We start from the raw sequence: 57,671 nt of genomic DNA, 5'->3' as shown, positions 1-57,671 counted from the left end.
GGGAAAAAATATCATTATTTCAAAGATGGAAAAAAAATAAATGACAAGGCAGAAATCAAGCGGATTAATGCTTTGGTAATCCCTCCAGCTTGGGAAAATGTATGGATTTGTGCTTTAGGCAATGGTCATCTTCAGGCAACAGGATTTGATGCAAAAAAAAGAAAACAGTACCGCTATCATTCGCTTTGGAGTGCTTTGAGAAATCATACGAAGTTTTACAGGATGCTAAAATTCGGATATACTTTGCCTGAAATACGTCTACAGCTTGAAAAAGACCTAGCTTTAAAGAATTTTGAAAAAAAGAAGATGCTGGCACTGATTGTCAGTTTAATGCAACGTACAAACATCCGTATAGGAAATACTATTTATGAAAAACTATATGGTTCTTTTGGATTAACCACTTTAAAGGAGAAGCACGTAAAAGTAGTAGGGCAAAAAATTAATTTCTCATTTAAAGGCAAAAAAGGAGTATTTCATAATGTTAATCTAAAAAGTAAAAGATTGGCAAAACTAATTATGAAATGCAAAGAGATCCCAGGGAAAGAACTTTTTCAATATATTGATGACGTTGGCAAAAGACATTCTGTAGATTCGGGAATGGTAAATGATTATATTAAAGAAATTAGTGGCGAAGATTTTACGGCTAAAGATTTCAGAACTTGGTCTGGAACGGTGAATGCTTTGATTGCTTTCAAAGAAATCGGCTATGCCGAAAACAATTTACAATACAAAAAGAAAGTAAAAGCTGCTCTTGATATTGTTGCAGAACATCTTGGTAATACAAGCACAGTTTGCCGAAAATACTACGTTCATCCTTTAGTCATCAATTTGTATGAAAATAATTCTATCAAAAAATATCTAGATGAGCTCGAAATTATTGAAGAAAATGATGGTAAAGCAGATTTAACTAAAGAAGAAAAACTAGTTCTGAAAATTTTGGAAACAGAGAAGATGTGAGAAAAAAAAGAAATTGGAAATCTTTGAATATATTGAAATCTTGTACAACAAAAAAAGAAGACATAACACACTAAATTACAAAACAATAGACGAATTTGATAGTAAAAAAAACATTTATCTAAATGTAGCTTAACTTACATTGGAAATTTTGTTGGCATCTTCATAATTCAATTTCAAAGAAAAATTCACCATCCACAATCTTTCATCATAAATTTTAAATGTTGTAAATTTGTAAAAAGCAAAAATTAAACAATACAACGATATGTCAAAAGCAATTTCGCAAGTACCATTTGCAGTAAATGAGCCAGTAACTTCTTACGAACCGGGATCAGCAGAAGTAAAATCTCTTCTTGCAACGTACAAAAAAATGTGGGCAGAAAAGATAGAAATACCAATGGTAATCAATGGTAAAGAAGTGAAAACAGGTGATACTGTAAAACTTCAGTCTCCACAAAATCATGCACATGATTTCGGTTTTTATCACAAAGGAACCATGCAGCATGTAGATGACGCCATCACTTCTGCTTTAGCAGCAAAAAAACAATGGAACGAACTTGGATGGGAACACCGTGCGGCAATTTTCTTAAAAGCGGCTGATTTATTGGCAGGTCCTTACAGAGACGTAATCAATGCAGCAACAATGATAGGACAGTCTAAGAATGTTCATCAAACTGAAATTGATGCAGCTTGTGAATTCATCGATTTCTTGAGATTCAATGTAGAATTTATGACAGAAATGTATTCTGAGCAACCGGTCTCTGACGCAGGAATCTGGAACAGAGTAGAATACAGACCATTAGAAGGGTTTTGTTTTGCAGTAACTCCATTCAACTTTACAGCAATTTCAGGAAACTTGCCGACTTGTATGGCAATGCTTGGAAACGTAGTAGTTTGGAAACCTTCAGACAAACAAATCTATTCTGCAAAAGTAATAATGGATGTCTTAATAGAAGCTGGTCTTCCTGCTGGTGTCATTAATATGATTTTTACAGACGGAAAAGAAACCGCTGACAAAGTTTTGGCACACAGAGATTTTGCAGGGCTTCACTTTACCGGTTCTACAAAAGTTTTCCAAGGTATGTGGAAAATGATTGGTGACAATATACATAACTACAGAACATACCCTAGAATTGTGGGAGAAACAGGTGGAAAAGACTTTGTAATCGCTCACCCGTCTGCAAATGTAGAAGCTGTTGCAACTGCTTTGGTAAGAGGTTCTTTCGAATATCAAGGACAAAAATGTTCTGCAGCTTCTAGAGCTTATATTCCTCAGTCTCTTTGGGCAGATGTAAAAAAAGTAATGGAAACACAGATTGCTTCAATAAAAGTAGGTTCTCCGGAAGATCCTTCCAACTTTGTGAATGCGGTAATCGATAAAAACTCTTTCGAAAAATGTAAAGGGTATATTGACAGAGCCAATGCCTCAAGTGTAGCAAATGTTGTAATCGGTGGTAAAACTGATGATTCTAAAGGTTGGTTTGTATACCCAACCGTTATTGAAACTACAGATTCTCAGTACGAAAGTATGGTGGAAGAAATTTTCGGGCCTATCTTATCTGTTTTCGTTTACGAAGATAAAGATTGGGCAGAAACTTTAAAAGTAGTTGATTCTTCTTCGCCTTATTCATTAACGGGTTCAGTATTTTCACAAGATCGTTACGCTGTAAACGAAGCTTTCAAAGCGTTGGAAAATGCATCAGGAAACTTCTATATCAACGATAAACCAACCGGTGCAGTTGTTGGCCAGCAACCTTTCGGAGGTGGCAGAGCTTCAGGAACCAATGATAAAGCTGGTTCTAAAATGAACTTACTAAGATGGACTTCTGTAAGATCTATAAAAGAAACTTTTGTTTCTCCTAAAGATTATAAATATCCTTATTTAGGATAATCTACAAATAATGGGCAAGTAAGTATTGCTTTTTATAAATCATAGCCTCTAAATCGAAATTTAGAGGCTGTTTTATTAAAATATGTTATTTCAAGACTTATTATATCTAATTAATAGTTAATAAATTGTTTCATTATTTTTTTTAATTAAAATCACATTTCATAATAATCCTTAAATAAGAGAAGATACAGTTGCTCACAACCGGGTCACAATCTTATTTAAACAAAATCATTAACTATAGAAAACTAGAATTTATATAAAATAAATCCTAAAAATCATTTTGGGAATTTTCATTTTCAGCATTTTCCCAAGATTACACCCTATTAATAGATGTATTAAAATTGTTTTTTTTAATAATTACTTTAATAAAATGTTTATATTTGGATAATTAACCACACAATTATTTATTATGAGAAACACACTATTTGGGGCATTACTTGTGCTTTTTTGTGCTACAAGCTGCGCCGATAAAAAAGAAAATCGAGAAGAATTTAAAGAAGAACACAACAAAGATGCTACTAAAAACACTATAGGAGACAACGCTGTTGCCAATTCTGAATCTGTAGATCCGGCTGATTCTTCTACATCTAAAATCGACACTACAAAAAAACCTACCAATTATAAAAATCTTCCGCCCAATACTCAAGGTGGTGGTAATCGCTAGATTTCGTCTAAATTAATACTAAAATAGCCGTCTTAACTCAAGTATTGATAATTGTAAATCATGGTTTCAGAAAAAATAGGATTGGTACTTTCTGGTGGAGGCACCAAAGGTATTGCTCATGCAGGGGTTTTAAAGTTTTTAGAAGAAAAAAACATCAATATTGATATTTTATCTTGTTGCAGCGCTGGGTCAATCGTTGGATGCCTTCACGCAATAGGAAAAACTCCAGAAGAAATTTTGGATTTTTTCAATTCTATCTATTTTTTCAACTGGAAACATTTCACATTCAATCAGCCAGGATTGGTATCTTCTGTAATTTTTAGAAATTATCTCAAACCTATTTTTGGAGATTTAAAAATAAAAAATTTAGATAAAAACGTGAAAATTGTCGCAACCGAATTAGTTTCGGGAACGCAGAAAATTTTTGATTCTGAATTTGAAATTGTAGATGCAATTATTGCTTCCTGCTCTATTCCAGGAATCACGACTCCTTATATCATTAAAGAAGAAATGTTTTGCGATGGAGGTGTATTAAATAATTTTCCGGCTGATATCATCCGCGAAGAATGCGATAAACTAATTGGCGTATTTGTTTCACCTCCTCACAACATAGATATCAACGACTTAAAATCTATAAAAGCTATTGTATCACGCTCTTACGACCTTTTATCTTACCGTGTAGAAAAAATAAAATTCGATTACTGCGATTGGCTCATCAGTTCCCAAAAATTTTCAAGCTATGGAACTTTCGAGCGTAAAAAAAACAAAATTGACGAACTTTTTCAAATTGGTTATCAAGCAGCAAAGGAGAGCTATGACGAAAGTCTGTTTATTAAAAAACATCCTTTATGATATTTTTTTTAATGAATCTCTTTTTAAAGATAGATAATGCAATTGTAGATCAAGTTTCAGATGTAGGCAATCTCGTATTTATTGATGAGGAATTTAATCAATATTATGATTACTTCAGTCTAAGAGACAACTACTCTATTCTTGGTTATTAAGGGAAAAATAAAATCATTGAAAAAAAAAACTTTCAGGTCTCAGATGGCAAAATGACAGATACCAAAGGCGACAACAGAAATGAGTAAGATGCAGATATATTCAAAAATTAATTTATTTTTATAAAATTACAAAAACCAACTGCTATTTTGTGACCACCTGCTTCTATTAAAAGCAAACCTATACTTTACAATTAAGTATATTTGCACTTTATAATAGAGATTCTTTACTTGAAACCAACAAACAACTCCACAAACCTTCTTCATATCGGAAATAAAATCCAGAATTGGTACACCAAAAATGCCAGAGATTTACCTTTTCGAAACACAAAAGATCCTTTCAAAATCTGGATTTGCGAAATTATCTTTCAACAAACCAGAATTGCGCAAGGTTTAGGGCATTACAACAGATTTATAGACAGATTTCCAAACGTTGAAACATTAGCTGATGCTGATGAAAACGAGGTAATCCTTCATTGGAAGGGTTTGGGATATTATTCAAGAGCAATTAATATTCATAAGGCTTCTAAACAGATTATGTCTGACTTTTCAGGAAAATTTCCGTCAGATTATGATGATATTTTAACATTAAAAGGGGTTGGGAAATATACTGCGGCAGCCATTTCTAGTATTTGTTTTGGTGAAAAAAGACCTGCTGTAGACGGAAACTTCTACCGAGTTTTGAGCAGAATATTTGCTGATAATTTTGATATCTCTAAAACCAACGCATTCAATTATTTTTCAGAATTGGCTTTTTTAATCATGTCTGAAAATATGGGAGATTTCAATCAGGCAATGATGGATTTAGGCTCAGAAATCTGCAAACCAAAAAATCCAAACTGTGGCGATTGCCCTGTAAGAGAAGACTGCATCGCCAACTCAATTGGTAAAGTTTCGGAATTTCCGGTAAAAACAAAAAAAGTAAAAATTGAAAATCTTTCTATTAAATATTACTTTGTACATAGAAACGGACAATTTATAATTCAACAACGCGGCGAAGATTTTATATGGAAAAAATTATATGAATTTTTACCCGAAATTTCACCCGAACTAGTTCCTTTTATTAAGAATATAAAAACCATAAATCATAAGCTAACGCATAAAAATTTAAATATCGAAATTGTTGATACAGAAATCATTTCAGAATCTTGTTGGAATGATTTAATAAAAGATAAAAAAATCATAATTTCAAACTTTGAAGATTCTCAAAAGCGTTCATTTCCTAAACCATTAGAAAATTATATTCAAAACGCATTGAAAGACTGAAATTTGTCTCCCAAAATCTAAAATCTAATTTGTATTTTTGCAAAATGATTAAAAAAGTCAGTTTAGTTTTTGCATCTGTTGTGCTGCTTTCTTGTGGAAAGGAGGCTACACCTAAACCTTTTGGTGAATTAAGATTAGAATATCCTGCGCCAAAATACCAAAAGATGGATAAAAACTGTAATTACAGCTTTGAATACTCAAATTTTGCCAATATTAGTGATGCCAAAAGGCCTTGCTGGTATTATCTTAATTATCCGAAAATGAAAGCAAAGGTTTTCATTTCATACTATCCAATAAACAATAATTTTGCAGACCAAGTTGCTGAAGCCGAAAAAATGGTTTACAGACATACCGTGAAGGCAAGCTCTATTGATACAAAAGCCTTTCAATACCCGGAAAGAAAAGTTTATGGAAACTTTTATGAGCTCAAGGGCCAAACTGCTGCCAACATTCAGTTTTATGCTACCGATAGTACAAAACATTTTGTAACAGCCTATCTATATTTCAACTCAAGACCAAAGCCAGATTCTCTAGCACCTGCAGTAGATTACATCAAAAAAGATTTAGTGCATATTCTTGATACTTTTGAATGGAAAAATTAATAAATTATAAAAAATAACACATAAAATATATGAAACTTTTAGTAGTAGGAAGTGTAGCATTTGATGCAATTGAAACACCATTTGGTAAAACAGATAAAATCTTAGGAGGAGCAGCTACATACATAGCAATCACATCGTCTACTTTAGGCGTAAAATCAGGGATTGTGTCTGTTGTAGGTGGAGATTTCCCTCAGGAATATCTTGATATGTTTACCAATAGAGATGTAAATATCGAAGGAATAGAAATTGTAAAAGACGGGAAAACTTTCTTTTGGTCTGGTAAATACCACAATGATTTAAATACCAGAGATACTTTGGCCACTGAAGTGAATGTTTTAGAAAACTTTGACCCAAAAATTCCAGATTCTATGCAGGATGCAGAAGTTTTACTATTAGGAAACCTTCACCCTGGTGTTCAGCTTTCAGTTTTAGAAAAAATGAATAACCGCCCAAAATTAACAATTCTTGACACGATGAATTTTTGGATGGATTCTGCAATGGACACTCTAAAATTGATGATTGCAAAAACAGATGTTATCAGCATTAATGACGAAGAGGCAAGACAACTTTCAGGAGAATATTCTTTGGTAAAAGCTGCTAAAAAAATCCACGAAATGGGGCCTTCATACGTCATCATCAAAAAAGGTGAGCACGGCGCACTTTTATTCGGTGAAAACAAAATCTTTGCTGTCCCTGCACTACCTTTGGAAGAAGTTTTTGATCCAACTGGAGCTGGGGATACTTTTGCAGGTGGTTTTGCTGCTTATTTGGCTAAAAAAGGAAAATTTGATTTTGAAACGATGAAATCTGGGCTAATTGTTGGCTCTGCAATGGCATCTTTCACTGTAGAAAAATTCGGAACAGAAAGAATAAAAGAAGTTCAAGAAGCAGACGTTTATTTAAGAATAAAACAATTCCAAGATTTGACTACTTTCGAGGTAGACCTTAATTAATCATTTGTTTTAAGAAATATTTATAATAAAAAATTTAGACTGATTCATTAAGAATTCTAAATTTGCAACTCGTTTAATATAAAAAAATGATAGATAAATTAAAAATTGCTTTTCTTTTTGGTGTTTTCATGATGTTTTTCTCTATAAACACCTCAGCTCAGCTTAAGAAAGGACAATTGATAGATGGGATTGCTGCGGTGATTGGAGATGAAATTATTTTGGAGTCTGATGTAGAAGAGCAACTGAACTACGCAAAGCAGCAAGGAGCAGGAGAAACCAACAAATGTGAGTTTTTAGAAAACCTTCTCAACAATAAGCTTCTTGTAGTACAGGCAAAAAAAGATACCTTGATAGAAAACCGTTCTGCGGCAATAAAAGAGCAGGCAAATGCGAAGTACAATCAATTGGTCTCTCAGTTTCCTGACGAAAAATCTATGCTTGCGGCTTATAAATTTCGTAATCAATACGAAATGAAAAATGCCATCGAAAAGATTGATACAGACCAATATTACGGACAGGCTAAATACCAAAAAATAACCGAAAAAGCAGACGTTACTCCAAATGAAGTAACAGATTTCTATAATCAGTTTAAAGCTCAGCTTCCTCAGATTAAAGATGAAGTATCACTTTCTCAAATTTTTATGTATCCAAAGCTTACAGAAAAACATAAAGAAGAACTTATTGCCAGACTAAAAAAAATAAAAGCAGACATCCAAGGTGGTGAATCTTTTGACAGCCAGGCAAGAATTTATTCTGAAGATAAAGGTTCTGCAGCTACTGGAGGATTAATGAAAAATGTTTTTAAAGGCCAAATGGTAAAACCTTTCGAGGCGGCAGCACTGAATCTTCAAGAAGGCGAAATTTCTGATCCTGTAGAATCTGAATTTGGTTACCACATCATTCAATTGGTAAAAAAATCAGGAAAAGCTTATGACGCTCGTCATATACTCTTGATGGCCACTCCCACAGAAGGTGAGATTGCAACAGCAAAAACGAAATTAGATAGCATCAGAAGTTTAATTCAGCAAGAAAAATTCTCTTTTAGAGAAGCTTCTTTTAAGTTTTCTGATGATAAAAGAACGAAATTCAACGCCGGAGTAATTCCTGGAGCTGATGGATCAAACAAAATTGAAAGAGAAGGCATCCCTGGAACAATCACTTATGAATTGGCTGGTCTGAAAAAAGGAGATATAACTACAGCATTCGATGATAAAGATGAAAGAGACAGAGTGGTGGTGAAAATCGTAAAAATTGAAGATGATATTGCTGCACACCAGATTACTCTGGAAACAGATTATGACAGAATTAAGCAACTTGCACTCAACAGACGCAGAAATGAAATGGTAGAAAAATACGTTAACGAAAAAATACCTACTACATTTGTATCTATTGACGGAAGATATGAATGCAATTTCAAAAGCAACTGGAAGAAAGCTTCTATATCAAAATAAACTTTAAAACCTTCAGAAATGAAGGTTTTTTTTGTGCCTATAAAAATTAGTTTTATTATTTTAGAGGATTATTATTTTTGTAATTATCATTTCATTTAAAAATAAAATATGCCGGAAAATAAAAACAGAATTTCGCAACTTTTCAATATTAAATATCCTATTATTCAGGCCGGAATGATTTGGCATTCAGGGTGGCGACTTGCCTCTGCTGTATCCAACTGCGGTGGTTTAGGAATTATTGGCGCCGGAAGTATGTATCCAGATATTTTGAGGGAAAATATAAAAAAATGTAAGAAAGCTACCGACAAGCCTTTTGGTGTAAACGTTCCGATGCTCTATCCCAATCTGGATGAAATAATCAATATCATTTTGGAAGAAGGTGTGAAAATAGTTTTTACTTCCGCCGGAAATCCTAAAACCTACACAGAAACACTTCAGAAAGAAAACATTACTGTTGCACACGTAGTTTCATCTACCAAATTTGCTGTAAAATGTGAAGATTCTGGTGTAGATGCTATCGTTGCTGAAGGCTTTGAAGCAGGAGGCCACAACGGAAGAGACGAAACCACTACCCTTTGCCTAATTCCCAATGTAAAAAAACACATTTCAAAACCATTAATTGCCGCTGGGGGAATTGCTTTAGGCTCTCAAATGAAAGCAGCAATGATTTTGGGTGCAGACGGGGTACAAATTGGTTCTCGTTTTGCTGCCACACAAGAAGCGAGCGCTCATGAAAACTGGAAAAATAAAATTACAGAACTCAACGAAGGAGATACTCTTCTTACTTTAAAAGAATTGGCGCCTGTTCGTTTGGTTAAAAATAAATTCTTCAATGAATTGGAAGAAATTTATCATCATGGTAGAAACAAAGAAGCTCTTACTGCTTCTTTAGGACGTGCCAGAGCCAAACTCGGAATGTTTGAAGGCAATATGGAAGATGGCGAACTGGAGATTGGGCAAGTTTCTGCACTCATTGATGAAATACTACCTGTAGAAGTTGTTTTCAACACTTTACTGAAAGAATTTAATGATTGCAAAATACCTATTATTTAAGAGCTTTTTATAAATTTCAGCAAAATTATTTCCTCAAAACCTAAAGGGCAAAATTTCATTATCAAATCTTTTTTAAATAGATTCTAAGTATTTCCTAGTATTACTTATCTTAAAAAAAATTTCGATATTAGCGGAAAATAATTTAATCCTATATTTCTCCCAATTAAATGGACTCTAAACAGCAATTTCTAAACAAATCTAATGAGGCAAAAGAAATCTTCCTTTCCCATCTTTCTGCCGATCCCGTCATCTTCGGTTTTGAAAACAATGAATTGAAAGTACTTCTTGTAAAAATGAATTACAGAGACAAATGGCTTCTCCCTGGCGGTTACATTAGAAAAGATGAAGACCTTGACGATGCTGTTCAAAGAATTATAAAAGAAAGAACAGGTCTCTCTGATGTTTATTTGCAAGAATTTGGAGTTTTTGGTAAGAAAGCACGAAGTGAGGATTATTTCGAAGATTTTGATGAAACTTTATTTCAAAAACAACGTTTTATTTCTATTGGTTATCTCGCTCTCTACAACCCTAGCAACAGTAATTTAGTAAAAGATGAGCTGAGCCAGTCTTGTGAATGGGTTTTTCTGAGGCAACTCAACGATTTTGATATGGGGATGGATCACAGAGAAATTATTGAAAAAGCACTTCTTGCTCTGAGAGAGAAAATTGCAATAAGACCTATTGGCTACAATCTACTTCCAGAAAAATTTACTCTTTCTGAAATTCAAAAATTATATGAAACGATTTTAGGAAAAGAATTAAACAGAGGGAATTTTTATAGGAAAATTAAAAATCTTGGAATTTTGAAAAAACTTGATGAACAAAGACGCGGCGGCGCTCATAAATCACCTGACCTTTATACATTTGATGAAGAAAATTATCAAAAAGCCTTAAAAAACGGACTTACCAATTGGTAACTTACACAAATAAATCGGGCTTACCTTTGCATTGGTGAGCCCGAAACTTTCTATTACTATCTCCCGAATTTAAAATATTCTGAAAGGGGATGTTTTTTATTTTTCATATAGGCTGAAGCCATTTCCATTCCTGTTACCGAAAATGTAATTCCATTTCCTCCAAAACCACAAACAAAATAAGAATTTTTGAAATTCTTGTGTTCACCAATGTATGGCAGTCCGTCTTTTGTTTCTCCAAAAGTACCTGCCCATACAAAATCTGTGTAGAAATGCTCTTCAGGCTTTATTCTTTTCAAATTTCTAAGAATTTCCTTTTCTTTTTTACCCAACAAAGCATCTCTTTTTTCAGCATTGTAAAACTCTTCATCACCACCACCAATCAAAAGCCTGCCATCATCTGTAATTCTCATATAAAGATAAGGTTCATCCGTATTCCAGATGAGAGTATTTTCTATATTTTTAAATTTTTCTGAATTGACTTCTGATACAATTGCAAAAGTACATTTCAAGTCTACAAAATTTTCCTTAATAAGTTCTTTCGCCTCATAACCAACGCAATAGATAATCTTTTTTGCTTTAATTGAAAATCCACTTGTGGTAAGAGCTAGATTATAATTTTTAAGATATTTTACAGATTTTAATTCGGTTTTATCAAAAACTTCAAGTCCCTTTTTTTCATTATATCTTAATAACTCATGAGAAAATTTAAAGGCATCAATACTTCCACCAGATTTAGATAATATCCCTCCATAAGAATTTACAATTTCAAATTGTTTTTCTATTTCTTTTGCTGATAGCCATTCTACCTCAAAACCCGCTTTTCTTCTAGCCTCATATTCTGTCTCCAGCCAATCTGTATCTTTTTTTCTTGCGGAGAAAAATAAAGACTGTTTTTTTCTGAATCCAGACCTTGATTTTATTTCTTTTACAAGATTGCCGAGATCATTTATTGATTTTTCACAAGCTTTATACGCCTGTATTGCAGGTTTTTCGCCTATCATTTCTGAAAGCTCATATAGCGGAACATCAATTTCGTATTGCAACATTGAAGTAGTTGCAGAGGTACTTCCGTTACAGATTTCTCTTTTGTCAATCAAAATAGTTTTATAACCTTCTTTTACCATTTGATGGGCAATGAGATTTCCTGTAATACCACCACCAACAATAAGCACATCACAATCTTTATCTTCTTTGAGTGAAGGATAAGAGGAGATAAGACCATTTTTAATTAACCAAAAAGGCTCATTAGATTTTAGATCCATAGTTTATTTTTTGATAAGTGTTTATCAACAATTGAGCCTTTCTTAGTAGAAATTTAAATGGTTTGATTATTGTTTAAACACATTTACCAAAACATTAAATTAAAAATAATGATATCACTTATTTTAGACGCACCAGAAAACGTAGCTGCTTTTCAAGCAATGGGAGAAATTACTAAAGAAGATTTTGATCTTGTAGTCACCCCAGAAGTAAAGAAAAAAATAGAGAAATTTAGCGAGTTGAATTATCTCATGCTATTAGACACAGACATAAATCATTTTACAGCAGGCGCTTGGTTTGAAGATGTACTTTTAGGTTTAAAAAACCTTACACAATGGAACAGAGCAGCCATCGTCACTGATAGTAATGGAATTCAAAACTTTACAGAAATTTTCAGCGGCTTAATGCCAGGAGAGTTTAAAGCGTTTCCAAAAGAAAATCTTTACAATGCCCTTTACTGGTGCCACAACGGAAATGAAGTTGACAAATAGAAAATTAAAAAACTTGTTATAAAAATCTCCGCTTTAGTATTCTAGAGCGGAGATTTTTATGTATTTGATTGTCCCTTATTAATCTTAATACCATGTAAAGTTCACAAGTTTTTTTTAAAACTACTACTCGTTTTTAAGACACGCAAATGAAAATTCAGCGATTAGCATTACAATTTCAAAAAATTATCGGTGAAGGTGTAAACTTAGTAAAGAATACAAAGTGTTTTCAATTATAACGGAATGCAGACAAACAGCTTATTTTATGAAGACACATTTATATTAATTAAAAACAAACCAATTTTATTTCAAAATCAGCTCTTTTGTTTTTCCATTTCTATAAAGAAACAAATATCTGATGCTTATCATCAAACCGATTCCTGTCATTCCTACCCCAACCAATGAAGGATAATTGTAAGGAAAATCATATTCTAGCGGTATTCCACCTAAAAAAGCGCCCATTGCATTGGCGATATTGAAAGCAGCCTGCATAAAAGCCGCCGCCATCATTTCACTTTTGGGTGCCGCTTTCATCATCATAATATTAATGGGTGCAGACACCGACATAGACAGTGCTCCACAAATAAAAGTAAGCACCAATGAAATAACTCTATGCTCCGACAATAAAAAGACCGAGACTAAAGCAATCATCATTAACGATAAAAACAAAATACAGGTTTTCTCTGGGCTCATTTTATCTGAAATATAGCCTCCAACAAGATTGCCAACCACCATACCGGCACCGGCAAGAATCATAACATAAGCCATTTGATCTGATTTAATTCCAGAAACTAAGGTCATTAATGGCGTGATATAACTAAACCATGTAAATAAACCCCCAAAACCAATGGCCGTAATCATCAGTACAAGCCAAGCTTGTTTGGTCTTAAGAAATTTAATTTCATCTCTGAAATGTGCCTCTTTATTGCTTTCAGTTTCAGGAAGCCAAAGTTTAATGAACAATAAGGCAAAAATCCCTATTAAAGCTACAATTGCAAAATAATATCGCCAGTGAAAAACATGTCCAATGTAAGTTACCAAAGGCACCATTGCTAAATTGGCAACTGTAAGACCTGTAAACATTAAAGAAATATAAAATGCTTCTTTTCCTTTCCCACCCATTCTGGATGCTACAACAGTGCCAACTCCGAAAAATGCACCATGGGGCAGTCCTGATAAAAATCTTACAGCCAACATTGATCTATAATCAGGCATTAAAGCAGATAGTCCATTGAAGATGGTAAAAAGAACCATTAAACTCAATAAAACTTTTTTTGGTGGAAGCTTTACAGAATATCCAATTAAAATTGGCGCTCCAATAACAACTCCGAAAGCGTAAGATGAAATTAAATGTCCCGCCTCCGGAATACTTATTGCCAAAGACTTCGCAACATCCGGAAGCAAGCCCATAATCGTAAATTCTGTAGTTCCGATTCCTAACCCGCCTATTGCTAAAGGTAAAATTCTCTTATCTATTCCTGCCATTGTATCTAAAATTAAATTCTATTGCCTACTTAAGAAGCAATGAAAGTTTAAAGCTGCAAAAATCTGCAAAATTTATCAAAATCAACCTTGAAATTTATTTAAATTTTGATTTCTTTTAATAATTTTTTTTGATGAATAAATAAAAAAACAACTTCGTAAGTATTGTTATTCTTTTAATTACTTAATGAAATACCATTATTTTTTTATACAAAGAATTCATTTATAAAACCATATCTATCAATATTATTGAATAACACAACACTAAAAAAATTTGGTGAATATTATTGGGAAAATCAAGATAAACAGAACAGCTTATCTTTTTTGTAAACACAAAGATTAAAATGCACACCAAAGTAAATTTAAACCTAAAAAAACTGCCTCATAAAATGAAGCAGTTTGTTGTTTTAATGAATATGTTTTTCGGCGTGGTAAGAACTTCTTACGAGTGGCGAACTTTCTACGTGTCTAAAGCCTAAACTTCTCGCAAAATCACCAAACTCATCAAATTCCTCCGGAGTGATGAATTTTTTCACAGGAAGATGTTTTTTCGTTGGTTGTAGATATTGACCTAATGTAATTACATCCACATTGGCATTTCTGATGTCTTCAATTGTTTGAAAAACCTCATCTTTAGTTTCACCTAAACCAAGCATAACGCCTGTTTTTGTGCGGTTTTGGCCTGCTTCTTTCAAATATCTAAGAACCTCGAGACTTCTTTCATATTTAGCCTGAATTCTTACTTCTCTGGTAAGACGTTTTACGGTTTCCATGTTGTGAGAAATAACTTCTGGAGCAACAGCCACAAGCCTGTCTATATGTTTCGTGATACCTTGAAAATCAGGAATCAAAGTTTCCATAGTTGTTCCGGGAGAGATTCTTCTTACTGCATTTACGGTTTCTCCCCAAAGGATAGAACCCATATCTTTCAAATCATCACGATCTACAGAAGTAAGAACCGCATGCTTAATTTTCATTAATTTGATTGATCTTGCTACTTTTTCCGGTTCATCCCAATTAACATCAAGAGGTTTTCCTGTTTTCACGCCACAAAATCCGCAACTCCTGGTACATATATTCCCAAGAATCATAAATGTTGCAGTACCTTCGCCCCAGCATTCACCCATGTTTGGGCAGCTTCCGCTCTGGCAAATAGTATTGAGTTTATATTTATCTACCAAAGTTCGGAGTTCGCGGTAGTTTTTTCCAGTAGGAAGTTTTACCCTAATCCATTTTGGCTTCTGAACGGTTGTATCCTGAACTAAATTCTCCATCAGTTTCTAAAATTGGCTTCAAAGTTACGTAATTTTTAAATGAAACCATCTACGGTAAACATTGACAAAATGCATAAAAAAAGGTCTGCAAAAATATGCAGACCTTATATTGTTTCTTTAAATTTAATCCAAAGGCTTTCTCCCTGAAATAATGTTATATAAAATAACAATAATTGCGATTACCAGTAAAACGTGAATTAAATTCCCTAAACTCATTCCTATTCCTGGTACAATAAATCCTAATACCCAGACAATGATGCAGATTACTGCTACTAACCATAATAAGCTTCTCATAATAAAATTTTTTAGTGTGATGAAAACTTATATACACAATCTGTGCCTTTTAAATAAATGTGGTATCTAATGTTAAAAAAAAATTAAAGATCACCACCATGATTCTCCAGCTGACCTTCCCATTTGGAGACGGCTGAAGTCGCTAAGGCATTTCCTAAAACATTAGTCATACTTCTTGCCATATCGCAGAAATGATCGATTGGAAGAATCAATGCAATCCCCGCTGCAGGAATATCAAACATTGTACACGTCGCCACGATGATTACCAATGAAGCTCTAGGAACTCCGGCAATCCCTTTTGAAGTTAACATTAAAACCAAAAGCATGGTAATTTGCTGACCCAAAGTCATATCAACACCGTAAAACTGTGCGATAAATATCGATGCGAAAGTCATGTACATCATACTTCCGTCAAGATTAAATGAATATCCTAGAGGTAAAATAAATGAAACTACCCTATTGTTACAGCCAAATCTTTCTAGCTCTTCTACCAATTTCGGAAATACTGCTTCTGAACTTGTGGTTGAAAATGCTATTAACAAAGGAGATTTTATTCTTCTCAACAACTCGAAAAGTCTTTTTCCTAAAATTAAATATCCAACCAATAAAAGAACAACCCATAAAACTGCAATAGCAAAGAAAAAGTCTCGAAGATAAACGGCGTAAACTTTAAATATTTCAAAACCATTGGTTGCAACAACAGCTGCAATCGCTCCGAAAACTCCCAAAGGAGCAAACCACATGATGTAACCCACCATTTTAAGAATAGCATGCGCAATGACATCAAAAAGTTTGATAACGGGTTGAGAATAATCATCGCCCATATTAGCCAAAGCTACCCCAAACATAATTGAAAAGACAACAATCTGCAAAACTTCATTAGTTGCAAAAGCCTCAAATAAACTTTTAGGAATAATATGCTTTACAAAATCTTCCAGAGAAAAACCTTTGCTGGTCTTTACAAGTTCGTCTGCTGCAGCTAATTCTTGATTTGGGAATTTAATGGCATGGCCTGGCTCGAGCCAATTAACCAAAATTAATCCTATAAATAACGACACTAATGATGCGGATATAAACCACAACATCGCCTTCGTTCCCACTCTTCCAATCATTTTAATATCGCTCATCTTTGCGATACCAACCACCAAAGTTGTAAAAACCAAGGGAGCAATAATCATCTGAACCAATCTTATAAATACGGTTCCGAGTAATTTAATATTTTTAGAAAAAACCGCTGCACTGTCAGGATACTGCAGATGTACAATTCCACCAAGAAGTACGCCGAGAACCAATGAAATGATGATGGCGAAAAAAAGTTTATTTTGTCCTTTCATATATAAAAATCAAGTGGCACAAATATAATATTTTTAATCTACTGAGGCATTTAAAGTTTAATCCATCATATCACTACTGAAAAACAGCAATTATCTAGTACAGAAAGTTTTTTTCAAAAAAAAATATAAATTTAATTTTCAAAAGAGAAATAATTATTACATTTACAATAACATATTAAAAAAAATAAATTCACTTATGAAAAAAACAATCACGATGGCCGTTCTTGCAATGGCAGTTTCTTTCGCATCTGTTTCTTGTAAAAAGAAAGTGTCTGATGCTGATTTACAGACTCAGGCAACAACTGTTGTAACTTCTACTCCCACAGCTGCTGTAGAAATTAAAGAAGGTGTAGCTCACCTTAGCGGAACTTTCCCAGACCAATCTTCAAAAGACGCTGCAATTACTCAGCTTAAAGCGATTAAAGGAGTAAAAGACGTTCACGATATGGCTAAAATAGAAGCTCCTATGGCAACTATGCCTGTAGAAAATGCTTCAATGGTAGATCCTGCGGTTCAGCAAAAAGTAAAAGATGCTCTAAAAGATTTCCCTACCGTAAATGTTGAAGTAGTGAATGGCGAACTTACTCTTACAGGTAACGTTTCTAGTGCTCAGGCAAGAAAAATCAAGGAATCAGTAGATGCCTTGAAAGTAGGAAAAGTAAAATTCAATTATACTGTAAAATAATTATAAATGAGCACATTAGAAGAAAAATATTCTGGAGTAGTATCTGCTGCACAGTCTGCAGGAATCTCAAATTTGAAAGTACAAGAACAAGACGGCATCCTTTATGTATCTGGAAACGCAGCCAACACAGCTGCTAAAGATACAGTTTGGAATGCTTTAGGAGCAATCGATGCTTCTTATTCTGCTTCTGATATTAATATTGATGTACAAGTAGCTGGTCTAGCTGCTGGTGCTGCTTTGAGCGTAGCAACAGAAGAATCTAACCTGAACATCAGACAAGACCCTTCTACTGAAGCTGCCGTTGTAGGAAAAGCTGCTAAAGGATCTTCTGTAACACTTGTAGAGCAAACTTCGGACGACTGGTGGAAAGTAAAAACTACTGACGGTGTTGAAGGATATGCATACGCAAGATATCTGAAAGCTTAATACCTTCAATATTTATTAAAATAGAAACATCCCAAAACTGGGATGTTTTTTCTATTTGTGCAGCATAAAAAATGAGGAAAAACCTATTTATTTTTCTTCCCTTTAAGTACATTTTTTGCTGTAAACGCACAAAAAATAAGCTTGGATGGAATAGTAAAAACTTCTGACCAGAAACCAATTACAAACACTACCGTTTATTTATTAAAATCAAAAGATCCTACAATCATAAACTACACCTCAAGTAGCAGCGATGGGAAATTTTCATTAAAAACCAATCAAGTGCATGGAAGCAAAACGCTGGTGCGGGCGTCTCGCTCGTACCCATTGCAAAAGCGGTCACAAGCGGGACGCTTGCGCCAGCGGAGGAAGTCATTATTTTATTCTTGTAATTATAATGCTCAAACTCAACAATTCTTTTGTTGCGGATGGCAAAGAAAAGATCATAAAAATGATCTACCCCTGAAGGTTTTCTGCTTTCAAAAAATACTGTTCCTGCAAAATCCGGGCGTTGGTTAATGGCATTGTTTACCTGAAAAGTTTCTAATAATTTCTGGTTATACTCATCCACTTCCATGTCTGGGCGGCCATCGATGTAATACCTTTTGTCGCCCTTCTTTTTGTTGTGAATGGTTAAATTAAAAAGTCTTGAAATCTCACGGATATCTCTCTGTAATGTGCGGATAGAGTAGCTTTGTACACCTGCATCCTGAAACTCGAAAGAGGTTAGCAGATAGTCTTCAAGCTGAGAATAATCTGCCGGAGTGGTTTCTAATTTTTTTATAATTAAAGCATATCTTGCCAAGTAAAAATCTTTTTTCATCTGATATTTGTTTTTTGGTCTGCAATCTTATTACTAAAAATTACTACCACAAATATATTAGCTTAATGCGACAAAAGATGTCGTGTTTTATTTTTTTTGGATAAGTTTTGGAATATATTATTAAGCTTTCAAAAATGGGTCTTTGCATCATTGCTGCTCAATACAGCCAACCTAGGACAGCAAAACTTATAAAATACAAACCTTCAGGATTATGGAATTTGTAATTTCTACTCATTATTGTATGTTATTATAAAGATAAAAAATAATACAATTGGTTTTAAAAAGAAAAAGCCACACGAAGGGATTCGTGCGGCAGCGGGGGTGAGCTAATAACCCGGTAATGTTTATTGATACAGATGGCAGAGAAATAGTTGGAGTAACTAAAGATGATGCAAAAAAAGCAAAAGATGGCGCACACAAAGTTTTTGCCGATAAAAGATTCGATTTTTTTAGAGCTCTAAATGATATAAAAGGTAAAAAACTAACTCAATAGACAAAGAAAAGCTCAAAGTGATTCTTTCTTCTTCTGATTTAAAATAGCTGTCTCAAAATTTTAAACAAAATATACTCAAACCGAAAACATTATATTTGAAAATCAGAGCTGTATATAATATTAATGATATTTAACATTATAATTAATACTTTATTGTGTGAGATATTAATTTTTCTTTATATTTACACACCTAAAAAATTTTATTATATAAAAAAAATTAAGACATTTGTAAAATGTTTATTTGTAGCAGGAGGCCTACTACTTATCAATTCACTTAATTCTTGCAGTACTGATGGAGATCAAAGCAGTATTGAACAGGCAAGTAATTTAAAGTCCACTGATAAAGTTTCTGAAACTTTATTAGGACTGGGAGTAAAAAAAATTAATGTTAATGATGGAGTTATTAAATTTGAAACATTTGGAGATTTCCTTTACAGAGATAAAGCTGTAAATTTCTCTAATTATACTATTTATAGTAGCAATGGTGTTTTATCAACTCAAAATTCATCGTTATACATAGATCGTGATGGAGATGTTGCGTATTCAAATTCTTTCGTACAGAATCAAAAATTGAAAAATGTTGATTTTACAAAAGAAATGGGTCAAGATGATTTAATTTTAATTTTAGCTTATTTAGAATTAAAAGAAGATATTGTTGATTCAGAAACAGAAAGCCAAACTTCTGTTCTTGGAAATAAAACATCATATGCTGAAAGGCAAAGCGAAATAGCTTCCGGAAAATTTGCTGGCGGCGGCGGCGGATGCAGCTTTTTTAATATTAGAAGAGCTTGTGGATTTGGTTTTACTCAAGCAGAGGCAGATGCCGATCTTTGGGTTGCAACAGCTAATTTTGCAGCTCAACATATGGGTCAAGGCTGTGTATCAATAGGTGGGGTATCACATAAAGACGCTGGATTTGCGGCACTTTCTATCCAATCATTTTGTTGTCCTTAAAATATTAATATATATGGAAAATCTAATTAAACCTTTACGAATAATTGCTCTTATAACGATGCTTTTGTTCTTAGTTGTAAAATTTTTTATCGTTAATGCTTTGCTTGGTAAAGTGTTTTTTATAATATCTGTTTCTTGCTTTGCTTTATTACTAATATTGTTTTGTTCGAAATTGATTAATAAATATTATGTAAAATAATTTTTCATATATTATAATGTATAGTGGGGAAGAACGTTAATAAGTTCTTCCCTTTTTTTTACCCCCCCCGCTGGTGCGAGCGTCTCGCTCGTACCCATTGCAAAAGCGGACACAAGCGAGACGCTTGCGCCAGCGAAATGATTACTCGTAAAAACATTGCTTAAGCAAAAGAATCGTGAACAAACCTTGTCAAGGTTAATATTAATGATGAAAATAACCTTGACAAGCTTCTGCCAAGTTCAGTTCAGCTCAAAAAAACACTGAAGACCAGAAGAAATTCCGGTCTTTTTCTTTTCCTAAAACTTCATTTTTAAAACCTCATCCCAAAAACTTTTTAATCATTAAATTAGCAGCAAATTTCAACTATGAACATCCGATATTCATTTTTTCTGATTTTGCTTTTTATTCTTGGGAATGCGCAAGCAGTAATTATTTATTAGAATTTCAATCATTTATAGTAAAGACCCGTGAGACAAAACTCTACGAGACTTAACAATTTTTTCGTAAATTTGAACAGTAAAATATTCTTTAAATTTCATGCATTTACCTAAATATCCTTTAAATTCGAGTGATAAAATGATGACTTTTGAATTTATAAGTGAAGGAGATAAAGGCTTAATTCATAAATTGGTAAGATTTCAGTCTACAAATTTGAAAGATGTATACAATCTTGCGTTCGGAGACAAAAATTATTTGACGGGCGATATTGATGATAAAGTAATTTCAAATAATGGAGACAGTGAAAAGGTTTTAGCTTCGGTTGTAGCTACCTTATATGCTTTTACAGATAAATATTCTGAGGTTTGGATTTATGCAACAGGAAGCACAAAATCCAGAACAAGATTATACAGAATGGGAATTACGAAATTCTACACTGAGGTGAAGAAAGATTTTGAAATTTATGGACAGTTAGAAGATGATTGGGAAGAATTCAAAATCGGCACAGAATATGACGGATTTTTAGTGAAACGAAAAAAATAAATTTTTTGAAAATGAAAATTACAGAAGAATTAAAAAAGAGAAAAATTACAATTGTTGCAGTAGACAAGTCTCTGGATAAATATGATGACAAAATCTTATTTCCTGAAAAACTTGCAAAAGCAAACGAGATGTTGAAAAAAATTGGACTACCAAAATTATCAACTAAATAGTGACTACTTTAAAAATCATTATCAAAAAAACACTGAAGACCAGAAGAAATTCCGGTCTTTTTCTTTTCCTAAAACTTCATTTTTAAAAACCTCATCCCAAAAACTTTTTAATCATTAAATTAGCATCAAATTTCAATTTATGAACATCCGATATTCATTTTTTCTGCTATTGCTTTTTATTCTTGGGAATGCGCAGACTCAGCAGACAGACAGTTTTGTGAAAAACAATTTTACCAAGCAGGAATTTTATATTCCGATGCGGGATGGTACCAGACTTTTTACTTCGGTCTACGTTCCGAAAGATATTTCGAAGTCTAAAAAATATCCTTTCCTGATGCAGCGTACCTGCTACAGCATCGCTCCGTACGGCGAAAATGAATACAGAAGAGCACTCGGCCCCAACAAATATCTGTTGAATGATAAATATATTTTCGTCTATCAGGACGTTCGCGGAAGGTATATGAGCGAAGGCGTGTTTACCAATATGACGCCACAGGTGGAAAGAAAATCCAAAAAAGATGTCGACGAAAGTACCGATACCTACGATACGATTGAATACCTCATCAAAAACATCAAATACAACAACGGAAAAGTAGGACAATACGGAACTTCCTATCCCGGATTTTATACGGCTGTCGGAGTTCTGGCTCAGCATCCGGCGTTGGTAGCTTCTTCGCCACAAGCCCCGATTTCAGATTTCTGGAATGACGACTTTCTTCACAACGGAAGATTTATGATGGGTTATTTCAGAACTTTTCCTGTCTTTGGCGTGCAGAAAACAAAGCCTGAAAATAAAGCATGGTACACAGATTCTATGATTAAACCAACCTCGGAAGACGGTCTGAAATTTTACCGTGACATGGGAACTTTAAAAGACGGATATGAAAAATATTACAAAGATAATTTCTTCATGACCGAAGTGATGGAACATACCAATTATGATGATTTCTGGCAGAAGAGAAGCCTGTTACCTCATCTGAAAAACGTGAATCATGCGGTGATGACCGTTGGCGGATGGTTTGATGCCGAAGATCTTTCCGGACCTTTGAATATTTACAAAACGATTGAAAAAACCAGTCCGAAAGCTAAAAACACTATTGTAATGGGACCGTTTTCTCATGGCGCATGGGCTCGTGAAGACGGAAAACATTTTCATAATGAAATCTACTTCGGAGACAGCATTGCGACGTATTATCAGAAAAATCTGGAGACTAAATTTTTCAGCCATTATCTGAAAGGCGATACCAAAAAAGATGCTGGATTGCCGGAAGCGATGATGTATGATACAGGATCTAAAGAATGGAGAGAATTTGCCGAATACCCTCCGAAAAACACACAGAAAATTAATTTTTATTTAGCTGACAAATCTTTGAAAAATACATCTTCACAAGGGTTTTCAGAATATTACAGCGACCCAAACAATCCTGTTTTGAGTTCTGAAAAAATAAAAGATTTCAACGGATTTACACCAAGAAATTATATGTCGGAAGACCAGAGATTTGCCGTTGGCAGACCTGATGTGCTGACATTTACGACCGATATTTTAACCGAAGATCTTACTTTTGCTGGAGAAATTTTAGCTAAATTAAATATCTCTTCTACTTCATCTGATGCTGATTTTGCTGTAAAACTAATCGATGTTTACCCTGAAGATTTCAAACCTACTGAAAAAAAAGACGGTGTGATCTATGGAAATTACCATCAGATGGTGCGAAGTGAAATAATGCCTGCAAGATTCAGAAATTCAAAAGAAAAAGCGGAAGCATTGCAGCCGAATCAGAAAACTGCCGTGAATTTCAGATTGCAGGATGTGGTTCATACTTTTAAAAAAGGACATAAAATTCAGATACAGATCAGCTCTACTTGGTTTCCACTGTTTGCTGTAAATCCGCAGAAGTTTATAGACAATCCGAACTTTGCTACCAAAGAAGATTACACGAAGGCTTTTATTAAAATATTTGAAGATTCTGCAATTGAAGTGCAGGTTTTGAAGTAAGTAAATTTTCTTATGTCTTAATAGACTGGAAATTGCGGACAAAATTTAAAAATTAATTCTAAAATTTCCAAAACAAGCACATTGCAATCTTGAAACCTCGGGTTTCGGGCAGATAGATAAATGTAAAATCTAAAAAAAAACATTGTTTCCACTTAAAGAATGGAAATTGATTAACAGATTAATTTCTTTTTTTTGATGCCTCCATTTCATAGGTCGTTAAAATCAATATTTTATTAAAAAAAGCTGTTCAAAATCATTGAACAGCTTTTTTTTGTTTATTACCAACCTAAAAGTTTATTGAAATCCATAATATCTTGCTGCGATTAAAATAAAATTTTAAGATTTCAAACCGAAAACAAAAAGTATTTTTAATAATGAAAAATTGCTTACGATCATAAAAAAACATTAAATAATTAATCAATGAAATGAGAAGGCAGGTAATATTGAGTATTTTATAAGTTATTTAACCGACTTTTAACCGATAAAAAAGCCGGCATATCTGCCGGCTTCCTCATTTGACTTACTGTATTTTCTATTTAAAATCTTCAATTGCTTTATTAATTGCATCAATCTGTTTATTGATACTTCCCGCATTTTGAGGATTTTGTTTTAAGACTTCCATTTTTTTATTGAGTCCTTCTTTCAGCATTTGAGAAATCATCATTTTCACCTGGGGATTGTCTCCCATCTGCCCTTTTGCCTGACCCAAAATTTTGGTAATGCTTTCAGTAGCTTTCAGATTATCTGAACTCATAATCCAGTTGTAGCCTTCTTCAGCATTTTTCCCCAATTCAGGATTCTGAAATTTGATGAAAGGATAAAATGCAACCAATTGACCAATATGGTGCATCTGCGAGGTGACTTTATTTTTAACAATAATGGGTAACATTTGGCTCAACATTTCTTCAGAAGCGCCTTCTAAGTCAATTTTTTCTGCATAAGAAGAAGCCCTAGCAGGATCGATTGCCAAAACTGCACCTACAGAATTTGCTTTTACTGCATTTGAAACTGCACTTACTCCTTTTTCGAAAATTGGAAGATATTTTTTGTCTTTAGATTTTGCTAGAGCCCTAATAGCCGCAGCTTGAACCAAAGTTTTAGGATCGTTTGAAGCTAATTTTTCAACATCTCCGCCCATTGCTTTCATCTGCTCTGGGTTTGAAAGATCCATCAATTCTAAAGCTTTCATTCTTACTCTGAAATAAGGATCTTTAATTGCTGTTGCCAAAATTTTTGTCGCTGCCGTATTTTTTCCTACCTGATCTTTAATTCCATTTAGAGCTAAATATCTGCTTTTAAATTCTTTGGAACCGTTGAATTGTAAGAGATACTGCTCTGGAGTTTTTGTTTCTGTAATGTCTGCAACTAAAATTCCATCTGCGTTGATATTAACTAAATCCGGAGTTTTAGATGAATCAAAATTGAATGTATTTTTTGCCGTTGCTTTTACCCAAACTTGTTGTCTTTTTGGTTTTCCGTTATCATAAACATCAATGGTTAAAGGAAATTCAAACGGTTTCTCTTGGGACTGGCTTATGGTTACCGACACCTGCTTTTTTACAGGTTCATAAGAAGTAGTGTAAGAAATTTTTGGGTGTCCACTTCCGAAATACCATTGATTAAAGAACCAATTTAGATCTCTGCCCGAAACTTTTTCAAAAGATAATCTTAGCTGATGTGCTTCAGCATTTTTAAACTCATACGTTTTCAAATAATCTGTAATTCCGGCAAAGAAAGCATCATCGCCAAGATAATTTCTAAGCATGTGAAGAATTCCTCCTCCTTTTTGATAAGTTACCAAATCGAAAACATCTTCTCTAGATTTATAATCAAATCTCACCAAGTCTTTTTTGAAATCGCCAGGATTATGAATGTACATATTCACATCTGTCATTTGGTGGTAATCTGCCTGATCTTTGCCGTATTTGTATTCGTTCCAAAGGTATTCTGAATAGTTGGCGAAAGATTCATTAACGGTAAGATTACTCCAGCTTTCGGCCGTTACCAAATCTCCAAACCAATGATGAAAAAGCTCGTGAGCGATGGTATCTTCCCAACTGTTTTCGTCAATCAACTGTCCTGGTTTTTGGAGAACAGCACTTCCGTGAAGCGTTGCTGTAGTATTTTCCATGGCACCACTTACATAATCTCTACCAGAAATTTGTGCATACTTTGCCCAAGGGTAATCGTAGCCTAATTTTTTTGAGAAAAACTCCAACATTTCAGGAGTATTTCCGTAAATCTGTTTTGCATAAGGCTCGTACTCTTTTTCAATATAGTAATCTACAGGAATATTTCTCCATTTGTCTTTTACGATGGCATATTCACCAACTCCCATGAAAAACAAATAGGTAGAATGCGGTTTATCCATTACCCAATGATCTGTACGTAATCCGTTTCCAGATTTTTCAGAACTCTTCATAACACCGTTGGAAAGTGTGACGTATTTATCAGGAACAGTCATGAAGATTTCCTGGGTTGTTTTTTGATTAGATTTATCAATAGTAGGGAACCATGCAGACGAAGATTCTGTTTCGCCTTGAGTCCAGATTTGTGTGGGTTTATCTGCATCTTTTCCTTGTGCATTGATGAAATAAAGACCTTTCGCATCGCTTATAGCTGCACTTCCTTCTTGTTTAACTTCGTTCGGACGAGATGTATATTTAATGTATACCGTGTACTCTTGGTTTTTTTGATAGGTTTTATCTAATGTGATTTTTAGAATATCATCTTTATAATCAAATTTCAGTGGAGATTTTTTACCGTTTTGGTCTAAAGCCACTTCATGAATGAGCATTGCTTTTGCATCAAGGGTTAATTCGTTCGTGGCATAAAAATAAGGAGAAGCGGTAAGCCATTCTTCACCATTCATTTGCTCTTTTTGGTAATCAAAATTTACTTTAAGTTTAGTGTGTTTTAGCTCCGTTACTTTGGCATGTGTTGCTCTATAAACCTCTTGTCTGCCTGAAGTTTCGGTTTGAGCCAAAACAAAATTTGAATTGAAAATTGCACCTAAAAAAAGTGCTGCAATGAATATTTTTTTCATTATGATATTAGTATATTTTAAAATTTATTATTCTTTTGTAAATGTATTTTTTCTCCCTGCCTGTTCGATGACAAAGTTCTTTTGTTCGAAATTAAAATCAATGGTAATATCTGCCATCTCAAATTTGAAATTAGTATTCGAAACCGCGTCCAAAGGAAATGCGCTCTGCCCGGTTGCCTGAGCCATAAGCGTTTTGTTGTTGATAAAGATATTAAATTTAACAGGAATTCTTTTATTTGAATACGCGCCAACGTATTTCTGAAGTTCTGCGAGAGGAATTTCTAAAGTTTTAAAATTTAGCATTTCAAAATCTTTGTTTTGAGTAACATCAATCATTTTATCTAAAACAGAATTTGTATCTGCATTATTCTGATTAACTACTAAAGAAACAGCCACTTTTAACTCCGGAAAGTAAAATAAGGCAGATTTAAAACCATCAATACCTCCGTTGTGGCCAAATCCTGAAGTTTTTTCGTAGGGAAATTTTACCACACCATAACCGTAGTCATCAGTAAAAGTTTTCATTTTTGTAAGACTCTCTTTTTTTATCAATTTTCCGTTTTCTAACTCTATGATAAATTTTATTAAATCTGAAGGTGTTGAGACAAGATTGCCAGCACCAATGGGAATACTCATATCTGTTTCGGGCAGTACTTGATATTTACCGTTATTATAGGCGTAAGATTTTGCCTGATTTTTTTCTGTTTCAATCTTTCCACCTACTTCAGTAAAATTAAGTTTTAAAGGTTTTGTGATTTTCATTTTAAGCAAATCAACATAAGTCTTTTTATTTATATTTTGCAAAATATAGCCCAACAAAATATAGTTTGAATTACTATAATCATGCTTCAAACCAGGCTCAAAATCACTTTTGTAGTTTTTAATTATTTTAATAAGGTCGGCTTCAGAGTGAAATTTGGTATACATCTGTAGAAATTCTGCCTCATCAGTTAAATTATGAATTCCGGAACGGTGCTGAAGTAAATTTTCAATTGTTATTTTATCTGCATTTGGAATTTCAGGATAAAAATTTGAAAGTTTTTGGTTTAAAGAAATTTTATTTTCTTCTACCGCTTGCATAATCATAACAGCGGTAAAAGTTTTGCTGATAGACCCAATTCTGTATTGAGTATTGATGTTTGCTTTTTGATTGTTTTCGGCATCCGCATATCCTACTGCTTTTTGAAAAGTTGAATTTCCATTTTCGGAGATGGCGAAACTGCCCATTATTTTGTGGTAAGAATATAGAGAATCTATGTAGTTCCCGAGTTTATCTTTAAGATTTTGTTGTGAGAAAAGCAATGACGAAGCGCATATCACAATCAAAAACCTAATCTTTTTTACCATATAAGAATTTTGCTTATAAGTTTCAAAAACTTATAAATAGTTACAAAAAAAGTAAAGTTTTTGGCTCTACTTTTTTATTCAACACAATTTAAATGGCCACGGGAGCTTTTATACCCGGATGCGGATCGTAATTTTCTAATGTAAAATCTTCAAAATTAAAATTAAAAATATCTTTTATTTCAGGATTGAGTTTCATGGTAGGAAGTGGTCTTGTTTCTCTTGAAAGTTGCTTCTGAACTTGCTCAAAATGGTTATTATAAATATGTACATCACCAAAACTATGAACATAATCTCCAACTTCTAAATCACAAACTTGCGCAACCATCATTAACAGCAAGGCATAGCTTGCGATATTAAATGGTACACCAAGAAAAACATCTGCGCTTCTTTGATACAATTGAAGTGACAGTTTACCATCGGCCACATAAAATTGAAACATGGCGTGACAAGGTGCTAGAGCCATATTTGGTATTTCTGCAGCGTTCCAAGCAGAAACAATTAATCTTCTAGAATCCGGATTTTTTTTTATTTGATCAATAACATCAGAAAACTGATCAACTACTTTCCCGTCTGCTCCGTTCCAGCTTCTCCATTGTGCTCCGTAAACAGGGCCGAGGTCTCCGTTTTCATCTGCCCATTCATTCCAGATTGTAACACCATTATCTGTAAGATATTTAATATTTGTATCTCCTTTCAAAAACCACAGCAATTCATAAATGATGGATTTCAAATGAACTTTTTTGGTTGTCACCATTGGAAATCCTTTGGATAGATCATAACGCAACTGGTAGCCAAAAACACTGCGTGTTCCCGTTCCTGTTCTATCGGTTTTATCGGTTCCGTTATCTAAAATATATTGCAGTAAATTAAGGTAGTTTTGCATTTTGATGAGTAATATCGGCTCAAATTTAGGAAAAATAAGGCAGTTATTTTACTGCATTCAATTCAAAAAATATATTAGTCTTATTTAATCTAATCTAATATGTAGATAAACAAGGTCTAAAAGATGGGTTGACGGATGAGGTAAACTTTAAATTTTCAAGATTTTAATTTTAAATTAAAATTACCAAATATTTTGTATTTTTTGCGTGATTGTATTTAAGCTAATACTTTCAGATTCTGTTTTCCCTTCCAAAACTTTTGCCAAGGGAGAATCTGTAGATATACAAAAGATTTTATTGCCTTCGGCCTCTATATTTCCGAAAGAAACGGCAATGTAAAAGAACCCTTTATCCGTTTTTACCAAAGCTCCTTTTTCAGATTTTACAGACGGTTTTGATGATAAATTATTGAGAAAGTCTCTTTGCTTTATAACTTCATTGAGCTGAAGCTGAAGATTATTAATTTCTTGTTGTAGCATCTCTCGCCCCGTTTCGTATTTGTCTCCCATCGAACTTTTGGTATCGTTGCTAGAAGCACGGGTTTCGGCAATAAGATTTTCAAAAATCAGGATTTTTTCTGAGATTTTATTTTTTAGAATATGTAATAGGTCTTCTTTTTTCATTTTAAAAAAGATAATTAAAGTTGCTAAAAGTATTAATTTTTGTTTAAAAGCCAATTTTAATATCATACAATGAAAGCGGACAAAAGCCCGCCTCTATTGAAAAATTAAAATACTTTATCGTATTTTTTTTGATTTACTTTTCGAAAACAGCAAAATCTGAAACTTTAAAACTGAAATTTTTATCTTTTGTAAAATCTCTTTTAGATTTATCAAAAACATTTTTCAATTCTCCCGAAAGTAGAGAGTCATCAATTGAGAAATTCACTGCTTCTTTTGATAAATTTAAAATTACTAAAACTTCTTTTTCACCATTTTTTCTGATGTAAGCTAAAATTTTATCATCAGCCGAAGTCTTCAAAATATGTGTAGTAACAGCTGCATCACCAGCACGCAAAGCAGGGTTTGATGATTTTAAATTTAATAAAATTTTATAAAATTCAGCCATTTTATACTCGTTATTCCAAGAAATGACGTCTTTTTCAAAAAATTCTAGCCTTTTGAGGTTGGGGAGTTCTTGCCCAGAATATAATAGCGGAATACCGTTCCAGGTTGCAGAAAACACTGCCATGGGTTTGGTGATATCTCCATATTTTTCAAATTCGGTTCCGTTCCAAGAATTTTCGTCGTGATTGGTTGTAAACCACGCTCGCATTGAGGCGTCTCCGATTTGTGAATATTGCAATAGTAATTCTTTCAACGATTGTATTGACTCATTATTTTTATAATAATCTGCTGATTTGTGCATCCACTTCCAAGAATAGCTTGCATCAAAGACTTTACCATAATCCGGGCTTTCAATTTCGTCGAATTCTCCTAGAAAAAAGAGTGGTTTTAGTTTTTCAACTTCTGGGCGTGCTTGCTTCCAAAAATCCACCTCTACCCACGATGCCAAATCGCATCTAAAACCATCAATATTGGTCTCTTTTATCCAAAACTTCATTGCCTCAATCATAGCGAGACGCATTTCTTTATTTGAGAAATCCAGTTCTATGATATCATCCATACCTGAGGCTTTGTGAAAGCTTCCGTCGGGATCTTTAAGATAAAATTCTGGGTGAGATTTCGTCCAAACATGATCCCAACCGGTGTGGTTGGCAACCCAGTCAATAATGACTTTAAAACCTAATCGGTGGGCTTCATTAACCATTTGTTTGAAGTCACTTATTGTACCCAACTCGGGATTGATGGAAACATAATCTGAAGCTGCATACGGGCTTCCCATACTTCCTTTCTTGTTGAGCTGTGCAATTGGGGTAATGGGCATAAACCAAAGGGTCTTTACTCCCATGTTTTTGAGGCGTGGCATTTCTTTTTCGAATGCTTTGAAAGTTCCTTCTTTTGTATATTGTCTTACGTTTACTTCGTAAATATTGGTAGTATGCTTCCAGTCTTGCGATAAATTCATATTCTGATTTATTTTTTGAGTACTGCACGACCATAGTGTGCAAGCAATCATGAATGACAAAACATTTTTTTTCATTCTTGTTTTAATTTTAGCAAAAATAAGAATTGCTTATTTACGAAACCGTAATTAAAATTATTATTCTATGTTTAACATTTAAAATCAATAAAAAACCTCAAAACTTAATTTGAGGTTTTTTTTATCTTTAGATTTTATCTTTCGTCGTCTTGATCGTCTTCATCAAATACATCATCATTATAATCATCATCTTCTTCGTCATCAAAATTGTCATCATCTTCATCTGAGAAATTGTTTGCACCCCCGAAATCATCGTAGAAAGCAAAATCATCTTCTAATATTGGTTTTACCGCTTTTTTCTTACCTGCAGGTGCATTTTTCGCAGGCGCTTTCAGCGGTGCATTACCAAACCTATATACAGTGATAGGATAATTTACACCTTTTGTTTCTTCGTTAATCTCTACCAACTCACAGAAAAATTCCCAAAGATCTAGAAGACCATATTGAAACTGAGCTTTATCTCCTATTTCAGAAAAAGCCTCATCAATGTAAATATCAGACATGATTTCACCATCGCCATCATCACTCATATCTTCCAGAGGAACGCTTTTTAGTATTGTACCATCGCTCTCAAGCATATTGAAAGCAGAAAGCTCTTCTCCTTGAAGGTTGAAAGCACTTTTGATCCCCAAATGTAAGTTCCAAAGTGTTTGTTTTCCCTTTACCTCGACATCTCTGAAGACGTCTTCTTTTGCATCTAAAATTACCCGAATCTTGTAAACCATACCAACTTGAATTTCTTTTTTCTTTTTCTACTTAATCTATTTCTGTTGCAAATATAAAATAAATGAAAGTGGACAAAAAAATTTTTCAGAATTTTTTAAAAGATTTTTTTTTCATACATTTCACACCGCACTACTTCCCCTTTTCTAGCATAAAGCTGAATTTTGTACCTTCAAGATAAATACTTTCTACTGTAATATTTTCGTTATGTGCTTCTAATATGTGTTTTACGATTGCCAAACCAAGACCAGAGCCGCCTTGTCTTCTGCTACGGCTGGTTTCTACTCTATAAAATCTCTCAAAGATACGGGGTAAAAGTTCGGCTTTTATTCCCATTCCGTTGTCTATGACTTCTACCAGCACTTTATTTTTCACCATACTGGTTTTCACAATCACTTTTGCTTCTTGGCGATTAGCGTAATGAATGGCATTTGAAATTAAATTAATAAAAACCTGAGAAATTTTCTGTTTATCAGCATCTACAAAAATCTGGGTTTGGGGAGTTTGAATTTGAAGATTTGTGTTGTGTTTTTCGGCTTCGAGGTCAAAAAGATCGAAAATTTCTTTAATTAAAAGATTAATATCAAATCTGGAAACTGAAAGATTGATTTCTCCAGCTTCGAGTCTGTTGATCATATCCAGATCTTTTACAATGGCAATAAGCCTTTCAACCGACTGGTCTATTCTTTCTAAATACTTATCACGAATAGCAAGATTCTCAACCCCACCATCCAATAAAGTTTCTACGTAACCCTGAATAGAAAACAAAGGCGTTTTCAGCTCGTGCGAAACGTTTCCTATATAATCTTTTCTGTAGCTCTCCATTTCTTTCATCAGATCGATTTCTGTTACTTTTCTCTGATTGAGATCTGAAAATCTTTCGCCGAGTTCTTTCAGCGTGATATTATCTTGATCGTCGTAGACCAATTCTTCGGGAAGTATTTTAGAAATATTTCTGATTTGTTTTTTTGCATAAGAATTAAAGAGCAGCTCGAGAACGGTATAATTGATGAGAAACATGATGATGATGCTTACAAAAATACCGAAGTTGAAAACTGAAGAATCTGCATAGATATCTTTTACAGAATCAAATAATAACACGAGAATAAGCATCACCAAAGTGATGAGAAATGAGGAAACGATTGTGAGTCTGTAAAACTTCAATTATACAAAATTTTTAATTATTTAGAATAAAAACAATAAATTTAGCCTAAAACTATCAGTTTATAGCCAATTCCTTTTAAAGTTTGAATTGTATTGATTCCCAGTTTTTCTCTTAGTCTACGGATGTGCACATCTATAGTTCTTTCGCCTACAATTACATCATTACCCCAAACTTTCTCTAGAATTTCTTCTCTTTTGAATACTTTTTCTGTATTTGAGGCTAATAAATAAAGAAGATCAAATTCTTTTTTCGGAAGTAAAAACTGCTGTCCGCTTTTAGAAACTCTGAAGTTGTCTTTATCAATCATTAAATCTCCTATTTCTATTTGCTTTGAGGCATCAGAAACCTGAGAGGTCAACTGAAGCAGTGCATTTACTTTAGAAATAAGAATTTTCGGTTTGATGAGCTTCACGATATAATCGTTTGCGCCTGCCTGAAAACCTGCCAGTTGAGAAAACTCTTCGCTTCTTGCTGATAAAAAAACGATGAGTGTCTTTTGAAGTTCTTTTATTTTACGAAGTTCTTGGCACGTCTCGATACCATCTTTTTCTGGCATCATCACGTCTAAAAGAATAAGATCGGGAATAATTTCCTTGGCTTTATCTATTCCTTCTTTACCGTTTGTAGCGGTGTAGATATCGTAACCTTCTTTTTCCAGATTATAAGAAAGTATCTCGAGGATATCCATTTCATCGTCAATTAAGAGAATCTTTTTTGAGTTCATTTTAGAGTTTTGCTGGTCAAAGTTAATCATTTTTAAATCACACGTTATTGCATGGGCAATCGTTCACATAAAGTTAACAATAATTGCTCATCCGTAATGTATCGTTAATGAAAATTTAAATTTAACTAAACCTACGCAGGCATAAATGTTTAGTTCCTTTGCACCGAAGAAATTAGTAAAAAGAAATGAACTTTAGAAAAATCAGTATTGCAGTTTTGTTTTTAACATCAACAGGAGCTGTAATGTATGCCCAAGAAACAAAAACAGACAGCTCAAAATCTGAGAAAAAGATTGAGGGGGTAGTTATTAAGGGAACAACCAAGAAAGGTGCAGAATCTAACATTATCGGTCTTCAGAAGAAATCGGTAGAAGTAATAGAACGTGTAGGATCTGTACAACTTGAGAAACAAGGTGTAGGTGATGTATCTGTTGCGGTAACTAAAGCAACTGGTTCACAAAAACAAGAAGGCAGCGGCCAGATCTTCATCAGAGGTCTTGGTGACAGAAACAACTCTACCACAATTAACGGTCTTCAAGTTCCTTCAAATGATCCTTTATACAAGAACATCGATTTGAGTATCATCAAAACTGATATGATCGATTTCATTGGTTTGGAAAAAGTTTATAACCCAAGAATTTGGGGAGATATGTCTGGTGCGAACGTAGACATTGTAACTAAAGTTTACACAGGAAAGCCTTATTTTAAAGTTAATTTAGGATCATCTGTTAACTTTAACGCTGTTCAGAAAAACAATTACTTCCTGCAAGACGGACCAAATTATTTTGGAACCAAAATGCTTGAAAAGCCATCTAAAAACGCTGTTTTGAACAGAGGTTATGTTTTCAAAACATCATTACAGAATCAGGAAATCAGCAACCCAATAAATTCTAATCTAAGTTTTGATTTCGGAACTAATTTTAAAATTGGTGAACAAGGCAAACTGAGCATTTTCGGATACGGTGGATTTGATAACAGCTATGATTACTTCCAGGGAATTACCGGTGGGTCATTTGATACTACCACAGGCCCTAACAAAATCTACAACAATTCTGAAGAATTTAAATACACAACCAACAGTACCGGTTTACTTAATGTGAATTATAAAATTAACAGTAATCACAACATTAATATATCTTCCAATTATATTCACACTCCTGAACAGAAACTTGGAAATTATAATGGTTACAACAGAGATTACTATGATGTAGATGTTGCTCAGGAGAGATTCACAACTCAACTGAGAAGAGCAACTTACAAGACAAATGATTTATTAGTAAATCAACTTAAAGGAGAGCACAAAATTACTGAACCTCTAAAAATCAGCTGGAACTTAGGTTATAACAGACTAGACAGCAGAAGACCAGACAGACAGCAGAATGTTACTATCCTGGATAAAGTTCAGAATTACAGCTTCTTTGCAAGCTCAAATCCTGGAGCAAACAATAGATATTACGACAGATTATTAGAGAATGATTTTGTAGGTGATATACATGCAGATTACAAATTAGGCGAAAGCACGAAAATCACATTAGGATATAGCGGAAGATATAAAGACAGTGATTTTAAAGCTACTCAATACAACTTACGTGTTTTACCTGTTCAGGGAACTTATTTTGTAGATCCGAACAACTATGATTCGTTTTTCAACAATACCAACTATCAGGCAGGTGGATTCTTTGATATTGTAACTTTCAGAGGTGATATCAAATCCAGTTCAACAGCTTTTGTACCTCAGGCATTTACATCAGAAATAATGAATAATGCAGGGTATGTAAACGTAGATTACAAATTTTCAGAAAAATTAACAGCACAAGTTGGTGTGCGTTACGATAATTTGAAGCAGGAAATTCTGTATAATACAACATTATATCCAGATGGTGGTAAAGTAAATAAAGATTATTCTAAAATTTTACCAGCTTTCAACTTAAAGTATAGTGTGAATGATAAGCATAATTTAAGATTAGCCGGATCAAAAACATATACGACACCATTACTTTTAGAAGTTGCTCCATTTGAGTATGAAGATATCGACGAATCTAGTATAGGTAATCGTGATGCTTATCTTGCAGACAACTACAATGTAGATTTAAAATGGGAATGGTTTCCTAAAAAGAATGAGCTGATCTCACTGACTGCTTTTGGTAAATACATTGAAAATCCTTTGGCAAGAATCGTAATCGCATCATCTTCAAACAGTGTTTCTTTCCTAAATATTGGAGATACAGGACGAGTTTTAGGTTTGGAAGCAGAAATAAGAAAAGATATTTATGACTCTGGTAAAACGAGATTATACACATTCGTCAACGGAACTTACCTGAATACAGAACAAGATCTTGACGAAGCCAAAGTAAGAAGAGAAAACACAAAGTTCGCCGTTACTCTGAATGATGGTGTTACCAAAGACAAAATTCAAGGGGCTTCTGAATTTTTAGCGAATGCCAATCTTGGACTTGAGCAGAAATGGGGAAATAAAAACACTGCTGATTTAGTGGTTTCTTACTCGTACATCTCAGACAATATCTACGCAATCGGTACACAAAACAAAGGAAATTTACTAGATAAAGCCTTCAGTACTCTGGATACTACTTTAAAGATTAAATTGGCGAGCGGAATGGGATTCTCTCTTTCAGGCAGAAATTTAATTAATCCTTATTTCACAAGAGTACAGGATAACAAAATCGGAGAACAGATTACGAGAAAATATAAAAGAGGTGCAGGTATCGGTGCAAGCGTTTCTTACGAATTTTAATAAAATAAAAATTTAAAAATATTGTAAAATGAAAAAGAACACTTTAAAATTATTAGCTGCGGCATTCATTATGTCTACAACAGCTGTAGTATTTCAATCTTGTAGTGATAGCAGTGATGACGAAGAATTAATCATCAATCCTGGTAGTGGAACTGGTATTGCATCAGACCCAAGTAACTTCAAAGGAGAAATTAAATCTGGTGAAAACATTACACTAGATGCTACTAAACTTTACAAACTTACAGGTTCTGTAATCGTAAGAGGTGGTGGTACATTAACAATCCCTGCAGGAACAAGAATTGAAGCTAACGGTGGTACTTCTGCTTTTATCGTTGTAGAACAAAACGCTAAAATTTTTGCTAACGGTACAGCTACAAACCCAGTTATCTTCACATCACCAAACCCAACGCCAGGAAGCTGGGGAGGTATAGTAATCTGCGGTAAAGCACCAATCAACAGAGGAGCCACTGCTACTTCAGAAGTTGGTGATTCTATCTATGGTGGAACTGTTGCTAATGACAACTCAGGATCATTAAAATACGTAAGAATAGAATATGCTGGTGCAATCTTTACAGGAACAAAAGAATTTAACGGGCTTTCTCTTTTTGGAGTTGGTAACGGAACTCTAATCGACAATGTATCTATGGTAAATGGTTCTGATGACGGTATCGAATTTTTCGGTGGAACTGTAAACGTATCCAACATCGTTTCTATCTACAACGAAGATGATGGTTTTGACTGGACTGAAGGTTGGAACGGAACTGCAACTAACATCTACACTAAAAGAAGAGCAAACGGTATTGGAAACAGAGGAATTGAAGCTGATAACAATGCTGATAACAAAGATGCAAACCCAAGATCTAACCCTACAATCAAAAACGCAACTTTCATCGGTGCAACATCTGGTGAATCTGACGGATTAAAATTGAGAGAAGGTACTTATGCTTCAATCGATAACGTAGTTTTATCTAACTGGAATACAGGTATCAACGTAGAGCACGATCAATCTGTGACTTATTTCAACGGTCAAAACAAAATCACAAAAGTGAAATTTGACAATGTAACCACTAAAGCTTCTGTAAAAGCAACTACAGGAAGTGCGACGGCAACATTACTAACCAACACTTACACAGAAGATGCTTCTGCAACAGGTGCTGGTAATGGAACTACTGCTCCTGCTTGGGCTGCAGGATGGGCTGGAATTCAATAATTAGTTTCTTCATATCAATTGAGAAAACCTCTTCAGATCTTTTTCTGAAGAGGTTTCTTTTTATTCTTCAATCGTCCTGAAGGTTAAATTAATTCTTGGTGTCTTTACTTTTGTTGTTGGTGGAAGGCGGTGAAGCCAGTTTTCCTGAGTTTTGCCTTTCATGACCAATAAACTGCCGCTTTCTAAGAAAATTTCTGCTTTTTCCTGAGTGGTTTTATGTTTAAAGACAAACTTTCTTTCAGCACCAAAAGTTAGGGAGGCGATCGCGCCGTTTTTCTTTAAATCTTTCTCCCCGTCGCTATGGTAAGCCATTCCTTCACTGCCGTCGTGGTATAAATTTAGCAAACAAGAATTGTATGTTTCTCCAGAAACTTCTTCGCACTTTTGTTTTAATTCTAATAATTCCGGAGTCCAGAATCTGGCGTATTTTGTTCGTTTAGAATAAGTGTACTCAAAAGCTCTTTCGCCAAACCATGCCACTTTTCTTTTCGTTAAAATTAACTTACCAAAAATCACCGCCTCATCATTTTCCCAAGGAATTTCACTCAAAAGATAATCATAGAATTTTTTACATGCTTCTTCATTAAAAACTTTACCGTAATATTCTGTAATTCCATCTTTCGGAAGAATATTGATTGGAAATTCTGTAATATCATTAAAGAGAGTAAACATTTTTTTTATTAATTTTTTTTTACACAAGTACACCAATAACTTTTAGGAATAAATCTTCGCACTCTCCCACCCAATCATCAACTGTTTCCTATCGCTTCCCCACATGTATCCACCGATTTTTCCGCTCGACTGTATTACCCTGTGACACGGAATTAAAAACGCCACAGGATTGCTTCCAATCGCCGTTCCAACAGCTCTTGATGCTTTAGGACTTCCTACTTCCTGAGCTAAATTTCCGTAGGTTGATAATTTCCCCATCGGAATTTTAAGAAGACTCTCCCATACTTTTAACTGGAAATCTGTTCCTTTTAAATGCAATTTTATTGTTTCTAAATTCCCCCAGTCTTCATTAAAAATAGACAATGCATTTCTCTGGAAATCATCTTCTTTTTCTGAAAAATCTGCATTTGGAAATCTTAGTTTTAAATCTGAAAAAGCCTTCAATTGATCATTTTCAAAAGCAATGTAGCAAACGCCCTTCTCTGTAGAAGCCGAAATTAAATTTCCAAAAAGACTTTCAGAAAAACTATAGTTAATTTTTAAACTCTTTCCACCATTTTTATATTCCGCAGGTGACATTCCTTCAATCTTAACAAACAAATCGTGCAAACGACTCGTGCTGGATAAACCTGTTTCTAACGTTGTATCAAAAAGACTAATTTTTTCTTCTTTTAAAAGATTTTTAGCATGATTTAAACTGATAAATTGCAAAAATTTCTTCGGACTCGTTCCTGCCCAATCCGTGAACATTTTCTGAAAATGCGCCGGGCTCAAACCCACAAAACCCGCAACTTCATCAAGATTTGGCTGAAGTTGAAAATGATTTTGAATATAATCTATTGCCTTTGCAATTCTCTGATAGTCTAAAATATTCTGGGCAGACATCTTTTATTATTTGATACAAATTTCAGAAGAAAAATCGTAAGAAAAAATCCGCTTCTTGCGGAATTTAATTTAAATCAAATTTAAAGAAGTAAAAATAGGATGACAATGAAATTTTTAATTTAATACCAAATATTTTGAATTTACAGGATAACGATGTGTACAACAAAGGTCTTGCTACTGTGGAGCAAATTTATACGCAAAAATTCACCGTATTTTGGTGCTTCGCAACTTACCAACCCACCTTAAGACTTTATTTCCACTCACATCATTCCGCAGCTTCTCTGCTCCCTTTTGACAAGCATAAATTTTCAAATTAAAACCTTCATCTTAAACTCAAACTTTAACCTTAACCTCAAATTCCTTACCTTTACAAAAACAAAAAATATGTCGTTAAACGCTGTGCTGTTCGATATGGACGGCGTCATTGTGGATACAGAACCTCTCCATAGAAAAGCCTATTTTAAAACCTTTAATCAGCTTGAAGTTGCCGTTTCGGAAGAATTATACACCTCATTTACCGGAGCTTCCACTAAAAGAGTTTTTGAAACTATAATTGGTCATTTTGATCTTTCCGAAACCCATGAGGACCTTTCGGTTATTAAGAGAGCTCATTTCAAGGATTATTTTTATAATGATGAAGAATTTGATTTGATTCCTGGAGTTAGAAATTTGATTGAACATTATTACGATAACGGAATAACCTTAATTCTTGCTTCTTCTGCCACGATGACGACCATCAACATGGTTTTTGAAAAATTCGGACTGGGAAAATATTTCAGCGGGAAAATAAGCGGAGCCGATTTAAAAGAATCAAAACCACATCCTGAGATTTTCCTTAAAGCAGCAGAAATGGCTGGTGAAAACATACAAAACTGCATGGTGATAGAAGATTCTACCAACGGAATTTTGGCTGCACACCGAGCTAATATTTTTTGTGCGGCATATAAAAGTCTTCACACGCACAATCAGGACTACAGTCTAGCCAATATTATCGTTTCAGATTATGATGAACTGGAAGTGGGTAAGATTTCTAAGTTCTTTTAAACAAAAACGGCTCTCAAGAATCTGAGAGCCGTTTTTGTTATAAGTTTTGGCTAAAGCCAACTGAATTTATTATATTTATAAAACGGGCTAAAGCCCGTTCCTATTGAATGATTTAGTATCCCAATATCTTCAAAATATCTTCAGGCCCTTGTCTTTCCCTGAAAATTTCGTACTGAAAATCTCCATTTTCATCTTTCTGAATCAAAACGTGTCTTGGCTGAGGCATTAAACAGTGATGTACACCACCGTAGCCGCCAATCGTCTCTTGATAAGCACCTGTATGGAAAAAACCAATGTATAGCGGTTTTGTATCACTGAAAACAGGCAGATAAATAGTGTTGGTATGTTGTTCAGAATTATAATAATCATCAGAATCGCAGGTCAATCCACCAAGGAAAACCCTTTCGTAAGAATCGTCCCAACGGTTGAGCGGAAGCATGATAAAGTGTCTTGAAATAGCCCAAGTATCTGGAAGAGTGGTCATAAATGAAGAGTCGATCATATTCCATTTTTCTCTGTCGTTCTGGCGTTTTTGAGAAATAATTTTGTATAAATTTGCGCCACTCTCTCCAACGGTAAAGCTTCCGAATTCCGTATAAATATTAGGTTCTTCTACTCCTTCTTCTTCGCAGAATTTTTTGATTTGAGAAACGATTTCTTCTACCATATATTGGTAATCATAATCGAAGTTCAGAGAAGTTTTAATTGGGAAACCTCCACCGATATTCAGTGAATTTACTTCTGGAGCAATTTTCTTTAAACGTGCATAGACACGAAGACATTTGTACAATTCATTCCAATAATATGCGGTATCTTTAATTCCGGTATTGATGAAGAAGTGAAGCATTTTCAGTCTTGCATTCGGATGTTCAGCAATTTTCTGGCTGTAATAAGGGATGATGTCTTTGTATCCTATTCCTAATCTTGAAGTATAAAATTCAAATTTAGGTTCTTCTTCAGAAGCGATTCTGATTCCGATGTCGAAGGTTTTATCTATACTTTCCGTCAATTTATCCAGTTCACGGTAATTATCCAAAATCGGCGTAATGTTTTCAAAACCGTTGTTGATCATATCTGAAATTTTCGCAAGATAATCATCGGTTTTAAAGCCGTTACAGATGACTTCGATATTTTTATCAACCTTACCTTCATTATAAAGGGATTTTACAATATCCATATCGTAAGCCGAAGAAGTTTCTATAGAGATATCGTTCTTCAAAGCCTCTTCAATCACGAATTTAAAGTGGCTGGATTTTGTACAATAACAGTATCTGTAATTTTTTTTGTAGTCGATTTTCTCAAAAGCTTCTTTAAACCAGCCTTTTGCTTTCTGTATATTTTGAGAAATTTTCGGGAGGTAACTTACCTTTAGGGGCGTTCCAAACTTTTCAACAACTTCCATCAAAGGAATGTCGTGAAAAGACAAATTGTTCTCAGAAACATTGAATTCTTCGGTTGGAAAATACAATGTCTGATCAATAAGTTCCGAGTACTTTATTTTCATTTTCTAGCAAGTGAATTAAGAATGCAAAATTGCTAAAAAAGATTGATTTTTTGGTTTTAAATTTTCTTAAAGTTTGATTAGATTGAAAATTAATAAAATTGAAAATTTCTATACTAAAATCCTCTACAGTCTTTGCCTACAAAAACAAGCAAATCTCCTACACCATATTCAATATAAACATTATCTTCTACAGCAGAATTTCTGGTTCCAATCCTAGAGATAATGTTCAGGTTTTCATTGTTTAATGCCCATTTCAAGCCTTTTGTGACTACATTTTCTGCTTGAGGGAAAGGATAAAGTGAGACCAGTTTACCCTTCACATTTGTGAGCAAAAATGTTTTGGGAATAAAAAAATATTTTGAAGATTTATCATAAAATGTGATGTTCAAATTTTCTTTAAATAAAAAAGCGACCGTAAGATTTCCCAAAAAATGATCTTGTTCTCCTCCACTTCCTCCATAAACATCAATGTTTTCAAAGCCTTTTTCTGCAATAATTTCTAAAGCTTTATGAAAATCTGTCTTCTCCTGATCCGGAGTGTAGATAAATTTATCATCATAAATATTTTCATCTGCACCAGAATGCGAATCAAAATCACCGGAAATAAAATCCAGACTGTCCATAGGAAAATCTAATTCTTGCAGATAATGGAAAGCTCCGTCTGTACAAGCAATAAAGCTGTAAACATCTAATTGGGGGAGAGATTTCGGAGCGTCGCCGTTGATGAAAAGGAGTACTTTATCTTTCATTCGGATTCCAGTATTCTTCTGGTTCATTGTTTATTTTAGAAATATATCTTGCCAAAACAAAAAGGTAATCTGAGAGTCTGTTTAAATATTTAATGAGTTCTGAGCGCACTTCTTCGGATTCATTTAAGAAAACCAATGAACGTTCTGCTCTTCTACAAATCGTTCTTGCAGCGTGTAAAAATGTTGCAGATTTTCCACCTCCTGGAAGGATAAAATATTGTAATGGCTCTAGTTTTTCTTCGAAAGCATCCATCCAATTCTCCAATTCCTCAATTTCTTTATCAGAAATAATTAATGGGAGTCTAGATTTTCCGTTTGCCAACATTAATTTGTCTACCGGAGTTGCCGCTTCTGAACCAACTGTGAAGAGATCAAACTGAATTTTCTTCAATTGTTTTAAAACCTCATCGTCCGTTATGTAACTTTTTGAGATTCCGATAAAAGAATTGAGCTCATCAATATTTCCGTAGCTTTCTACTCTTGCGCTGGCTTTAGAAACCCTTGTACCGCCGTAGAGTGCAGTTTCTCCTTTATCTCCTGTTTTGGTGTAAATTTTCATTGCTAGATTATAATCGTTTTCTGAATGCCAAATTAATCAAGGCAATTTCACCTCACTAAATTAGTTTATTTTACAAAAAGGAAAAAATGAAAACCCAATGTTGTGAAAAAAATCTGAATTGCTAGCCCGGAGAGAAACGACATTCTTTTCTGCGGCAGACCAAACCACAGCATTTACCTGAGCCGTTATTGCTTCTAAAAAAGCAAGAAACAAAGTACCGTAAATCATCAACCGATAGGGTTTAATAAACGGTTTCTGTTGTCTATAAATCGCGAAAATACTGAGTGCTTTTGTGAATTGTTTTGCCCTGAATTGGTTTTAAAAGAAAAACGCACCTTTTCTGAGAGAAAAGGTACGAATTACTGTTTTGTTTCTATCGAAATATCATATTTTAGAAAATTCTTCTTCTATAATTTTTAAATTTTTGTTGTGCGGAAATTCTTTTATAACGAGAGCTAAATAATCGAGAATCTCTTTTTCATTTTTAATTTTAACTTGTTTGAAAAGTATTTTATAGTATTCATTATATTTTATCTCTGGGGAATCTGTTTTTAAAATATCTCTGAAATAATCAAAATGATTTGTAAAATTTGCTCTTTGATTCAAGGCAAAAACATCAATAATTTTCTTTAAAAAAGCAGTTTGGTATAATTCAGAATCATTATCATACACAAATTGTTTATTTTTAATAAGTGCATCCAAGTAGGTCATTTTCGGGCCAAGTGCGCCTGGAAATTTTGCAATTAAATTCTCGATATGTTGTATAAATTCTTGAAATTGCTCTTTGGTTTCAACTTCCTTAGGGCTTTTGTTCCAATCAATCTTCCCCAAATCAAATCCGGCTTCATGATCACCAAAATACAAAGGATTTTTTGTTATAAAAGCGCTATATTTTTTGTTATCACTTCCTACTAAACTTGCTACAGGCTGCCCGAAATAAATTTCATGAAAATCTTCAAAAATCTCGTCTCCGGGTTCAAGTTCATCGGTTATTTTAAAATACTCTTCAGAATTCTCACATTTGACTTTAAAAACTAATCTGGAATATTTTTTAGAAAAATAGAGCTTGTTTTTCTTCCATAATTCTGCATAATCAAGTATAATTCTTTTTCTCAGATTCTCTAAATTCTTGTTGTTACCATAAACGAAATAATCAGAATCTAATTTCAGCAATTGAAAATACAATTGATCGTTTTTTGATAAATTACGGTTATTTTGGATTTTTTGTATACTTTTTGATAAACTATCAAAATCAGTTATTGTAAAAATTAGTTCACTTCGATCTTGTAAAATCTTTCGCAATTCAATCTTTTTTAGATCAAGATCATCTTTATATTTTTCTAGAACCTCATTCAGGATTATCTTGTAATCATCATCATTATTAGTTACTGCAAATAGCCATAACTTAAGTAATTGTTTTTCTTTTTGATTAAGTTCTGAAGAATCTATTATCTGGTGAGTGATTTTTTTTCCTTTTGTTTGAAAATTAATCAAACTTTGCAAATAATACTGAGTTTTGGGCCTTTTGCTAATACCTTCCGTTGTAAGAAATTGAATTGCTTCTTCGTAATTTCCTTTTTCTGGATCGCATAAACTAATACCGTAATTTAATTGATAAGAATCTTCTGATGAATCACTGAAATAGGGACTCGTTACAGTCAGCTGCCCATTTAAACATATTGAGATTACGCAGAATAATATCAACAAAATGGTTTTACCCTTCGTACACATAAGTTGTAAGATAATGCAATTCAGACTTACTGGCTGCTTTGGAATCTGCTTCCGCTTTTTGTAAAGAGTAGCTTGAATTGATTTCCTTTTTCTGGAAAACAAAAGAATTGTTGGCATTTTTATCAACAACATCAGCGAAAATATGTTCAATTTCTGAATTGGCTAATGACGAAAAACTCATGTCTTCAAAACCATGCATTAATCTTAGATCATCAAATTGAGCAAAATTGTCTTTTACGAAACTTTGCAATTGAGATTTTGAATCAAAATTTCCTGCCCAGATATTGTAGGCGTAGGTTTTCTTACTTGGTTTGTCAAAAATACTTTGGTAGACAAAATTTTCTCCCAAATACGCCTCTCTTACTTGGGGATCATTTGCCAGCTCTTCCGGAAGACCTTCTTTTAAGATTTTACCTTCAAACATAATATAAGTTTTGTTGGTAATGGCCAATGTTTGCTGTACGTTATGATCGGTAATAAGAATTCCTATGTTTTTATCGGTTAAACTTCGTACAATTTTCTGAATATCTTCTACAGCAATCGGGTCTACTCCAGCAAAAGGCTCATCCAAAAGAATAAAACTAGGGTCGGTTGCCAAACATCTTGCAATCTCGGTTCTACGTCTTTCTCCCCCAGAAAGTAAATCTCCTCGGTTTTTTCTAACGTGTTGCAAAGAAAACTCTTCTATCAACTCATCACATTTCATCTGCTGTTGTTTTTTTGAAAGCTTTGTGAGTTGTAAAACGCCCATAATATTGTCTTCTACAGACAATTTTCTGAAAATAGAAGCTTCTTGTGCCAAATATCCAATTCCTTTTTGGGCTCTCCTGTACATGGCATCGGTTGTGATTTCTTGTTTATCAAGAAAAATTTTCCCTGAGGTAGGTTTTACCAAACCTACGATCATATAAAAAGAGGTAGTTTTACCTGCTCCGTTTGGACCAAGCAAACCTACAATTTCTCCCTGCTGTACTTGCACAGAAACACCTTTCACTACTTTTTTGGGACCGTATTCTTTTATTAAGTTTTCTCCTCGTAAAATCATAGAGGCAAAGATAAAGTTTTTTTGAATTGAAATGATAAAGCAGGAAATTGGTGAAACTAAAAAAATTCACTTTAAAATCTTTTTTTTGATTTCAATTTATTGACAGAATTTACATTATTCAAGAGTCCTTACTTTTTTAACTTTTACAAAGACATCAATTAGCATATAAGTAGTACTGAAATCTCCTTATTTCCCAGTCTTATACTACTCCTCTCCTTCATCCATCATCTGCAAAACAAATAATTGGCTTGCATAACAGTCATTTGGTTAAATTAAAATATTTTTTTTGTTTATAAGAAAATTTTTAATCTTTACTATTTATATATCAATCAAATAAGTTCGTGAGATAGAAAAATTTAATTAATTTTACTTCAACCAAAAACAAAAAAATAATGCAAAACAACCAAAAACTTACAGAGCTTATAGCGCTTGATCTAGGCACCAATATCATCAATAGACTTCCTTATGCAAAGGAGGTTTTTAAATGGCAAGATATCGATTTACTTCCTCATTCGTCGGAAGACACCATGCTGGGGGAAATTTTTGAACGAAATGGCAGAAACTGGCGTACCACCAATAATAATTTAATCGGTTATCTCTTTTCCGGAGCTCAATTGGAAACCGTGAAAAATCAATTAAAAGAAGTGAAAAAATTCACTGCGATGATTCCAGATTTTGAATTTACAAAAGAAAGTATGTTTGATTTCGGATTGTCTTTACCTTCTTTATTTAATATTGACATTCAAGGCGATCTGAAAAATGCTAAAGATTTTTCTATAAAAGTAAGTAATGTAACCAAATCAAGAATTACCAACATCGATTCTCCTGGGATTGAAATTTTAAGAAACTATTCTGCATTTACTCAGGATGAATCTAAGGCATACAGAAAAAATGTAAAATTTAATTTTCTGAGTACCGCCCTTTTTTATGCTGAAAGTGTTGAGATCAATTTGGAAAAAGATTCTGGTGTGGCTTTGGATGTGAGTTTCAGCACTACCAATGTAGATGTACAAACCAATGTAAACACAGCTACCAAGAAGAATTTCATTTTAAAATACAAAGCAAATCAAGCTCCTTTCGCAGCAAAATTTGTGAAGGGTAAGGATTTTGATATTTTATGATTAAAAAAAACTTAAACGTCTTTAACAATGGTTTAAAAAATATACGATGATGTTTATTTATAATTGTCCGTTTTATCATCTAAACTTAGTTTTCCCACAAATTTGGCAAAGATATTTTACTACTCACTGTTTTTTAAGTTTCGCAAATGAAAATTCAGCAATCGCATTACAATTTTAAAAAATTTCAGGTAAAATCGTAAGACTTAGCAAAGGAAACAAGGCTTTTCAATCCTTACAGTCTGTTTAAAATTCATTAAAATTATTTTTAAACAGATTCTTAAATTGAATTAGGTCGAAAAACGGATATTCTGATATTTATTATATTAAAAAAGTTTAAATCAGAATTAATTTTAAAACAAAAAAAAACAGCAACCTGATTCAAGTTGCTGTTTTAGTTTATTTATTCAATAGTATTGCTGCTTCTTTGGCGAAATACGTAAAAATCATATCTGCACCGGCTCTCTTGAAGCACGTTAAGCTTTCTATGATGGTTTGGTCATTATCTAGCCATCCATTTTGTGCTGCCGCTTTTACCATGGCATATTCTCCACTTACGTTGTAAACTGCGATGGGTAGATCGATAGCTTCACGTACTTTAGAAACAATATCCAAATAAGGGAGTCCTGGTTTTATCATGATAATATCTGCTCCTTCATCTACATCTTTTAAGACCTCATTTAAGGCCTCTCTGGAGTTATGAAAATCCATCTGATACGTTTTTTTATCTTTCGGAATATCGCCGTTATCTCTCGGGGCACTGTCTAAAGCACTTCTGAAAGGACCATAGAATGAACTCGCATATTTTGCCGAATAACTCAAAATACCTACGTCGTGGAACCCATTTTCTTCTAAAGCTTCTCTAATGACGAGCACTCTACCATCCATCATATCACTAGGGGCTACAATATCTGCTCCAGCTTCAGCAAGAGAAACCGACATTCTTGCCAAAGCGTGGTTGGTAGCATCATTTGCTATTTTCCCGTTTTCAATAATTCCGTCGTGCCCGTAGATAGAATAAGGATCTAGCGCCACATCTGGCATCACCACCATTTCTGGAACTGCATTTTTGATGGCTTTTATTGTTTGCTGCATCAATCCATCTTTGTTCCATGCTTCTTTTCCTGTATTATCTTTCAGATGCTCCGAAACTTTCATGTAAAGATTAACTGCCTTTACACCTAAAGAAAATAGTTCCTTACATTCTTTTACAGTTAAATCTACACTTCTCCTGAAAATCCCTGGCATAGAAGAAATAGCTTCCTCTTTATTCTCTCCCTCCATTACGAAGACAGGCATCACAAAATCGTTTACAAAAAGACCGCTTTCTCTTACCAAACTTCTCACTGTTTCATTAGATCTCAATCTTCTGTTTCTTGAATATATCATTTTGGAATAATTTTTGAAATATTGTTGCAAATTTAATATAACTATTACAAAAAGCTATTGCACACTATAAAGTAATTTATTATTTTTGTTAGAGTTTATATGCAAAAAATGCGTCAATGAGAAAAATTTTACTTTTATTTATCTTTTCAGCAAGTTTCTTAGGGTTTTCAAATCAAATGAAAGCACAGCAGAGAGAGCCATCTTCTTTATCTCAAAAATCTGATGATGGTATTTTAACGGCATACCCCAATCCTGCAAAAGATGTTTTGGTAGTAAAGGCCAAAGACGCGAGTTTGAAAATAAAGAATGTAACTTTTTACTCTATAATGGGAACTCAGGTGGCGAGTTACAATATCAATACCAACCGGAGCGAGATAAACATAGATAAGCTGAAACCTGGAAAATACATGATCCGTTACATTTTGAGTGACAACACACAGAAAGTAACGCAAATCGTAAAATTATAATATAAAAAAAATCCTGATAATCATCAGGATTTTTTATTGCGCTTATATTCTGTCTTAATTATTCCGTAACTTTCGGCTTCTAATTAATCTATATAGAAAATCCTCATGTTAAAAGCTGAGCACATTATAAAAACCTACGATTCTGGCAGAAAAGTAGCCTTGGATGATTTTAGTATTTCAGTTCCAAAGGGCAGTATTTATGGTCTTTTGGGACCAAACGGGGCGGGTAAAACATCTTTTATAAGAATCATTAATCAAATTACAAAGGCAGACTCAGGCGACATCTTCATCGATGGTGAAAAATTGAATCCTTCCCATATCCGAGATATTGGCTACATGCCCGAAGAGCGTGGCCTTTACAAAAATATGAGTATAGGCGATCAAATTCTTTATTTTGGGGAGCTGAAAGGAATGTCTAAAAATGACGCCCTATCCGAAGCTAAAAAGTGGTTTGAAAAACTACACATAGACCAATGGTGGAAGAAAAAACTCACAGAACTGTCTAAAGGTATGGCACAAAAAATTCAGTTTGTGGTAACGGTTTTACACAGACCCAATCTTCTTATTTTGGATGAACCTTTTTCTGGTTTTGATCCGGTAAATGCAAATTTAATTAAAGATCAAATCATTGATTTAAAAAATAACGGGACCACTATTATTCTATCCACCCACAGGATGGAAAGCGTTGAAGAAATGTGTGATTATGTGGCTTTAATCAACCATTCAAAAAAAATAATTGACGGGAGAGTTTTTGAGGTTCGTGAAAAATTTAAGAAAAACATTTTTGCTGTAAAAATTTCTGAAGTGAATGTGCAAAATTTCAATTTGTTTAAAGAAAAATTTGACGTTCTAAATTTAAAAAACGAGCACAATCTCACCACATTTGATATAAAAAATGAAGTTTCTCAAAACGCTTTAATTACCGAAGTTTTAAAAACAGGGAATATCAGAGTATTTGAAGAGAAAATCCCTAGTATGAATGAAGTATTTATTAATGCAGTCTCAAATAATAATTAATTGATTTTGATATCAATTTTTAGTTTCTTTCAAAATTTCATTTAAAAATATTTATGAAAAATATTATAATCATTACCAAAAGAGAATTTTTGACGCAGGTGAAGAAAAAATCTTTTGTTGTACTTACGCTTTTGGCTCCTATCCTTCTTTTGGCTTTCGGAGCAGTGATTGGTTTAATGTTTAAAGCCAATGAAACACATACTAAAATTGAAGTTGTGGACAACAGTGGTATGTTTGCAAATGGCTTGAAATCTGATGACAAAATTAATTATAAATTTATATCAGCTGGCGACCAAACAAAACAGATAGAAAACTTAAAAAAGTCGGAAGATTATGATGGAATTTTGATTTTACCTGAATTGAACGGATCAGATTACTCAAATTTTGAGAAAAAAACACAGCTTTTGATTAAAACAAAAATAGGTTTTGACACAAAAAAAATAATTGCTGCCGACATCAATGAAGTTCTTAAAAAGGAAAAAATAAAAAATCTTGGAATAGACAATATACAACTGGAGAATCTTGATAAAAGATTTTCTTTAACAACTATTAATCTTTCAGAAAACAATAAAGAAGATTCTGATATGGCTTTTGGCGTAAAAAGCGTTCTTAGTATGCTTTTGATGTACGTTACCTTTATGTTTATCATCATCTATGGTGTACGAGTGATGCGCAGTGTTTTGGAAGAAAAAAACAATCGTGTGGTAGAAATTATCATCTCATCTGTAAAACCTTTTGAGCTAATGATGGGGAAAATTTTGGGTGTAACAATGGTTGCTCTCACTCAATTTATCGTCTGGATCAGCATGTCTGTGGTAGGTGCATTGATTCTAAATACAGGGTTTTCTTCTCTAAAAAACAACATCCCTGGAGGAACCGAAGAAGCGATGAGCAAATTTGATATTGTGGCAATGGGTGCTGAGATTTCTCACAGCCTTTTGGAGCTTAATTTTCCTTTAATCATTTTTGTTTTCATCGTATTTTTTCTTTTGGGATATATGTTTTACAGCTCAATATATGCAGCTGTGGGCTCTGCTGTTGATAATGAGACAGAAACTCAGCAATTCACAATATTTGCGGTACTTCCTCTAATGTTGGGAATGTATGGAAGTGCTACAATAATGAATAATCCTGATGGCCCACTAGGCTTCTGGCTTTCTATTATTCCATTTACTTCGCCGGTAGCAATGATTGCGAGAATTCCTTTTGGTGTACCGGCGTGGCAGATTATACTCTCTATTTTTTTGCTTTTAGGAACAACAATTTTTATGATTTTTGTTGCAGGAAAAATCTACAGAGTAGGCATTTTGATGTACGGAAATAAGGCTAGCTTAAAGGAAATCTGGAAGTGGATAAGAGAGTAGCTTATGTAAACATATCTTATTTTTATATAAAAAATGATAACATAAGTTTAAAGAATCCTTATCATTTATTTGAAAATGGAGACATCAACAATATTGAAACAAAAAGCGGTAAAGGATTACAGCAAATTCAATTGTAAGTTTTCACCTACAAGACTCTGTAAGAGCAATCTTATTATTAAGAAGTATATCATTATTGTACTATAAAAACTGAAATACAATTTACAGATCCTCTTCTGGAGCTTAGATTCTAAAAATAATTCTTCTATTAACTGCTAGCATATAATGGAACTGTATTTGTCCCATCAGGATTTAATGTTAATTGGAAAAATGAAGTCCCATAAAAAAAAGCTGGGGGGATCGAATTGTCAATTTATCCTATAAACTTTGTATTCCTCAATTTATTTAAAATTTTTATCAGACAACAAAGGTTTCTAATACAACAATTTTCCTTCATCTAAAAAACAATACGGGGCAGTTTCCAATGGAAGCCGCCCCGTATTTTTTATTATCAAAAAAATATTAATTGAAGATATAGCTTAAGCTAAGACTCAATACCTGCTCAGATTTTTTCTTTGCAGAATTAGGATCAATTTTACTTTCATCTAATGTTGGGTAAGTATTAGACAAACCCAAATCATATTTAAGTGCTAATTCTAATTGTCTTTTGTAGCTGTAGCCTATACCAAGACCTATTGCAAAATTAAAAGAATTTGCCTTTCCTAATTTATCTGTACGGTAAATTTCTCTTGATTCTTTCGTTACCTTTTGATCCAATAAAAAATTGAATCTCGGGCCAATTAAACCAAAAAATTCCGATTCAGCTTCAGAAAAATATCCTTTAAAAGAAACAGGAACACTGATATAATTATTTGCGTACATCGCATCATAACCTGCAATACCTTTTGCGTCTTTATCTTTTCCAGATTCTCCTGCTCCGTAATACACTACTTCTGGCTGAAGGAAAAACTGATTAGAACTCCCCATAGGAATTAAAGCCAAAACACCGCCTTGAAAGGCCAATCTTGCCCCCGAAGGATTATGTGCATTCTTTACTCGTGAGTAATTTGCTCCTGCAGTAAGACCGAATCTTGTGTTTCTGAAATCAATCTGTGCGGAAGCCAGGAAGGAAAAAGCTAAAGCTGATGCCAATAATATTTTTTTCATTTCAATTTGTTTTTATCCTAAAACTTTTGCGATAGTAACGCCAATTTCTGCTGGAGAATCTACAACGTTGATTCCGTTTTCTCTCATGATTTCCATCTTAGCCTGTGCTGTATCTTCATCACCACCAACTATAGCACCAGCATGCCCCATTGTTCTTCCCTTAGGAGCAGTTTGCCCTGCGATAAAACCTACAACTGGTTTAGTAGAACCACTTTCTTTGTACCATCTTGCCGCTTCAGCTTCAAGACCACCACCAATTTCACCGATCATTACAACCGCTTCAGTTTCTGGATCGTTGATGAATAATTCTAAAGCTTCTTTAGTTGTAGTTCCGATAATTGGATCACCACCGATTCCGATAGCTGTAGAAATTCCGTAACCCGCTTTTACCACTTGGTCAGCAGCTTCGTAAGTAAGTGTTCCTGATTTTGAAACGATTCCTACTTTACCCGCTTTGAAAACGAAACCTGGCATGATACCAATTTTAGCTTCATCAGAAGTGATGATTCCCGGACAGTTTGGCCCGATTAATCTGCATTCTTTGTCAGCGATATAAGATTTTACTTTCACCATATCAGCAACAGGAATACCTTCTGTAATACAAACGATTACTTTGATACCCGCTTCAGCAGCTTCCATGATAGCATCTGCAGCAAATGCAGGTGGTACGAAAATGATACTAACGTTGGCTCCGGCTTTTGCAACAGCATCAGCTACGGTGTTGAAAACCGGTTTCCCTAAGTGCTCGCTTCCTCCTTTCCCTGGAGTAACACCACCTACTACGTTGGTTCCGTATTCAATCATTTGGCCTGCGTGGAAAGTACCTTCGTTCCCTGTAAAACCTTGTACAATTACTTTAGAATCTTTGTTTACTAAAATTGACATTTTATTGTTTTTTAAATTTATTTTTTATCTTTTTACTAATGCCCACAAATTTACTTATTTTTCTTTGATTTCAGATAAAACCTTGATATTAATCTTTATTCCGCCTATTAAAAAATAGAAGATATATATTATTAGAGCCTTAAATTAAGCAATTAAATAAAATTTTCAGTTCCTCAAAACACTTATGTATTTCTGGCAAGAAAAGCTGTCGAACCGGGAATAACAATCAGGCAGCGTTATGTATACGATTCTAAAAACAGGCTTTTGCAGCATTATCATCAGGTAGACAGTAAGCCTTAAGAACTTCTTTCTGAAAACACCTACAACGAACTTTCTCAGATCACCAATAAAAAAGTAGGAAACAATCTTCAGAGCATTGATTACGATTACAATATCAGAGGCTGGATCACCGAGATCAATAAGAATCAGATGAATCTGGATGACCTGAGAGGCAAACTATTTTCTTACAAAATCAAATATGATCAAAAAGACGGAATCACTAATCCTGATCCCGCTCAATTTGCAGGAAAAAATGTTGTCTCAAAATACAACGGAAGCATTGCCGAGATAGACTGTTGATTAGTAGAAACAGTGGGACTAAAATCCTGCATCTGTTCCTAAGAGATATGGCTTTACGTATGATTCTCTAAACCGAATGACCTTAACGGTAATATCATCAGCATGTACAGAACTTCTGTTATGGAGTATGGAAACAGTACACCTACAGTGATTGATAATGTGAGCTATGAGAAGTTTCTGCCAACGGATCTATAACACTCCATCTTTCTAAATCGGGCCCACGCTGGTGAGAGCGTCTCGCTCGTCCCTCTTTAAACACAAACCCCTCGCAAAATGCGAGGGATTTGTGTTATAATGCAACTACATTTTTATTAAAGGAGTCTTTAAATTTTTGTTTAGCAATCATTGTTTCGAGCATAGTAAAAATTGCATTTTTGTCTTTTTCCTCTAACCCCGATGTTGCGGATTTGTAATCCGTGAGTATATTGAAAAAATATTTCCTTAAGAAAGATTAAACAGACGAATAATCTGCCTTAGCAGAACTACTTTGCCTTAACCTCTATTCTGAAAATATATTTTTGAACTTAGGATTTATAAAATTTTAATGAAGGTTTCTCAATTTTACTTCTTTTTTCAGATAAGTTTTGTAATCTTCTGCGAACATGCCGATGTACGTGCCTTTTTTCAAATCTCTGTTGACTCCGGTTTTGCCCAAAAGTACAGAACCACTTTCAATATTGTTTCCAGATGCGATGCCAACCTGTCCCCACAAAGTAACCTCATCGCCGATGTTGCAACAGCCGGCAATACCTACTTGGGAAGCTATCAGACATCTTTTACCAATCACGGTATCGTGGCCAACCTGAATCTGATTATCTAAAACAGAACCTTCACCAATGATGGTAGAATCTGTAACACCTCTGTCAATGGTACAACCGTTACCTATTTCTACATTGTTTTCGATGATTACATTTCCTACAGAGATCAAACGATCAAAATTGCCGTTGAGTTTTCTATAATAAAATGCATCGCCACCCAACACTGTGTTGGATTGAATGATTACATTATCTCCAATTACGGTTCTGTCTCCTATGATAACATTTGGGAAAATAATGGTGTTCTTTCCGATGGTAATATTATTTCCAAGAACTGCGGATGGATGAATTTTTGTACCCTCACCTATTTCTACATCATGCAATGTTTCTGTAAAGTTGTAAATCTTTGTGAAATGAGTATTTATTTTATTGAAATCTCTAAAAGGGTCTTGAGAAATTAAAAGTGCTTTCCCTTCCGGGCATTCTACTTCTTTATCAATTAAAATAATAGTTGCAGCCGAATTTAAGGCTTTATCGTAATATTTCGGATGGTTGACGAATACAATTTCTCCGGATTTTACTCTGTGAATTTCGTTGGTACCTGAGACCTGAAAATCTTCGGATCCTACGAATTTTGCTTCTATGAGATCGGCTATTGTTTTTAGTTTTTGTGGCTGATGAAAGGTCATATTTTGAATTATGCTTTAATTATCAACGTTTTTCTTGGTTTTGAAACCTTGAAAATGTTTTTGTGTAGTCTTGTGTCGCAGCCCGACTTGAACGGAAATCCTTTTTTTTGTGATGGGAAAGCCAAGGCAAAAAAAAGATTGGGAGTGGAAGGCGGAAATAGCTGTCATAAAAATAAACAGAAGATAGAAATTTGCCAACCTGAACAGTTGATTAAAAAAATTGCCTATCCCATGTCGTTAAAAAAGTTTCTATAACAAGAAAGCTGAAAACATAATGCTTTCAGCTTCTCTTGGTTTTATTTATTTTACTCTTTCTAAGTAAGAACCATCTTCTGTGCTTACTTTTATTTTGTCTCCTGGCTCTATGAACAAAGGAACCATTACTCTAGCTCCCGTTTCTACGATAGAATTTTTCAAAGCGTTGGTTGCCGTGTTTCCTTTTACTCCAGGATCTGCTTCTATTACTTCAAGATAAACAGACTGTGGTAATTCTGCAGAAAGCGGAGTTTCGTCAGCTTCTTTCAAAATGATGGTCACTTCTTCACCTGCTTTCATTAGGTTTGAGTTTTCAATCATTTCTTTATTTAAATACAACTGAGAGAAATCTTCGTTATTCATGAAGTGGAAACCGTTCTCATCATCGTAAAGATATTGGAATTTTCTTGTGATTACCTTTACCTCATCAATTTTGTGACCTGCAGAGAAAGTATTATCAAGAACTTTTCCGTTGGTTACTGATTTCATTTTTGTTCTTACGAAAGCAGGGCCTTTACCTGGTTTTACGTGAAGAAATTCAATAATTTTAAAAATATCATTGCTGAATTCGATGCAAAGACCTTTTCTGATATCGTTACTTGTTGCCATATTTTTGGTTTAATGTTTCGAGTTTAAGATGTAAAGTTTAAACCCGATGTATATAGTTGTTTTTGTTTTAAATTACTCTTTACCCGTTCCGTATCCTTTTACAATACCTCTTGGTGAATTTTGTATAAACTGAAGAATCTCGTCTCTCTCAGCCGTTGGAAGCATTTCTTTTTCAATATGTGAAACTGCTTGAGATACATTCATTTTCATCTGGAAAATTGCTCTGTAGATTTTCTGAATTTCAAAAATTTTATCATTAGTAAAACCTCTTCTCCTTAAACCTACAGAATTGATTCCTGCATAAGACATCGGTTCACGCGCTACTTTTACGTAAGGTGGGATATCTTTTCTCACCAATGTTCCACCAGAAATCATCACATGTTTACCTATTTTACCAAACTGATGTACCGCCGAAAGCCCACCCATTACGGTATAATCACCGATTTCAACGTGCCCAGCAATACCGCATCCGTTTACTATTATTACATGATCACCGATTACACAATCGTGCGCAATATGCGAAGTGGCCATAATTAAGCAATTGGTTCCAATCTTGGTAAAACCCAAAGCTTTAGTTCCGCGGTTTACAGTAACACATTCTCTGATGGTTGTTTCGTCGCCAATAATTGTTTGGGTATCTTCGCCATCAAATTTCAGATCCTGAGGAATAGCTGAAATGACTGTTCCGGGAAATATTCTGCAATTTTTACCAATTCTTGCTCCATCCATAATGGTAACGTTTGAACCAATCCAGGTTCCTTCACCAATTTGTACATCTCCGGCAATGGTGGTAAACGGTTCTATAGTAACGTTTTTACTGATTTTCGCACGTTTATCAACGGCCGCTAATTGATGAATCATTTAATCAACTTTATTTTTTGCAACTTGAGCCATTAGTTCTGCTTCTACTGCTACAGTATCACCAACATATCCATAACCCTGCATGTGAACAATACCTCTTCTGATGGGCTCTATCAATTCAATTTTGAAAATCATGGTATCTCCGGGAACCACTTTTCTTTTGAATTTTACTTTATCAATTTTGATGAAGTAAGTAGAATAGTTTTCAGGATCTGGAACACTTGCTAAAACAAGAATCCCTCCTGTTTGCGCTAATGCTTCTACTTGTAAAACTCCTGGCATAACTGGCTCTTTAGGAAAATGACCTACGAAAAACGGCTCGTTCATCGTCACATTTTTCAAACCTACAACATGAGAATCTGATAGTTCAAGAATTTTATCTATTAATAAAAACGGAGGTCTGTGTGGCATCAACTTCATAATTCCGTTAATGTCGAAAACCGGTGGTTTTGTTAAATCAAATTCGGGAACGTTTTTCTTTTTTTGAAGTTTCCACTGACGGTTCAGTTTTTTTGCAAACTGTGTGTTTACAAAATGTCCTGGTTTGTTGGCAATTACTTTGCCTTTAATCTTCACTCCTGTTAAAGCTAAATCACCAATTACATCGAGTAATTTGTGCCTTGCTGCTTCATTAGGATAATTTAAAGTTAGATTATCAAGAATTCCGTTGGGTCTTATTGCAACGTGGTCTTTACCAAAAGCTTTTTTAAGTTTCTCCGTTGTTTCTGCAGTCAAATCTTTGTCTACATAAACGATAGCGTTTGAAATATCTC

The 57,671-nt window shown here is 34.0% G+C and carries 56 protein-coding genes and 1 pseudogene (2 of these 57 running past the window's edge); 29 read left to right on the top strand and 28 right to left on the bottom strand.

Translation table 11 applies throughout. The features are described 5' to 3' along the window. From BW939_RS12660 to BW939_RS12615, 12 genes are all read left to right on the top strand, one after another. Positions 1 to 957: the 3' portion of a DNA topoisomerase IB gene (locus tag BW939_RS12660; protein ID WP_076452374.1), read on the top strand. 150 nt of this gene lie to the left of the window's left edge; 957 of the gene's 1,107 nt are visible here — the last part of the coding sequence; the start codon falls outside the window, past its left edge; it ends in the stop codon at positions 955 to 957. A 13-nt stretch (positions 958 to 970) separates the two neighbouring features. Further along, positions 971 to 1,090: a hypothetical protein gene (locus BW939_RS16195; protein ID WP_394333839.1), complete on the top strand. Its 120-nt coding sequence runs from the start codon at positions 971 to 973 to the stop codon at positions 1,088 to 1,090. Between the two features lie 129 nt (positions 1,091 to 1,219). Further along, entirely contained in the window at positions 1,220 to 2,845 is a 1,626-nt protein-coding gene (pruA, locus tag BW939_RS12655; protein ID WP_076452373.1) for an L-glutamate gamma-semialdehyde dehydrogenase, read from the top strand. A 409-nt stretch (positions 2,846 to 3,254) separates the two neighbouring features. After that, positions 3,255 to 3,509 (top strand): hypothetical protein, encoded by a 255-nt coding sequence (locus BW939_RS12650; RefSeq protein ID WP_076452372.1) that lies wholly within the window; start codon positions 3,255 to 3,257, stop codon positions 3,507 to 3,509. Between the two features lie 60 nt (positions 3,510 to 3,569). Then, positions 3,570 to 4,361: a patatin-like phospholipase family protein gene (locus tag BW939_RS12645; protein ID WP_076452371.1), complete on the top strand. Its 792-nt coding sequence runs from the start codon at positions 3,570 to 3,572 to the stop codon at positions 4,359 to 4,361. Continuing rightward, positions 4,358 to 4,513 (top strand): hypothetical protein, encoded by a 156-nt coding sequence (locus BW939_RS15870; RefSeq protein ID WP_159439273.1) that lies wholly within the window; start codon positions 4,358 to 4,360, stop codon positions 4,511 to 4,513. Before BW939_RS12645 ends, BW939_RS15870 begins: the two co-directional genes overlap by 4 nt. Before the next feature lie 228 nt (positions 4,514 to 4,741). After that, entirely contained in the window at positions 4,742 to 5,776 is a 1,035-nt protein-coding gene (gene mutY / locus BW939_RS12640) for an A/G-specific adenine glycosylase (RefSeq protein ID WP_076452370.1), read from the top strand. A 44-nt stretch (positions 5,777 to 5,820) separates the two neighbouring features. After that, a complete protein-coding gene (gene gldD, locus BW939_RS12635) occupies positions 5,821 to 6,378 on the top strand; it encodes a gliding motility lipoprotein GldD (protein WP_076452369.1) in 558 nt (185 codons plus the stop codon). 29 nt (positions 6,379 to 6,407) lie between these two features. After that, positions 6,408 to 7,331: a PfkB family carbohydrate kinase gene (locus BW939_RS12630; protein WP_076452368.1), complete on the top strand. Its 924-nt coding sequence runs from the start codon at positions 6,408 to 6,410 to the stop codon at positions 7,329 to 7,331. An 86-nt stretch (positions 7,332 to 7,417) separates the two neighbouring features. Beyond that, positions 7,418 to 8,782 (top strand): peptidylprolyl isomerase, encoded by a 1,365-nt coding sequence (locus tag BW939_RS12625; protein ID WP_076452367.1) that lies wholly within the window; start codon positions 7,418 to 7,420, stop codon positions 8,780 to 8,782. Between the two features lie 108 nt (positions 8,783 to 8,890). Beyond that, positions 8,891 to 9,835, top strand: a complete 945-nt coding sequence (locus tag BW939_RS12620; RefSeq protein WP_076452366.1) for an NAD(P)H-dependent flavin oxidoreductase — start codon at positions 8,891 to 8,893, stop codon at positions 9,833 to 9,835. A gap of 167 nt (positions 9,836 to 10,002) precedes the next feature. Then, positions 10,003 to 10,752: an NUDIX hydrolase gene (locus BW939_RS12615; RefSeq protein WP_076452365.1), complete on the top strand. Its 750-nt coding sequence runs from the start codon at positions 10,003 to 10,005 to the stop codon at positions 10,750 to 10,752. A gap of 56 nt (positions 10,753 to 10,808) precedes the next feature. On the opposite strand, the gene BW939_RS12610 is transcribed toward BW939_RS12615, so the two are convergent. Further along, positions 10,809 to 12,014, bottom strand: coding sequence for an NAD(P)/FAD-dependent oxidoreductase (locus BW939_RS12610; protein WP_076452364.1), 1,206 nt, complete (start codon positions 12,012 to 12,014; stop codon positions 10,809 to 10,811). 108 nt (positions 12,015 to 12,122) lie between these two features. On the opposite strand from BW939_RS12610, the gene BW939_RS12605 reads away from it, so the two are divergent. Then, a complete protein-coding gene (locus tag BW939_RS12605; protein WP_076452363.1) occupies positions 12,123 to 12,503 on the top strand; it encodes a SpoIIAA family protein in 381 nt (126 codons plus the stop codon). A gap of 300 nt (positions 12,504 to 12,803) precedes the next feature. Here the strand turns inward: BW939_RS12605 and BW939_RS12600 are convergent, their stop codons facing one another. From BW939_RS12600 to BW939_RS12590, 4 genes are all read right to left on the bottom strand, one after another. Then, positions 12,804 to 13,985 (bottom strand): MFS transporter, encoded by a 1,182-nt coding sequence (locus BW939_RS12600; protein ID WP_228417229.1) that lies wholly within the window; start codon positions 13,983 to 13,985, stop codon positions 12,804 to 12,806. 404 nt (positions 13,986 to 14,389) lie between these two features. After that, the gene (lipA, locus tag BW939_RS12595) at positions 14,390 to 15,256 is read right to left on the bottom strand and encodes a lipoyl synthase (protein ID WP_076452362.1); all 867 of its coding nucleotides are present in this window, start codon (positions 15,254 to 15,256) and stop codon (positions 14,390 to 14,392) included. Between the two features lie 123 nt (positions 15,257 to 15,379). Continuing rightward, a complete protein-coding gene (locus BW939_RS15785; RefSeq protein ID WP_105170209.1) occupies positions 15,380 to 15,550 on the bottom strand; it encodes a lmo0937 family membrane protein in 171 nt (56 codons plus the stop codon). 83 nt (positions 15,551 to 15,633) lie between these two features. After that, positions 15,634 to 16,884, bottom strand: a complete 1,251-nt coding sequence (locus tag BW939_RS12590) for a dicarboxylate/amino acid:cation symporter (RefSeq protein WP_076452361.1) — start codon at positions 16,882 to 16,884, stop codon at positions 15,634 to 15,636. Positions 16,885 to 17,080: 196 nt separating this feature from the next. On the opposite strand from BW939_RS12590, the gene BW939_RS12585 reads away from it, so the two are divergent. Beyond that, a complete protein-coding gene (locus BW939_RS12585; RefSeq protein WP_076452360.1) occupies positions 17,081 to 17,569 on the top strand; it encodes a BON domain-containing protein in 489 nt (162 codons plus the stop codon). A gap of 6 nt (positions 17,570 to 17,575) precedes the next feature. Beyond that, positions 17,576 to 17,995 carry an SH3 domain-containing protein gene (locus tag BW939_RS12580; protein WP_076452359.1) on the top strand — a complete coding sequence of 140 codons (420 nt, stop codon included), beginning with the start codon at positions 17,576 to 17,578 and terminating at the stop codon, positions 17,993 to 17,995. 223 nt (positions 17,996 to 18,218) lie between these two features. Here the strand turns inward: BW939_RS12580 and BW939_RS12575 are convergent, their stop codons facing one another. Continuing rightward, positions 18,219 to 18,815 carry a hypothetical protein gene (locus tag BW939_RS12575; protein WP_228417227.1) on the bottom strand — a complete coding sequence of 199 codons (597 nt, stop codon included), beginning with the start codon at positions 18,813 to 18,815 and terminating at the stop codon, positions 18,219 to 18,221. Positions 18,816 to 19,155: 340 nt separating this feature from the next. Between BW939_RS12575 and BW939_RS15865 the strand changes: the two genes are divergently transcribed. From BW939_RS15865 to BW939_RS12560, 5 genes are all read left to right on the top strand, one after another. Further along, positions 19,156 to 19,308 (top strand): hypothetical protein, encoded by a 153-nt coding sequence (locus BW939_RS15865; RefSeq protein ID WP_159439272.1) that lies wholly within the window; start codon positions 19,156 to 19,158, stop codon positions 19,306 to 19,308. 123 nt (positions 19,309 to 19,431) lie between these two features. Continuing rightward, positions 19,432 to 20,262, top strand: coding sequence for a hypothetical protein (locus BW939_RS12570; protein WP_076452358.1), 831 nt, complete (start codon positions 19,432 to 19,434; stop codon positions 20,260 to 20,262). 736 nt (positions 20,263 to 20,998) lie between these two features. Then, positions 20,999 to 21,442, top strand: a complete 444-nt coding sequence (locus tag BW939_RS12565; protein WP_076452357.1) for a DUF6934 family protein — start codon at positions 20,999 to 21,001, stop codon at positions 21,440 to 21,442. An 11-nt stretch (positions 21,443 to 21,453) separates the two neighbouring features. Continuing rightward, positions 21,454 to 21,612 (top strand): DUF4197 domain-containing protein, encoded by a 159-nt coding sequence (locus BW939_RS15960; RefSeq protein ID WP_143753995.1) that lies wholly within the window; start codon positions 21,454 to 21,456, stop codon positions 21,610 to 21,612. A 139-nt stretch (positions 21,613 to 21,751) separates the two neighbouring features. Beyond that, entirely contained in the window at positions 21,752 to 23,608 is a 1,857-nt protein-coding gene (locus BW939_RS12560; RefSeq protein ID WP_076452356.1) for a CocE/NonD family hydrolase, read from the top strand. A 532-nt stretch (positions 23,609 to 24,140) separates the two neighbouring features. On the opposite strand, the gene BW939_RS12555 is transcribed toward BW939_RS12560, so the two are convergent. The 8 genes from BW939_RS12555 to BW939_RS12520 all read right to left on the bottom strand — a co-directional run bounded on the left by BW939_RS12555 (position 24,141) and on the right by BW939_RS12520 (position 33,597). Next, positions 24,141 to 26,654 (bottom strand): M1 family metallopeptidase, encoded by a 2,514-nt coding sequence (locus BW939_RS12555; RefSeq protein WP_076452355.1) that lies wholly within the window; start codon positions 26,652 to 26,654, stop codon positions 24,141 to 24,143. A 27-nt stretch (positions 26,655 to 26,681) separates the two neighbouring features. Further along, on the bottom strand, positions 26,682 to 28,001 hold the full coding sequence (locus tag BW939_RS12550) for a serine hydrolase domain-containing protein (protein ID WP_076452354.1): 1,320 nt from the start codon (positions 27,999 to 28,001) through the stop codon (positions 26,682 to 26,684). Between the two features lie 88 nt (positions 28,002 to 28,089). After that, positions 28,090 to 28,884, bottom strand: a complete 795-nt coding sequence (locus BW939_RS12545; protein WP_076452353.1) for a thymidylate synthase — start codon at positions 28,882 to 28,884, stop codon at positions 28,090 to 28,092. A 180-nt stretch (positions 28,885 to 29,064) separates the two neighbouring features. After that, a complete protein-coding gene (locus BW939_RS12540; RefSeq protein WP_076452405.1) occupies positions 29,065 to 29,505 on the bottom strand; it encodes a hypothetical protein in 441 nt (146 codons plus the stop codon). 133 nt (positions 29,506 to 29,638) lie between these two features. Then, positions 29,639 to 30,910 carry an alpha-amylase family glycosyl hydrolase gene (locus BW939_RS12535; protein ID WP_228417225.1) on the bottom strand — a complete coding sequence of 424 codons (1,272 nt, stop codon included), beginning with the start codon at positions 30,908 to 30,910 and terminating at the stop codon, positions 29,639 to 29,641. Between the two features lie 209 nt (positions 30,911 to 31,119). Then, positions 31,120 to 31,710: an IS1096 element passenger TnpR family protein gene (locus BW939_RS12530; RefSeq protein ID WP_076452352.1), complete on the bottom strand. Its 591-nt coding sequence runs from the start codon at positions 31,708 to 31,710 to the stop codon at positions 31,120 to 31,122. A gap of 130 nt (positions 31,711 to 31,840) precedes the next feature. Beyond that, entirely contained in the window at positions 31,841 to 32,872 is a 1,032-nt protein-coding gene (locus tag BW939_RS12525) for a sensor histidine kinase (protein ID WP_076452351.1), read from the bottom strand. Positions 32,873 to 32,913: 41 nt separating this feature from the next. After that, positions 32,914 to 33,597, bottom strand: coding sequence for a response regulator (locus BW939_RS12520; protein WP_076452404.1), 684 nt, complete (start codon positions 33,595 to 33,597; stop codon positions 32,914 to 32,916). A 185-nt stretch (positions 33,598 to 33,782) separates the two neighbouring features. Between BW939_RS12520 and BW939_RS12515 the strand changes: the two genes are divergently transcribed. Both BW939_RS12515 and BW939_RS12510 read left to right on the top strand, forming a co-directional pair. Further along, positions 33,783 to 36,347 (top strand): TonB-dependent receptor domain-containing protein, encoded by a 2,565-nt coding sequence (locus BW939_RS12515; protein ID WP_076452350.1) that lies wholly within the window; start codon positions 33,783 to 33,785, stop codon positions 36,345 to 36,347. A gap of 28 nt (positions 36,348 to 36,375) precedes the next feature. Continuing rightward, the gene (locus BW939_RS12510; RefSeq protein ID WP_076452349.1) at positions 36,376 to 37,557 is read left to right on the top strand and encodes a hypothetical protein; all 1,182 of its coding nucleotides are present in this window, start codon (positions 36,376 to 36,378) and stop codon (positions 37,555 to 37,557) included. A 60-nt stretch (positions 37,558 to 37,617) separates the two neighbouring features. Here BW939_RS12510 and BW939_RS12505 read toward each other — a convergent pair whose 3' ends face one another. Then, the gene (locus tag BW939_RS12505) at positions 37,618 to 38,229 is read right to left on the bottom strand and encodes an alpha-ketoglutarate-dependent dioxygenase AlkB family protein (RefSeq protein WP_076452348.1); all 612 of its coding nucleotides are present in this window, start codon (positions 38,227 to 38,229) and stop codon (positions 37,618 to 37,620) included. 42 nt (positions 38,230 to 38,271) lie between these two features. Further along, positions 38,272 to 39,114: a bifunctional helix-turn-helix domain-containing protein/methylated-DNA--[protein]-cysteine S-methyltransferase gene (locus BW939_RS12500; protein ID WP_076452347.1), complete on the bottom strand. Its 843-nt coding sequence runs from the start codon at positions 39,112 to 39,114 to the stop codon at positions 38,272 to 38,274. Between the two features lie 384 nt (positions 39,115 to 39,498). On the opposite strand from BW939_RS12500, the gene BW939_RS12495 reads away from it, so the two are divergent. After that, positions 39,499 to 40,158 (top strand): HAD family hydrolase, encoded by a 660-nt coding sequence (locus BW939_RS12495; protein WP_076452346.1) that lies wholly within the window; start codon positions 39,499 to 39,501, stop codon positions 40,156 to 40,158. A gap of 112 nt (positions 40,159 to 40,270) precedes the next feature. Here the strand turns inward: BW939_RS12495 and BW939_RS12490 are convergent, their stop codons facing one another. The 5 genes and pseudogenes from BW939_RS12490 to lptB all read right to left on the bottom strand — a co-directional run. Continuing rightward, positions 40,271 to 41,662 carry a type III PLP-dependent enzyme domain-containing protein gene (locus BW939_RS12490; protein ID WP_076452345.1) on the bottom strand — a complete coding sequence of 464 codons (1,392 nt, stop codon included), beginning with the start codon at positions 41,660 to 41,662 and terminating at the stop codon, positions 40,271 to 40,273. A 113-nt stretch (positions 41,663 to 41,775) separates the two neighbouring features. Further along, a complete protein-coding gene (locus BW939_RS12485) occupies positions 41,776 to 42,438 on the bottom strand; it encodes a thiamine diphosphokinase (protein ID WP_228417223.1) in 663 nt (220 codons plus the stop codon). Continuing rightward, entirely contained in the window at positions 42,401 to 42,970 is a 570-nt protein-coding gene (locus BW939_RS12480) for a cob(I)yrinic acid a,c-diamide adenosyltransferase (protein WP_076452344.1), read from the bottom strand. The genes BW939_RS12485 and BW939_RS12480 overlap by 38 nt, the downstream gene beginning before the upstream one ends. 384 nt (positions 42,971 to 43,354) lie before the next feature. Then, on the bottom strand, positions 43,355 to 44,674 hold the full coding sequence (locus BW939_RS12475) for a hypothetical protein (protein WP_123891585.1): 1,320 nt from the start codon (positions 44,672 to 44,674) through the stop codon (positions 43,355 to 43,357). 346 nt (positions 44,675 to 45,020) lie between these two features. Then, positions 45,021 to 45,746, bottom strand: a pseudogene (gene lptB, locus BW939_RS12470) (LPS export ABC transporter ATP-binding protein); the annotation flags it as partial. Between the two features lie 392 nt (positions 45,747 to 46,138). On the opposite strand from lptB, the gene BW939_RS12465 reads away from it, so the two are divergent. Further along, positions 46,139 to 46,867 carry a hypothetical protein gene (locus BW939_RS12465; protein WP_076452341.1) on the top strand — a complete coding sequence of 243 codons (729 nt, stop codon included), beginning with the start codon at positions 46,139 to 46,141 and terminating at the stop codon, positions 46,865 to 46,867. Between the two features lie 396 nt (positions 46,868 to 47,263). On the opposite strand, the gene hemB is transcribed toward BW939_RS12465, so the two are convergent. Beyond that, entirely contained in the window at positions 47,264 to 48,253 is a 990-nt protein-coding gene (hemB, locus tag BW939_RS12460; RefSeq protein ID WP_076452340.1) for a porphobilinogen synthase, read from the bottom strand. A 116-nt stretch (positions 48,254 to 48,369) separates the two neighbouring features. On the opposite strand from hemB, the gene BW939_RS12455 reads away from it, so the two are divergent. From BW939_RS12455 to BW939_RS12445, 3 genes are all read left to right on the top strand, one after another. After that, positions 48,370 to 48,720 (top strand): T9SS type A sorting domain-containing protein, encoded by a 351-nt coding sequence (locus BW939_RS12455; protein WP_076452339.1) that lies wholly within the window; start codon positions 48,370 to 48,372, stop codon positions 48,718 to 48,720. 105 nt (positions 48,721 to 48,825) lie between these two features. Further along, positions 48,826 to 49,737, top strand: coding sequence for an ABC transporter ATP-binding protein (locus tag BW939_RS12450; RefSeq protein ID WP_076452338.1), 912 nt, complete (start codon positions 48,826 to 48,828; stop codon positions 49,735 to 49,737). Between the two features lie 53 nt (positions 49,738 to 49,790). Further along, positions 49,791 to 51,101 carry an ABC transporter permease gene (locus BW939_RS12445; RefSeq protein WP_076452337.1) on the top strand — a complete coding sequence of 437 codons (1,311 nt, stop codon included), beginning with the start codon at positions 49,791 to 49,793 and terminating at the stop codon, positions 51,099 to 51,101. A 519-nt stretch (positions 51,102 to 51,620) separates the two neighbouring features. On the opposite strand, the gene BW939_RS12440 is transcribed toward BW939_RS12445, so the two are convergent. Together BW939_RS12440 and sucD are read right to left on the bottom strand one after the other, a co-directional pair. Then, on the bottom strand, positions 51,621 to 52,265 hold the full coding sequence (locus BW939_RS12440; RefSeq protein WP_076452336.1) for a porin family protein: 645 nt from the start codon (positions 52,263 to 52,265) through the stop codon (positions 51,621 to 51,623). A gap of 12 nt (positions 52,266 to 52,277) precedes the next feature. After that, a complete protein-coding gene (gene sucD / locus BW939_RS12435) occupies positions 52,278 to 53,150 on the bottom strand; it encodes a succinate--CoA ligase subunit alpha (RefSeq protein ID WP_076452335.1) in 873 nt (290 codons plus the stop codon). Positions 53,151 to 53,579: 429 nt separating this feature from the next. Between sucD and BW939_RS15860 the strand changes: the two genes are divergently transcribed. Further along, positions 53,580 to 53,729, top strand: a complete 150-nt coding sequence (locus BW939_RS15860; RefSeq protein WP_159439271.1) for a hypothetical protein — start codon at positions 53,580 to 53,582, stop codon at positions 53,727 to 53,729. A gap of 541 nt (positions 53,730 to 54,270) precedes the next feature. Here the strand turns inward: BW939_RS15860 and BW939_RS12430 are convergent. Then, a complete protein-coding gene (locus tag BW939_RS12430; RefSeq protein WP_076452334.1) occupies positions 54,271 to 55,173 on the bottom strand; it encodes a UDP-3-O-(3-hydroxymyristoyl)glucosamine N-acyltransferase in 903 nt (300 codons plus the stop codon). Between BW939_RS12430 and BW939_RS12425 the strand changes: the two genes are divergently transcribed. Beyond that, positions 55,162 to 55,428 carry a hypothetical protein gene (locus BW939_RS12425; protein WP_076452333.1) on the top strand — a complete coding sequence of 89 codons (267 nt, stop codon included), beginning with the start codon at positions 55,162 to 55,164 and terminating at the stop codon, positions 55,426 to 55,428. The two genes, BW939_RS12430 and BW939_RS12425, sit on opposite strands and share 12 nt — an antisense overlap. A 45-nt stretch (positions 55,429 to 55,473) precedes the next feature. On the opposite strand, the gene efp is transcribed toward BW939_RS12425, so the two are convergent. From efp to BW939_RS12410, 3 genes are all read right to left on the bottom strand, one after another. Beyond that, entirely contained in the window at positions 55,474 to 56,037 is a 564-nt protein-coding gene (efp, locus tag BW939_RS12420; RefSeq protein WP_076452332.1) for an elongation factor P, read from the bottom strand. 72 nt (positions 56,038 to 56,109) lie between these two features. Then, positions 56,110 to 56,898 carry an acyl-ACP--UDP-N-acetylglucosamine O-acyltransferase gene (gene lpxA, locus BW939_RS12415; RefSeq protein WP_076452331.1) on the bottom strand — a complete coding sequence of 263 codons (789 nt, stop codon included), beginning with the start codon at positions 56,896 to 56,898 and terminating at the stop codon, positions 56,110 to 56,112. Continuing rightward, a protein-coding gene (locus BW939_RS12410) for a bifunctional UDP-3-O-[3-hydroxymyristoyl] N-acetylglucosamine deacetylase/3-hydroxyacyl-ACP dehydratase (protein ID WP_076452330.1) crosses the window boundary here: on the bottom strand, positions 56,899 to 57,671 show its 3' portion. 625 nt of this gene lie beyond the right edge of the window; 773 of the gene's 1,398 nt are visible here — the last part of the coding sequence; its start codon lies beyond the right edge, outside the window; it ends in the stop codon at positions 56,899 to 56,901. It lies immediately after the preceding gene.

The sequence above is a fragment of the Chryseobacterium piscicola genome, assembly GCF_900156685.1.
In the GTDB taxonomy this organism is placed as follows: Bacteria; Bacteroidota; Bacteroidia; order Flavobacteriales; family Weeksellaceae; genus Chryseobacterium; species Chryseobacterium piscicola.
This window is presented reverse-complemented; position numbering and strand designations above follow the sequence as displayed.

Bases quoted from the DNA above. Each gene is read 5' to 3' on its own strand.
- pruA (WP_076452373.1), top strand. From the start codon at position 1,220: ATGTCAAAAGCAATTTCGCAAGTACCATTTGCAGTAAATGAGCCAGTA.
- BW939_RS12650 (WP_076452372.1), top strand. From the start codon at position 3,255: ATGAGAAACACACTATTTGGGGCATTACTTGTGCTTTTTTGTGCTACA.
- BW939_RS12645 (WP_076452371.1), top strand. From the start codon at position 3,570: ATGGTTTCAGAAAAAATAGGATTGGTACTTTCTGGTGGAGGCACCAAA.
- BW939_RS15870 (WP_159439273.1), top strand. From the start codon at position 4,358: ATGATATTTTTTTTAATGAATCTCTTTTTAAAGATAGATAATGCAATT.
- gldD (WP_076452369.1), top strand. From the start codon at position 5,821: ATGATTAAAAAAGTCAGTTTAGTTTTTGCATCTGTTGTGCTGCTTTCT.
- BW939_RS12630 (WP_076452368.1), top strand. From the start codon at position 6,408: ATGAAACTTTTAGTAGTAGGAAGTGTAGCATTTGATGCAATTGAAACA.
- BW939_RS12625 (WP_076452367.1), top strand. From the start codon at position 7,418: ATGATAGATAAATTAAAAATTGCTTTTCTTTTTGGTGTTTTCATGATG.
- BW939_RS12620 (WP_076452366.1), top strand. From the start codon at position 8,891: ATGCCGGAAAATAAAAACAGAATTTCGCAACTTTTCAATATTAAATAT.
- BW939_RS12615 (WP_076452365.1), top strand. From the start codon at position 10,003: ATGGACTCTAAACAGCAATTTCTAAACAAATCTAATGAGGCAAAAGAA.
- BW939_RS12610 (WP_076452364.1), bottom strand. From the start codon at position 12,014: ATGGATCTAAAATCTAATGAGCCTTTTTGGTTAATTAAAAATGGTCTT.
- BW939_RS12605 (WP_076452363.1), top strand. From the start codon at position 12,123: ATGATATCACTTATTTTAGACGCACCAGAAAACGTAGCTGCTTTTCAA.
- BW939_RS12600 (WP_228417229.1), bottom strand. From the start codon at position 13,985: ATGGCAGGAATAGATAAGAGAATTTTACCTTTAGCAATAGGCGGGTTA.
- lipA (WP_076452362.1), bottom strand. From the start codon at position 15,256: ATGGAGAATTTAGTTCAGGATACAACCGTTCAGAAGCCAAAATGGATT.
- BW939_RS15785 (WP_105170209.1), bottom strand. From the start codon at position 15,550: ATGAGAAGCTTATTATGGTTAGTAGCAGTAATCTGCATCATTGTCTGG.
- BW939_RS12590 (WP_076452361.1), bottom strand. From the start codon at position 16,884: ATGAAAGGACAAAATAAACTTTTTTTCGCCATCATCATTTCATTGGTT.
- BW939_RS12585 (WP_076452360.1), top strand. From the start codon at position 17,081: ATGAAAAAAACAATCACGATGGCCGTTCTTGCAATGGCAGTTTCTTTC.
- BW939_RS12580 (WP_076452359.1), top strand. From the start codon at position 17,576: ATGAGCACATTAGAAGAAAAATATTCTGGAGTAGTATCTGCTGCACAG.
- BW939_RS12575 (WP_228417227.1), bottom strand. From the start codon at position 18,815: ATGAAAAAAGATTTTTACTTGGCAAGATATGCTTTAATTATAAAAAAA.
- BW939_RS15865 (WP_159439272.1), top strand. From the start codon at position 19,156: ATGTTTATTGATACAGATGGCAGAGAAATAGTTGGAGTAACTAAAGAT.
- BW939_RS12570 (WP_076452358.1), top strand. From the start codon at position 19,432: ATGATATTTAACATTATAATTAATACTTTATTGTGTGAGATATTAATT.
- BW939_RS12565 (WP_076452357.1), top strand. From the start codon at position 20,999: ATGCATTTACCTAAATATCCTTTAAATTCGAGTGATAAAATGATGACT.
- BW939_RS15960 (WP_143753995.1), top strand. From the start codon at position 21,454: ATGAAAATTACAGAAGAATTAAAAAAGAGAAAAATTACAATTGTTGCA.
- BW939_RS12560 (WP_076452356.1), top strand. From the start codon at position 21,752: ATGAACATCCGATATTCATTTTTTCTGCTATTGCTTTTTATTCTTGGG.
- BW939_RS12555 (WP_076452355.1), bottom strand. From the start codon at position 26,654: ATGAAAAAAATATTCATTGCAGCACTTTTTTTAGGTGCAATTTTCAAT.
- BW939_RS12550 (WP_076452354.1), bottom strand. From the start codon at position 28,001: ATGGTAAAAAAGATTAGGTTTTTGATTGTGATATGCGCTTCGTCATTG.
- BW939_RS12545 (WP_076452353.1), bottom strand. From the start codon at position 28,884: ATGCAAAACTACCTTAATTTACTGCAATATATTTTAGATAACGGAACC.
- BW939_RS12540 (WP_076452405.1), bottom strand. From the start codon at position 29,505: ATGAAAAAAGAAGACCTATTACATATTCTAAAAAATAAAATCTCAGAA.
- BW939_RS12535 (WP_228417225.1), bottom strand. From the start codon at position 30,910: ATGAATTTATCGCAAGACTGGAAGCATACTACCAATATTTACGAAGTA.
- BW939_RS12530 (WP_076452352.1), bottom strand. From the start codon at position 31,710: ATGGTTTACAAGATTCGGGTAATTTTAGATGCAAAAGAAGACGTCTTC.
- BW939_RS12520 (WP_076452404.1), bottom strand. From the start codon at position 33,597: ATGAACTCAAAAAAGATTCTCTTAATTGACGATGAAATGGATATCCTC.
- BW939_RS12515 (WP_076452350.1), top strand. From the start codon at position 33,783: ATGAACTTTAGAAAAATCAGTATTGCAGTTTTGTTTTTAACATCAACA.
- BW939_RS12510 (WP_076452349.1), top strand. From the start codon at position 36,376: ATGAAAAAGAACACTTTAAAATTATTAGCTGCGGCATTCATTATGTCT.
- BW939_RS12505 (WP_076452348.1), bottom strand. From the start codon at position 38,229: ATGTTTACTCTCTTTAATGATATTACAGAATTTCCAATCAATATTCTT.
- BW939_RS12500 (WP_076452347.1), bottom strand. From the start codon at position 39,114: ATGTCTGCCCAGAATATTTTAGACTATCAGAGAATTGCAAAGGCAATA.
- BW939_RS12495 (WP_076452346.1), top strand. From the start codon at position 39,499: ATGTCGTTAAACGCTGTGCTGTTCGATATGGACGGCGTCATTGTGGAT.
- BW939_RS12490 (WP_076452345.1), bottom strand. From the start codon at position 41,662: ATGAAAATAAAGTACTCGGAACTTATTGATCAGACATTGTATTTTCCA.
- BW939_RS12485 (WP_228417223.1), bottom strand. From the start codon at position 42,438: ATGAACCAGAAGAATACTGGAATCCGAATGAAAGATAAAGTACTCCTT.
- BW939_RS12480 (WP_076452344.1), bottom strand. From the start codon at position 42,970: ATGAAAATTTACACCAAAACAGGAGATAAAGGAGAAACTGCACTCTAC.
- BW939_RS12465 (WP_076452341.1), top strand. From the start codon at position 46,139: ATGCAAAACAACCAAAAACTTACAGAGCTTATAGCGCTTGATCTAGGC.
- hemB (WP_076452340.1), bottom strand. From the start codon at position 48,253: ATGATATATTCAAGAAACAGAAGATTGAGATCTAATGAAACAGTGAGA.
- BW939_RS12455 (WP_076452339.1), top strand. From the start codon at position 48,370: ATGAGAAAAATTTTACTTTTATTTATCTTTTCAGCAAGTTTCTTAGGG.
- BW939_RS12450 (WP_076452338.1), top strand. From the start codon at position 48,826: ATGTTAAAAGCTGAGCACATTATAAAAACCTACGATTCTGGCAGAAAA.
- BW939_RS12445 (WP_076452337.1), top strand. From the start codon at position 49,791: ATGAAAAATATTATAATCATTACCAAAAGAGAATTTTTGACGCAGGTG.
- BW939_RS12440 (WP_076452336.1), bottom strand. From the start codon at position 52,265: ATGAAAAAAATATTATTGGCATCAGCTTTAGCTTTTTCCTTCCTGGCT.
- sucD (WP_076452335.1), bottom strand. From the start codon at position 53,150: ATGTCAATTTTAGTAAACAAAGATTCTAAAGTAATTGTACAAGGTTTT.
- BW939_RS15860 (WP_159439271.1), top strand. From the start codon at position 53,580: ATGAATCTGGATGACCTGAGAGGCAAACTATTTTCTTACAAAATCAAA.
- BW939_RS12425 (WP_076452333.1), top strand. From the start codon at position 55,162: ATGAAAGGTCATATTTTGAATTATGCTTTAATTATCAACGTTTTTCTT.
- BW939_RS12430 (WP_076452334.1), bottom strand. From the start codon at position 55,173: ATGACCTTTCATCAGCCACAAAAACTAAAAACAATAGCCGATCTCATA.
- efp (WP_076452332.1), bottom strand. From the start codon at position 56,037: ATGGCAACAAGTAACGATATCAGAAAAGGTCTTTGCATCGAATTCAGC.
- lpxA (WP_076452331.1), bottom strand. From the start codon at position 56,898: ATGATTCATCAATTAGCGGCCGTTGATAAACGTGCGAAAATCAGTAAA.